General features: G+C 65.6%; 46 protein-coding genes (1 of these 46 running past the window's edge). 34 read left to right on the top strand and 12 right to left on the bottom strand.

From position 1 onward, the window contains the following. The first annotated feature begins 45 nt into the window (after window positions 1-45). Window positions 46-12,435 (top strand): beta strand repeat-containing protein, encoded by a 12,390-nt coding sequence (locus NDN16_RS15185; protein ID WP_251114318.1) that lies wholly within the window; start codon window positions 46-48, stop codon window positions 12,433-12,435. A gap of 70 nt (window positions 12,436-12,505) precedes the next feature. Here NDN16_RS15185 and rpoH read toward each other — a convergent pair whose 3' ends face one another. Continuing rightward, window positions 12,506-13,423 carry an RNA polymerase sigma factor RpoH gene (gene rpoH, locus NDN16_RS15190; protein WP_039191871.1) on the bottom strand — a complete coding sequence of 306 codons (918 nt, stop codon included), beginning with the start codon at window positions 13,421-13,423 and terminating at the stop codon, window positions 12,506-12,508. A 209-nt stretch (window positions 13,424-13,632) separates the two neighbouring features. Then, window positions 13,633-14,655, bottom strand: a complete 1,023-nt coding sequence (locus NDN16_RS15195; RefSeq protein WP_251114319.1) for an RluA family pseudouridine synthase — start codon at window positions 14,653-14,655, stop codon at window positions 13,633-13,635. Window positions 14,656-14,679: 24 nt separating this feature from the next. On the opposite strand from NDN16_RS15195, the gene NDN16_RS15200 reads away from it, so the two are divergent. Continuing rightward, window positions 14,680-15,018: a DUF6476 family protein gene (locus tag NDN16_RS15200; RefSeq protein ID WP_251114320.1), complete on the top strand. Its 339-nt coding sequence runs from the start codon at window positions 14,680-14,682 to the stop codon at window positions 15,016-15,018. Window positions 15,019-15,036: 18 nt separating this feature from the next. Here the strand turns inward: NDN16_RS15200 and NDN16_RS15205 are convergent, their stop codons facing one another. Beyond that, entirely contained in the window at window positions 15,037-15,507 is a 471-nt protein-coding gene (locus NDN16_RS15205; protein ID WP_251114321.1) for a thermonuclease family protein, read from the bottom strand. Window positions 15,508-15,820: 313 nt separating this feature from the next. On the opposite strand from NDN16_RS15205, the gene NDN16_RS15210 reads away from it, so the two are divergent. Beyond that, window positions 15,821-16,588 (top strand): outer membrane protein, encoded by a 768-nt coding sequence (locus NDN16_RS15210; RefSeq protein ID WP_251114322.1) that lies wholly within the window; start codon window positions 15,821-15,823, stop codon window positions 16,586-16,588. Between the two features lie 243 nt (window positions 16,589-16,831). Here the strand turns inward: NDN16_RS15210 and NDN16_RS15215 are convergent, their stop codons facing one another. Next, complete coding sequence (locus NDN16_RS15215; RefSeq protein ID WP_039191881.1) at window positions 16,832-17,125, bottom strand: DUF1153 domain-containing protein; 294 nt, start codon at window positions 17,123-17,125, stop codon at window positions 16,832-16,834. A 184-nt stretch (window positions 17,126-17,309) separates the two neighbouring features. Here NDN16_RS15215 and mnmA point away from each other — a divergent pair, with 184 nt between their 5' ends. Then, window positions 17,310-18,485 carry a tRNA 2-thiouridine(34) synthase MnmA gene (mnmA, locus tag NDN16_RS15220; protein WP_251114536.1) on the top strand — a complete coding sequence of 392 codons (1,176 nt, stop codon included), beginning with the start codon at window positions 17,310-17,312 and terminating at the stop codon, window positions 18,483-18,485. On the opposite strand, the gene NDN16_RS15225 is transcribed toward mnmA, so the two are convergent. Then, the gene (locus NDN16_RS15225; protein WP_251114323.1) at window positions 18,482-19,438 is read right to left on the bottom strand and encodes a Gfo/Idh/MocA family protein; all 957 of its coding nucleotides are present in this window, start codon (window positions 19,436-19,438) and stop codon (window positions 18,482-18,484) included. The two genes, mnmA and NDN16_RS15225, sit on opposite strands and share 4 nt — an antisense overlap. A gap of 206 nt (window positions 19,439-19,644) precedes the next feature. Here NDN16_RS15225 and NDN16_RS15230 point away from each other — a divergent pair, with 206 nt between their 5' ends. Continuing rightward, entirely contained in the window at window positions 19,645-19,863 is a 219-nt protein-coding gene (locus NDN16_RS15230) for a hypothetical protein (RefSeq protein ID WP_251114324.1), read from the top strand. 134 nt (window positions 19,864-19,997) lie between these two features. Next, on the top strand, window positions 19,998-20,357 hold the full coding sequence (locus NDN16_RS15235) for a PRC-barrel domain-containing protein (RefSeq protein ID WP_251114325.1): 360 nt from the start codon (window positions 19,998-20,000) through the stop codon (window positions 20,355-20,357). A gap of 72 nt (window positions 20,358-20,429) precedes the next feature. On the opposite strand, the gene NDN16_RS15240 is transcribed toward NDN16_RS15235, so the two are convergent. Both NDN16_RS15240 and NDN16_RS15245 read right to left on the bottom strand, forming a co-directional pair. Then, a complete protein-coding gene (locus NDN16_RS15240; protein ID WP_251114326.1) occupies window positions 20,430-21,647 on the bottom strand; it encodes a porin in 1,218 nt (405 codons plus the stop codon). Window positions 21,648-21,851: 204 nt separating this feature from the next. Beyond that, window positions 21,852-22,799, bottom strand: a complete 948-nt coding sequence (locus tag NDN16_RS15245) for a DMT family transporter (RefSeq protein WP_251114327.1) — start codon at window positions 22,797-22,799, stop codon at window positions 21,852-21,854. Window positions 22,800-22,865: 66 nt separating this feature from the next. Here NDN16_RS15245 and NDN16_RS15250 point away from each other — a divergent pair, with 66 nt between their 5' ends. The 3 genes from NDN16_RS15250 to NDN16_RS15260 all read left to right on the top strand — a co-directional run bounded on the left by NDN16_RS15250 (window position 22,866) and on the right by NDN16_RS15260 (window position 26,285). Then, entirely contained in the window at window positions 22,866-24,149 is a 1,284-nt protein-coding gene (locus tag NDN16_RS15250) for an Nramp family divalent metal transporter (protein ID WP_251114328.1), read from the top strand. A 184-nt stretch (window positions 24,150-24,333) separates the two neighbouring features. Then, window positions 24,334-25,497, top strand: a complete 1,164-nt coding sequence (locus NDN16_RS15255; protein ID WP_251114329.1) for an acyl-CoA dehydrogenase family protein — start codon at window positions 24,334-24,336, stop codon at window positions 25,495-25,497. Next, complete coding sequence (locus NDN16_RS15260; protein WP_435301114.1) at window positions 25,494-26,285, top strand: HpcH/HpaI aldolase/citrate lyase family protein; 792 nt, start codon at window positions 25,494-25,496, stop codon at window positions 26,283-26,285. The genes NDN16_RS15255 and NDN16_RS15260 overlap by 4 nt, the downstream gene beginning before the upstream one ends. On the opposite strand, the gene NDN16_RS15265 is transcribed toward NDN16_RS15260, so the two are convergent. After that, a complete protein-coding gene (locus NDN16_RS15265) occupies window positions 26,260-27,510 on the bottom strand; it encodes an MFS transporter (RefSeq protein WP_251114331.1) in 1,251 nt (416 codons plus the stop codon). The genes NDN16_RS15260 and NDN16_RS15265 overlap by 26 nt on opposite strands. Before the next feature lie 87 nt (window positions 27,511-27,597). Between NDN16_RS15265 and NDN16_RS15270 the strand changes: the two genes are divergently transcribed. Then, complete coding sequence (locus NDN16_RS15270) at window positions 27,598-28,476, top strand: LysR family transcriptional regulator (protein WP_251114332.1); 879 nt, start codon at window positions 27,598-27,600, stop codon at window positions 28,474-28,476. Between the two features lie 14 nt (window positions 28,477-28,490). On the opposite strand, the gene NDN16_RS15275 is transcribed toward NDN16_RS15270, so the two are convergent. Then, a complete protein-coding gene (locus tag NDN16_RS15275; protein ID WP_251114333.1) occupies window positions 28,491-29,432 on the bottom strand; it encodes a LysR substrate-binding domain-containing protein in 942 nt (313 codons plus the stop codon). Between the two features lie 182 nt (window positions 29,433-29,614). On the opposite strand from NDN16_RS15275, the gene NDN16_RS15280 reads away from it, so the two are divergent. From NDN16_RS15280 to NDN16_RS15300, 5 genes are all read left to right on the top strand, one after another. Next, window positions 29,615-30,985 (top strand): MmgE/PrpD family protein, encoded by a 1,371-nt coding sequence (locus NDN16_RS15280; protein WP_251114334.1) that lies wholly within the window; start codon window positions 29,615-29,617, stop codon window positions 30,983-30,985. After that, on the top strand, window positions 30,982-32,511 hold the full coding sequence (locus tag NDN16_RS15285) for a fumarate hydratase (RefSeq protein ID WP_251114335.1): 1,530 nt from the start codon (window positions 30,982-30,984) through the stop codon (window positions 32,509-32,511). Before NDN16_RS15280 ends, NDN16_RS15285 begins: the two co-directional genes overlap by 4 nt. Before the next feature lie 79 nt (window positions 32,512-32,590). Then, window positions 32,591-33,193 (top strand): LysE/ArgO family amino acid transporter, encoded by a 603-nt coding sequence (locus NDN16_RS15290; RefSeq protein WP_251114336.1) that lies wholly within the window; start codon window positions 32,591-32,593, stop codon window positions 33,191-33,193. 61 nt (window positions 33,194-33,254) lie between these two features. Continuing rightward, window positions 33,255-33,509: a type II toxin-antitoxin system Phd/YefM family antitoxin gene (locus NDN16_RS15295; RefSeq protein ID WP_251114337.1), complete on the top strand. Its 255-nt coding sequence runs from the start codon at window positions 33,255-33,257 to the stop codon at window positions 33,507-33,509. Further along, on the top strand, window positions 33,506-33,937 hold the full coding sequence (locus tag NDN16_RS15300; RefSeq protein WP_251114338.1) for a type II toxin-antitoxin system VapC family toxin: 432 nt from the start codon (window positions 33,506-33,508) through the stop codon (window positions 33,935-33,937). The genes NDN16_RS15295 and NDN16_RS15300 overlap by 4 nt, the downstream gene beginning before the upstream one ends. A 15-nt stretch (window positions 33,938-33,952) precedes the next feature. On the opposite strand, the gene NDN16_RS15305 is transcribed toward NDN16_RS15300, so the two are convergent. Continuing rightward, on the bottom strand, window positions 33,953-34,930 hold the full coding sequence (locus tag NDN16_RS15305) for a tripartite tricarboxylate transporter substrate-binding protein (protein WP_251114339.1): 978 nt from the start codon (window positions 34,928-34,930) through the stop codon (window positions 33,953-33,955). 286 nt (window positions 34,931-35,216) lie between these two features. Here NDN16_RS15305 and NDN16_RS15310 point away from each other — a divergent pair, with 286 nt between their 5' ends. Further along, on the top strand, window positions 35,217-36,347 hold the full coding sequence (locus tag NDN16_RS15310; protein ID WP_251114340.1) for a CaiB/BaiF CoA transferase family protein: 1,131 nt from the start codon (window positions 35,217-35,219) through the stop codon (window positions 36,345-36,347). Beyond that, window positions 36,344-37,201 carry an FAS1-like dehydratase domain-containing protein gene (locus tag NDN16_RS15315; protein ID WP_251114341.1) on the top strand — a complete coding sequence of 286 codons (858 nt, stop codon included), beginning with the start codon at window positions 36,344-36,346 and terminating at the stop codon, window positions 37,199-37,201. The genes NDN16_RS15310 and NDN16_RS15315 overlap by 4 nt, the downstream gene beginning before the upstream one ends. On the opposite strand, the gene NDN16_RS15320 is transcribed toward NDN16_RS15315, so the two are convergent. Continuing rightward, window positions 37,198-38,214, bottom strand: a complete 1,017-nt coding sequence (locus tag NDN16_RS15320) for a LacI family DNA-binding transcriptional regulator (protein WP_251114342.1) — start codon at window positions 38,212-38,214, stop codon at window positions 37,198-37,200. The two genes, NDN16_RS15315 and NDN16_RS15320, sit on opposite strands and share 4 nt — an antisense overlap. Before the next feature lie 128 nt (window positions 38,215-38,342). Here NDN16_RS15320 and NDN16_RS15325 point away from each other — a divergent pair, with 128 nt between their 5' ends. The 6 genes from NDN16_RS15325 to NDN16_RS15350 all read left to right on the top strand — a co-directional run bounded on the left by NDN16_RS15325 (window position 38,343) and on the right by NDN16_RS15350 (window position 44,375). After that, window positions 38,343-39,128 carry a ThuA domain-containing protein gene (locus NDN16_RS15325; protein WP_251114343.1) on the top strand — a complete coding sequence of 262 codons (786 nt, stop codon included), beginning with the start codon at window positions 38,343-38,345 and terminating at the stop codon, window positions 39,126-39,128. Continuing rightward, window positions 39,128-40,177, top strand: coding sequence for a Gfo/Idh/MocA family protein (locus NDN16_RS15330; RefSeq protein ID WP_251114537.1), 1,050 nt, complete (start codon window positions 39,128-39,130; stop codon window positions 40,175-40,177). The genes NDN16_RS15325 and NDN16_RS15330 overlap by 1 nt, the downstream gene beginning before the upstream one ends. Window positions 40,178-40,240: 63 nt before the next feature. Continuing rightward, window positions 40,241-41,503, top strand: coding sequence for an ABC transporter substrate-binding protein (locus tag NDN16_RS15335; protein ID WP_251114344.1), 1,263 nt, complete (start codon window positions 40,241-40,243; stop codon window positions 41,501-41,503). A gap of 37 nt (window positions 41,504-41,540) precedes the next feature. Beyond that, the gene (locus NDN16_RS15340) at window positions 41,541-42,500 is read left to right on the top strand and encodes a carbohydrate ABC transporter permease (RefSeq protein ID WP_251114345.1); all 960 of its coding nucleotides are present in this window, start codon (window positions 41,541-41,543) and stop codon (window positions 42,498-42,500) included. Further along, on the top strand, window positions 42,500-43,327 hold the full coding sequence (locus tag NDN16_RS15345; protein ID WP_251114346.1) for a carbohydrate ABC transporter permease: 828 nt from the start codon (window positions 42,500-42,502) through the stop codon (window positions 43,325-43,327). Before NDN16_RS15340 ends, NDN16_RS15345 begins: the two co-directional genes overlap by 1 nt. A 19-nt stretch (window positions 43,328-43,346) precedes the next feature. Further along, entirely contained in the window at window positions 43,347-44,375 is a 1,029-nt protein-coding gene (locus NDN16_RS15350) for an ABC transporter ATP-binding protein (protein WP_251114347.1), read from the top strand. Window positions 44,376-44,424: 49 nt separating this feature from the next. On the opposite strand, the gene NDN16_RS15355 is transcribed toward NDN16_RS15350, so the two are convergent. Beyond that, the gene (locus NDN16_RS15355; protein WP_353050221.1) at window positions 44,425-45,066 is read right to left on the bottom strand and encodes a DUF922 domain-containing Zn-dependent protease; all 642 of its coding nucleotides are present in this window, start codon (window positions 45,064-45,066) and stop codon (window positions 44,425-44,427) included. 74 nt (window positions 45,067-45,140) lie between these two features. Here NDN16_RS15355 and NDN16_RS15360 point away from each other — a divergent pair, with 74 nt between their 5' ends. The 11 genes from NDN16_RS15360 to NDN16_RS15410 all read left to right on the top strand — a co-directional run. After that, on the top strand, window positions 45,141-46,271 hold the full coding sequence (locus tag NDN16_RS15360) for an efflux RND transporter periplasmic adaptor subunit (protein WP_251114348.1): 1,131 nt from the start codon (window positions 45,141-45,143) through the stop codon (window positions 46,269-46,271). Beyond that, window positions 46,268-49,402: an efflux RND transporter permease subunit gene (locus NDN16_RS15365; protein WP_251114349.1), complete on the top strand. Its 3,135-nt coding sequence runs from the start codon at window positions 46,268-46,270 to the stop codon at window positions 49,400-49,402. Before NDN16_RS15360 ends, NDN16_RS15365 begins: the two co-directional genes overlap by 4 nt. 91 nt (window positions 49,403-49,493) lie before the next feature. Beyond that, entirely contained in the window at window positions 49,494-50,495 is a 1,002-nt protein-coding gene (locus NDN16_RS15370; protein ID WP_251114350.1) for an ABC transporter substrate-binding protein, read from the top strand. Then, window positions 50,492-51,358 carry an ABC transporter permease gene (locus tag NDN16_RS15375; RefSeq protein ID WP_251114351.1) on the top strand — a complete coding sequence of 289 codons (867 nt, stop codon included), beginning with the start codon at window positions 50,492-50,494 and terminating at the stop codon, window positions 51,356-51,358. The genes NDN16_RS15370 and NDN16_RS15375 overlap by 4 nt, the downstream gene beginning before the upstream one ends. Beyond that, window positions 51,355-52,089 (top strand): ABC transporter ATP-binding protein, encoded by a 735-nt coding sequence (locus NDN16_RS15380; RefSeq protein WP_251114352.1) that lies wholly within the window; start codon window positions 51,355-51,357, stop codon window positions 52,087-52,089. The genes NDN16_RS15375 and NDN16_RS15380 overlap by 4 nt, the downstream gene beginning before the upstream one ends. Window positions 52,090-52,114: 25 nt before the next feature. Next, on the top strand, window positions 52,115-53,464 hold the full coding sequence (locus tag NDN16_RS15385) for an LLM class flavin-dependent oxidoreductase (protein ID WP_251114353.1): 1,350 nt from the start codon (window positions 52,115-52,117) through the stop codon (window positions 53,462-53,464). Window positions 53,465-53,577: 113 nt separating this feature from the next. Further along, a complete protein-coding gene (locus NDN16_RS15390; RefSeq protein ID WP_251114354.1) occupies window positions 53,578-53,736 on the top strand; it encodes a hypothetical protein in 159 nt (52 codons plus the stop codon). Between the two features lie 25 nt (window positions 53,737-53,761). After that, window positions 53,762-55,105: an FAD/NAD(P)-binding protein gene (locus NDN16_RS15395; RefSeq protein ID WP_251114355.1), complete on the top strand. Its 1,344-nt coding sequence runs from the start codon at window positions 53,762-53,764 to the stop codon at window positions 55,103-55,105. Between the two features lie 94 nt (window positions 55,106-55,199). Next, window positions 55,200-55,967 (top strand): SDR family NAD(P)-dependent oxidoreductase, encoded by a 768-nt coding sequence (locus tag NDN16_RS15400; RefSeq protein WP_251114539.1) that lies wholly within the window; start codon window positions 55,200-55,202, stop codon window positions 55,965-55,967. Between the two features lie 122 nt (window positions 55,968-56,089). Next, window positions 56,090-57,226 carry an ABC transporter ATP-binding protein gene (locus NDN16_RS15405; RefSeq protein ID WP_251114356.1) on the top strand — a complete coding sequence of 379 codons (1,137 nt, stop codon included), beginning with the start codon at window positions 56,090-56,092 and terminating at the stop codon, window positions 57,224-57,226. 34 nt (window positions 57,227-57,260) lie between these two features. Beyond that, on the top strand, window positions 57,261-57,671 hold the beginning of the coding sequence (locus NDN16_RS15410) for an ABC transporter substrate-binding protein (protein ID WP_251114357.1). 702 nt of this gene lie beyond the right edge of the window; the window shows 411 of its 1,113 coding nt (coding positions 1-411); its start codon is at window positions 57,261-57,263; its stop codon lies beyond the right edge, outside the window.

Here is a 57,671-nt window from a genome sequence, read left to right on the forward strand (position 1 = left end):
AACGGGCTGCGCCAGCTTCTGATCGATGGCGATGCCGGGGACAAGGTGCAGCTTCTGGACGGACGCTGGGGTCTGGTGTCGACGGGCGTGACGATCGGCGGTCAGGCCTATGACGCCTACAGGCGTGCCTCGACGAACGGCATGATCTATGTGCGCCAGGGCGTGAGCGTCGAGCGGCTGGAGCCGTCACTGGAAGAGATCGCGAGCGGCCGTGGCGGCTTTGCGCTGGACGGCGAGAGCGCCGGCGACGGGCTTGGCGGGGCGGTGACGTATCTGGGCGACATCAACGGCGACGGTCTTGTGGACTATGCGGTGTCGGCGCCGAACGGCGACCCGGCGTCGCGGACGAATGCGGGCCGGACCTATGTGGTTTACGGCCGTACGGGCACGGGCCCGCTTGCCTTGTCGGCGGTTGCGGCGGGCAGCGGCGGCTTTGCGATCGACGGCGGCAGCGCCGGAGAGACGAGCGGCGGGTCGATCGCGGCGGCGGGCGACGTCAACGGCGACGGACTTGCGGACATCGTGATCGGGGCGCCGGGCTACGGCAGCAATGCGGGCCGTGCCTATGTCGTGTACGGCAAGACGACGGGCGGCGTCGTGACGCTGTCGAGCCTTGGCACGGGCGGCTTCCAGATCCTGGGCGAGGCGGGCACCAACCGGACGGGCGTGAGCGTATCTGGTGCGGGCGACGTGAACGGCGACGGCTATGGCGACGTGATCGTCGGCGCGTCGAGCGCGAGCAACGGGCGCGCCTATGTCGTGTTCGGCAAGTCGGGCTCTGCGGATGTGGCGCTGAGCGGGCTTGCGGGTGCTGGCTCGGGCTTCCTGCTGCAGGGCGAGAGCAGCACGACGGGCTATAGCGTATCGGGTGCGGGCGACGTGAACGGGGACGGCCTTGCAGACCTGATCGTCGGCGCGCCGGGCTACGGCAGCAATGCGGGCCGGGCCTATGTGGTGTTCGGGCGCACGGCAAGCACGGCGCTGAACCTGAGCGGGCTTTCTGCGGCGAATGCGGGCTTTGCGATCGTGGGCGGCACGGCGGACGACATGGTCGGCACGAGCGTGTCCTATGCGGGCGACGTGAACGGCGACGGGCTTGCGGACCTGATCGTGAGTGCGCCGAACAACGATGCGCTGGAGACGAATGCGGGTCGTGCGTATGTGGTGTTCGGGCGCAGCGGCGTTGCGAACGTGACGGTGACGAGCCTCGGCACGACCGGGTTCGCGATCACCGGCGACGGTCTGAACGACATGGCGGGCACGGTCGTGTCCTATGCGGGCGACATCAACGGCGACGGGCTTGCGGACATCATCGTGGCCGCACCGAACAACGACACGGGCGGGCAGGATGCCGGTCGGGTGTATGTGGTGTTCGGGCGCACGAGCGCGGCGGAGGTGAAGCTCTCCGACATCGTCAACCGCAGCGGCGGCTTCGTGCTGACGGGTGACAATGCCGGCGACCTGACGGGTGCGGCGGTGACGGCCGGCCAGGACCTGAACGGCGACGGCCTGGCCGACATCATCATCGGCGCCCCGGGATATGCCGGCGGAAAGGGACGCGCATACGTCATCCTCGGTCGTACGGACGGCGCCTATGGCACCCTCGCCATCGACGAGACCTACGGCAACGACAACGACGACCTGACCGATGCGGGAATGAGCCTGACGATCATGGCCGGCGGCGGCAACGACTCCATCGCGATGGAGTCCGCATCGAGCGTCGTCTATGGCGGCACCGGCAACGACGTGTTCCAACTGAGCGCGCCGATCATCCTTGGCCTGCAGAACGCCTATGGCGGCAGCGGCAAGTACGGCCGCATCGTCGGCGGCATGGGCATCGACACGATCGACGTGCAGGCCTCTTCCGTGACCCTGGATCTATCCAAGATGGCGGGCCTGGCCGCCGAGAACCCGCAGGGCGGAAGCCGCGTCGAGGGCATAGAAGCCATCAACCTCGGCAACCATGCGAATACGCTCAAACTCTCGACCCTCGAGGTGCTGGACCTCGGCGAGGCGGGAGCTTTCGAGGCTAACGGCCGCCATCAGCTGCTGGTGTCCGGCGGGCTCACCGACAAGGTCCAGTTGACCGATGGCCGGTGGACGCGCGCGGTCCAGACGTTCGCGCGGGCCGGCAAGACCTACGATGTCTACAACAACACGGCCTCCACAGCGACGCTCTATGTGGAACAGGGGGTCAGCGTCGAACGCGTCGACTACAGCGTGCTGGACGCACAGCGCGACATGGGGCTTACCGTTTCAGGTGAAGGCGCTTCGAACTATCTCGGGTTCTCCGTGTCATCGGCGGGCGACCTTAATGGCGACGGTCTCGCCGACCTGATATTCGGCGCGTCGGGCGCTGCCTCCGGCGCGGGCCGGGTCTATGTTGCCTTCGGGCGCACGAACGGCGCGCTGCTGGATGCCAGCACCCTGGCGGCAGGGTGCGGCGGCTTCGCGCTGACCGGCGAGGGCGTGGGTCAAGGCTTCGGCAACAGCGTCGCCGCTGCCGGCGACGTCAACGGCGACGGTCTGGCCGATATCATCGTCGGGGCGGGTTCGTACAACGGCAGCGCCGGCCGCGCCTATGTCATCTTCGGGCGTACGGATGGCGCGATGCCGGCACTGTCGAGCATTGCGGCCGGCGGCACCGGCGGTTTCATCGTCAACGGCGAGGCGACCGGTACGAGTTTCGCCTCCTCGGTCGCAGGTGCCGGCGACGTAAACGGCGATGGTCTCGCCGACATCGTGATCGGCGCCTACAATCATACGAGCGGTACCGGCCGCGCCTATGTCGTGTTCGGCAAGACAAGTTCTGCCGCGGTCAGCGCAAGTGCGATCGCCGGCGGATCGGGCGGATTTGCAATCCTTGCCGAATGCACGGGCCAACAGCTCGGGATCTCCGTCAGCGGTGCCGGCGACATGAACGGCGACGGTCTCGCCGACATCGTCGTGGCGGCGTCCAGCTACAATACGAGCGTCGGCCGCAGCTATGTGGTCTATGGAAAGACCGGAACGACATCCGTGGTCACGAGTGCGCTCGGAACCGGCGGTTTCACGGTAACGGGCGAAACGACGCTGAACGAACTCGGGACGGTTGCCTATGGCGGCGACGTCAACGGCGACGGTCGGTCGGACATCCTGGTGGCGGCGAACCGGTACGGAAACTACACAGGCCGCGCATATGTCATTTTCGGCCGCTCGGGGGGCAATCTCGACATCAACCTGTCCTCGTCCAGCCTGGGCACGATGGGCTTCGCCATCGCGGCGGAATGCGCCGCCGACGCCTTGGGCCGCAGCCTGTCCTATGTCGGCGACGTCAACGGCGACGGCCTGGCCGACATTCTCGTGGGTGCATCGGGCAACGATTATACCGGCAACAATGCCGGCAAGGCCTACCTCGTCTACGGCAAGACGGACAATGCCACAGTGCAGCTTTCGGCCGTCGCGCGCGGTGTCGGCGGCTTCGCCATACTGGGCGACGGGTCGGGCAGCCAGGCAGGTTATGCCGTTTCCGCCGCCGGAGACGTCAATGGGGATGGGCTGGCGGATCTGGTCGTCGGCAGCTACTCGGCGTCAAACGGTGCGGGCCGCGGCTACGTCATCTTCGGCAAGACGGGCGGCGTTGTCCGCAACACCGGCGTCGACTACATGGGCACGACGGGCGCAGAACGGATCGAGGACGGCGGCGCGCCGCTGAGCATCGTCGCCGATGCCGGCAACGACACGATCGTCCTGACCGGCAACAGCCTCGTCTATGCGGGCGCTGGTGACGACCGCATCGAGGTGTCCAGCGCCTACATTGCGGCTCTTCAATCGGGATATAATGCGACGTCCGGGCTTCTTCCGCGCGTCAGCGGCGGTTCCGGCGTCGATACGCTCGTCATCAATGGCGCCGGCTTCACGCTGGATCTGACGCAGATCGCCAATCAGGCCGGAGTGCATCCGCTGGACGGCAGCCGCCTGGATAGCATCGAGCGCATCGACATCACCGGGACCGGCAACAACACCGTCAGGCTCACGGCTGCCGACATCGCGGACATATCCGGCGCGAACGTCTTCCAGGCGACCGGGCGGCACCAACTCCTGATCGACGGCAACGCCGGCGACAGCGTCCAACTGCTGGATGCCCGCTGGGCGCAGGCAGCGCCGTACACGAGCGGCGGCAACAGCTACAACGTCTATTACAATGTCGTGGATGCCGTATCGCTCTACGTCAGGCAGGGTGTCCTCGTCACCTTCACCGCTATCGAAGCGGCGGAATCCGCCAACGGATATGGCGGCTTCGCGGTCAATGGTGAATGTGCCGGAGACCAGGCCGGTTATCGTGCGGCAAATATCGGCGACTTCAACGGTGACGGGATCGATGATCTCGTGGTCGGCGCACCTTACAACGATGCGGCCGGGAATGATTCTGGCCGGGCTTACGTTATCTTCGGCAGGACCAACCAGAGCGCGATCAACCTGTCGGCGATCGCGGCCGGCACTGGCGGCTTCGCGTTGTCGGAGGGCGCTTCCAACGCCTACTTCGGACGTGCAGTTGCGGCTGCAGGGGATGTCAACGGTGATGGTCTGACCGACTTCATCGTATCCTCCAGTTCAATCGGGGCAGGCAAAGCCTATGTCGTCTTCGGACGGAGCGATGGGGTTGCCCCGACGATAGCCAACATCCTCTCCGGCACTGGTGGCGGGTTCGTCGTCAACGGCGAATGCAACAACGACAGCTTCGGCTACACGGTCTCCGGCGCCGGCGATGTCAACGGCGATGGTCTTTCCGACGTGATCGTCAGTGCCCATGGCGTGGCCGCCGGGACCGGGCGCGCCTATGTGGTCTTCGGCAAGACAAGCAGCACTGCAGTTGCCGCAAGCGCCATTACTGCAGGCAGTGGCGGCTTTGCCATCACCGGGGCGACCGGGCAGGCGTTCAGCGTTCCTGTCAGCGGCGCAGGCGATCTGAATGGCGACGGCCTCGCGGATCTGCTCGTCGGTGGGGTCGCCTTCAACGGTCAGATGGGCCGCACTTATGTGGTCTACGGTAAGACCAACGGCAGCGGGGTCTCGATTGCGGCTTTGGGCACCGGCGGTTACACGATCAGCGGGGAAACCACGTCGAACCAGCTCGGCAACCCCACCTATGGCGGCGACGTCAACGGCGACGGCCTGGCCGACGTGCTGGTCAGCGCACCGAGAATCAGCAGCAACGCCGGGCGCGCCTATGTCATCTTCGGCCGCACGGGTGGCAATTTCGACATCAGCGTCTCTTCCGCGTCGCTCGGGACGCAGGGTTATGCCATCGTCTCCGAAACCACCAACGATTATTCGGGGTTCAGTCTTGCCTATGCCGGCGATATGAACGGCGATGGGCTTGCCGACATGATCGTCAGCGGCAACATCAACCCCTACGCCGGCTCGGCGGGCGGCAAGGCCTTTGTCGTCTACGGCAAGACCGGCAGCGCCTCCATCATGTTGTCCGCTGTCGCTCAAGGGTCGGGCGGGTTCCTTATCGTCGGCGAGTGTGCCGACGACTCGTTCGCCAGCGGCAGCGTGTCGTATGGCGGCGACATCAACGGTGACGGCCTGTCCGACCTCATCGTCACCGCGCCGCTCAACGACGCGTCGGCAACCGACGCCGGCCGCATCTACGTGATCTTCGGACGCACGAGCGGCGCCGTCACCAATACGACGGTAGACGTGATGGGCGACGCGTCCGCGAATGCGCTTGCGGATGCCGGCGTTGCCAGAACCATCGTCGGCGGCGCCGGGGATGATACGATCACGCTCACGGCCGGAAGCGTCGCCTATGGTGGCGCCGGCAACGACCGGATCGAGGTCAACTCCGCGATGCTCGCCAGTCTGCAGGCCGGGTTCAACGCCACGACGGGGCAGTTGTCGCGTGTCGCCGGCGGCAATGGTGTCGATACGCTTGCCCTGACCGGCGGCGGCATGACGCTCGATCTGCGCCAGATCGCTAACCAGGGTGCGGTCAATTCGGCGGGCGGAAGCCGTCTTGAGAGCATCGAACGGATCGACATCACCGGCTCGGGCGACAACATCCTGCGGATTACGGCAGCGGATATCGCCGACATGTCGACCGGTAACGCTTTCGAGGCGACCGGCTCGCACCAGCTGATGGTCGACGGCAATGCCGGCGACAAGGTGTTCCTGATGGATAGTCGCTGGGCGCAGCGGGGATCGACCTATACCAGCGGTGGCAACACCTACGTCGTCTATTACAACGTAGCCGACAAGGTATCGCTCTACGTCCGGCAGGGCGTAACCGTAACCTATCCCGCGCCCATCATCGAGGCGGGTGAGTCCGGCAATGGCGACAACGGCTTCGCATTGAACGGTGAATGCGCGGGTGACAACGCCGGATACCGGATCGCGAATGTCGGCGACTTCAACGGCGACGGGATCGACGATATCGTCGTGGGGGCGCCGTACAACGATGCTGCCGGAAGCGATGCCGGCCGCGCCTATCTGGTTTATGGCCGAACCGGCTCCTCAACACTGAACCTCTCCGCAATCGCGGCCGGCAATGGCGGCTTTGCGATCGCCGACGGAATTGCCGGTGACTTCTTCGGTCGAGGCGTCGCCGCCGCCGGCGACGTCAATGGCGACGGCCTCGCCGACTTCATCGTCGGCGGCTACAACATGGGGGCCGGCCGCGCCTATGTGGTGTTCGGCAGGTCGGACGGTGTCGCCCCGACCGCGGCGACGATCAACTCCGGCGCTGCCGGCTTCGTCATCAACGGCGAATCCACCATGGATAATTTGGGCATGACCGTTGCCGGCGCTGGAGACGTCAATGGAGATGGGCTTTCGGACGTCATCGTCAGTGCGCATGGCTGGTCCAGCGGGACGGGGCGTGCTTACGTCATCTTCGGCAAGACCAGCGGCGCGGCCGTGGCCGCAAGCGCAATCGCGGCGGGTAGCGGCGGCTTCGCCATCACCGGTTCGTCGGGCTGGAATTTCAGCGTTCCGGTGAGCGGTGCCGGCGATGTGAATGGCGACGGGCTGGCCGACCTTCTCGTAGGCGCGGCAGTTTACGGTAGCTCGACAGGTCGCACATTCGTTGTCTACGGCAAGACGAGCGGTAGCGGCATCGCGATAACCGCTCTTGGAACCGGCGGTTTCTCCATCACCGGCGAAACGACTTCCAATGAGCTCACCAATGCCACCTTCGGTGGTGACGTCAACGGCGACGGCCTCGCCGACATCCTGTTGACCGCACCGGTATACGGCAGCGGCATGGGACGCGCCTATGTGATCTTCGGACGCACAGGCGGCAATTTCGACATCAACGTGGGCTCCGGCTCGCTGGGGACGCAGGGCTACGCGATCGTCGCCGAGTGCGCCGCCGACTACACCGGCTTCGGCCTATCCTACGCCGGCGACGTCAACGGTGACGGCCTTGCCGACATGATCGTCAGCGGGCGTACGAACATCTATGGCGATGCGACGACCGGCCGCGCCTTCGTCGTCTACGGCAAGACGAGTACGTCCAGCATCGCGCTATCCGCTATCACGCTGGGCAGTGGCGGCTTCGTCATCTCGGGTGAGTGCGCCGGCGACATGTTCGCCAACCTTTCGGTCTCGTATGGCGGCGACATAAACGGCGACGGCCTGGCGGACCTGATCGTCAGCGCCTCACGCAACGATACCAGCGGAACCGACGCTGGCCGCGTCTACGTGATCTTCGGCCGCACCGATGGCGTAGTCACCAACACGACCGTCGATGTGATGGGCGACGCTTCGGCCAATGCGCTGTCGGACGGCGGCGTGGCCAGGACGATCATCGGCGGAGCCGGTGACGACACGATCACGCTGACCTCGGGCAGTGTGGCCTATGGCGGCGCGGGCAACGACCGGTTCGAGATCGGCGCGACGACTCTGGCAGCCCTCCAGGCCGGCTTCAATGCAACGACCGGCCAACTCGCCCGCATCTCAGGCGGTAACGGCGTCGATACGCTAGCCCTCACAGGCGGCGGATCGACGTTCGACCTCCGTCTGATCGGCAATCCGGGTGGTGCCAATCCGGCGGGCGGCAGCCGCATCGAGAGCATCGAACGGATCGATATCACCGGTTCCGGGGACAATGTCCTGAAGCTGACGGCGACCGACATCATCGACATGAGCGGCGCCAACGTCTTCGAGGCCACCGGCCGTCACCAGGTCATGGTGGATGGCAATGCCGGCGATCGCGTGCAACTGACGGACAGTCGCTGGGCGCGGCAGACCGCCACCTACAGCAGCGGCGGCAACATCTACGACGTTTATTACAATGCCGGTAAGGCGGCGGCTCTTTACGTCCGCCAGGGCGTCCTGGTGGAGTATACCGGGCTGGAGATATCGGAAGTGGCGGGCGGTATCGGTGGCTTTGCCCTGAACAGCGAGGGATATATCTATCCGGCAACCGGCTTCAGCGTTTCGGCCGCGGGCGACGTAAACGGGGACGGCTATGGCGACTTCCTGGTCGGCGCGCCGAATTACGGCCCGATCAACGCCGAAGGCCGAACATACCTCGTTTTCGGTAAGTCGGATTCGACAGCCATCGATCTTTCGTCCATCGCCAACGGAAACGGCGGATTTGCCATCGGAGGCCTGTCGAAAGACTCCAGTGGCTGGTCGGTCGCCGCACTCGGCGATTTCAACGGCGATGGCCTTGCCGATCTTGCGGTCGGGGCGCCGAGCCTCGGCACCACGACCGGCAAGACATACATCATCTTCGGCAAGACCGGCGCGCCGAGCATCTACGCTACCGGGCCGAACTCGTTCCAGATCCTGGGGCAGTGCACCAACGACCGGGCCGGCTTCAGCGTCTCGGCCGCCGGCGACGTCAACGGCGACGGTCTTGCAGACATGATCGTCGGCGCGCCGCTTTACGATGCGCCGAGCGGAACGGACAACAATAACGGCCGCTCCTACGTGGTCTTCGGAACGACCGCGACGACGGACATCAACCTGTCCGCGATAGCGGCCGGCTCGGGCGGCTTCGCCATAACCGGGGAAACCGGCGGATGGACCTCCGGCTATGCGGTGTCCGGCGCCGGCGATCTCAACGGCGACGGCCTCGCGGACCTGCTCGTCGGTGCGCCCGGCTCCAGCAGCCAAACCGGCAAGGCCTATGTCGTCTACGGCAAGACGTCCACTGCGGCCGTCAACCTGAGCGCGCTGGGCGCAGCCGGCTTCTCCATAACCGGCATCTGCGCCGGCGACGCGGCCGGCAACAGCCTTTCCTATGCCGGCGACGTGAACGGCGATGGCCTCGCGGACCTGATCGTCAACACGCCATTGGCCGACTTCGGCGGCCTCGCCGATATGGGACGCAGCTATGTCGTGTTCGGCCAGACGAGCGGAGCGAACGTCACGCTTTCGGCCTTCGCGTCGAGCAGCGGCTTCACGATCACCGGAGAAACCGCAGGCGACCAGTTCGGCTATTCCTCGGCCTATGCGGGCGACATGAACGGTGACGGCCTCGCCGATATCGTCGTCAGCGCGCTGAAGAGCACGGCCGGAGGCGGGTTGGGCAAAGTCTACGTGGTCTACGGCAAGACCGGCAGCAGCGTCGTGAACCTGAGCGCCATAGCCGCTGGAAGCGGCGGTTTCGCAATCAACACGATCCCGGGGCTGCTGGACTTCGGCTCCAGCGTTTCCTCTGCGGGCGACGTGAACGGAGACGGGTTGTCCGATCTCATCATCGGGGCGTCGAATGGCGTGGGCCGGGCCTTCGTCGTGTTCGGGCGCACCGACATGGCCATTGGCGGTACCGCCGTCGATATCGTCGGCGACGCCGGTGCGAACAGTTTGACCGACGGCGGTTCGGCCAAGACGATCGTCGCCGGTGCCGGCAACGACACGATCGCGCTGACCGCGGGCAGCATCGCCTATGGCGGCGCCGGCGACGACAGGATCGAGATCGACGGAACGGCGATATCGAGCCTGCAGTCCGGCTTCAACGCCACGACCGGGCAACTCGCACGCATCTCCGGCGGCGCCGGCGTGGATACGCTGGCGTTGACCGGGGCTGGCAGAACGCTGGACCTGACGCTGATCGCCAATCAGGCCGCGTCGAACCCGGCCGGCGGCAGCCGCCTGGAAAGCCTGGAGAAGATCGACATCACCGGCTCGGGCAACAACATCGTGCGGCTGACCGCGGCGGATATCATCGATCTCGCGGGCTCGAACCTGTTCGAGGCGACCGGGCGGCACCAGGTCATGATCGACGGTAATGCCGGCGACCGTGTGCAGTTGACCGATGGTCGCTGGATCCGGCAGGCGGCAATGGCCTCGATCGGAGGCAACGCCTATTCGGTCTACTTTAATGTCCTGAAGGCGGCGTCAGTCTACGTGAAGCAGGGCGTCACGGTGGAGTATGTCGGGATCGAGGCTGTCGAAGCGGCCAACGGAGCCGGCGGATACGCGATGAACGGCGAATGCTCCGGCGATCTGGCGGGCATGCGCCTGTCCTCGGCCGGCGACTTCAACGGCGACGGGCTCGACGACTTCATCGTCGCCGCGCCCAGCAATGACGGCTCGGCCGTCAATGCTGGCCGGGCCTACATCGTCTACGGGCAGACGGGCGGCGCGACCTTCAATCTCTCGTCCGTCGCGGCCGGCACCGGGGGCTTTGCCCTGTCGGGCGAGCTCGCCGGCAACAATCTGGGTTGGAGCGTCTCCGCAGCGGGTGACGTCAATGGCGACGGCCTGGCGGATATCGTCGTAACCGCGCAAGGGTACACCTCAAACACCGGGCGCGCCTATGTGGTGTTCGGACGTACGAATGGTTCGGCTCCCGTGCTGTCCGAGGTCGTCGGCGGCACCGGTGGGTTCATCGTCGCAGGCGAGGGCTCGAGTAACTACTTCGGCTACTCGGCAAGCGCGGCCGGCGACGTGAACGGCGACGGCCTCGCCGACATGGTCATCGGGGCCTATGGAGCAAACTCCGTTACCGGCCGGGCTTATGTCGTCTTCGGCAAGACGGGCGGCGGCGCGGTAATGGCGAGCGATCTGGCGGCCGGTTCTGGTGGCTTCGCCATCAATGGCGCGAGCGCAAGCGCAAACTTCGCCTCGGCTGTCGCCGGTATCGGCGACGTCAATGGCGACGGGCTCGGGGATATCGTGATCGGAGCGTCGAACGACAACGGCTACACGGGCCGCGCCTATGTGGTCTACGGAAAGACCGGAGGCGGGAGCGTATCCGTGACCGCCCTGGGCACGGGTGGATATGCCATCACGGGAGAGACGACCAACAATCTACTGGGCTCCGACGTATCGACCGCCGGCGACGTGAACGGCGATGGCATTTCCGACTTCCTCGTGAGCGCCTACGGCAACGGCTCCAACACCGGCAAGGCCTATGTCATCTACGGCCGAACCGACGCCCCCGCCGACCTGAACCTCGCATCCGGCATCGGCACACGAGGTTTTGCGATCGCGGCGGAGTGCGCCGCCGACCAGGCAGGATATACCCTGTCCTATGCCGGCGACATCAATGGCGACGGTCTCTCGGATCTCTTGGTCGGGGCGCGATACAACGACTTCAGCGCATCGACTGCGGGCCGTGCCTATGTGGTGTTCGGCAAAACCGGAAACACGACTGTCCAGCTAACGGATATCGCGCGCAACTCGGGCGGCTTCGCCATTAGCGGCGAGCGTGCGGGCGATCAGTTCTCCTTCGATGTATCCAATGCTGGAGACGTGAACGGCGACGGTCTCGGCGACCTTCTGGTGGGGGCATGGAACAATGCCACCACCGCAGCCAACGCGGGACGCGCCTATATCTTCTTCGGAAGGACGGATGGCGCTATGGGCGGGACATCGGTCGATCTTCTCGGGGACGCCACCGCCAACGCGCTTGGCGATGGCGGTACGGCGATGACGATCGTTGCCGGGGCCGGGGATGACGTCGTCACGCTCAGCGCGGCGGGCAGTATCGCCTATGGCGGTGCCGGCAACGACACCATCCATATCAACGGCGCGATGATCGCGGCGCTCTCGGCCAAATACGGCGCGGGCGGCAATCTCGGGCAACTCGCCACCATCGGCGGAGGCAGCGGGGTGGATACGCTGACACTGGACGGCGCGAGCCTGACCCTCGACCTGACCCAGGTCAGCAATGCTTCCGCATCGCTTCCGAATGGTTCCAGCCGTATAACGAGCGTCGAAAGGGTGGACCTGACGGGCTCCGGCAACAATACGGTCAAGCTGTCGATCAATGACGTGCTGGACATGAGCGAAGCGAACCTGTTTGCCGCCAATGGCCGGCACCAGCTCATGGTCTCGGGCGATGCCGGGGATGCTGTGCAACTGGCCGGACTATCGAGCTGGACGAAGTCCGGAACGGTCGACTATGCCGGGGGCACCTACGATGCGTGGAACCATAACAACGCCCTCGGCACGGTGTACGTGCTGCAGAGCCTGACGGTGCTGCCCGTCTGATAGCCAAACAAAAACCCCCGCGGCATCGGCCGCGGGGGTGCTTTATTCGGAAGACCTTTGTGCGCCGTAGTCAGGCGGAAATTCGCTCGCGCTCCGGGGCACGCAAAGCGCGCTCGGCTGCTTCGGCGTTTTCGCGCACCGCCTTCTGGACCTTTTCGAATGCACGGACCTCGATCTGGCGAACACGTTCACGGCTGATGTCGAACTCGTCCGACAAAGCCTCCAGCGTCAAAGGGTCTTCCGACAGGCGACGGGCCTGGAAGATGCGCTTCTCACGGTCGTTCAGCCCGTCCATCGCACTTTCCAGCATGGCGCGGCGCTGGTCCAGTTCGTCTTCGCGAACCAGGACCTCTTCCTGGCTTTCGCTCTGGTCGACCAGCCAGTCCTGCCATTCGCCGGACTCGCCCTCGGTGGCGCGGATCGGTGCATTGAGTGAGGCGTCGCCCGACAGGCGACGGTTCATCGATACCACTTCCTCTTCGCTGACGCCGAGCTGCGTTGCGATCTGGTTCACCTGGTCGGGGCGCAGGTCACCCTCGTCCAAGGCCTGGATGCGGCTCTTCATTTTGCGCAGGTTGAAGAACAGGCGCTTCTGGTTAGCGGTGGTGCCCATCTTGACGAGGCTCCACGACCGCAGAATATATTCCTGTATCGAGGCCTTGATCCACCACATGGCGTAAGTTGCCAGGCGAAAGCCCCGATCCGCGTCGAAACGCTTGACCGCCTGCATCAGGCCGACATTGCCTTCCGATACGACTTCGCCGATCGGCAGCCCGTAGCCGCGGTATCCCATGGCGATCTTGGCCACCAGGCGCAAATGGCTGGTCACCAGCTTGTGGGCCGCATTGCGGTCGTCATGCTCGGCATAGCGCTTGGCGAGCATGTACTCTTCCTGCGGCTCAAGCATGGGAAAGCGGCGGATTTCTTCCAGGTAGCGGGAAAGGCCGCCTTCGCCGGAAGCGATACTGGGTAGGTTGGCATTCGCCATGGATAGCCCTCCGATAAGACGGTCGCCATCAGGCCAACCGTACGGGCCGCCCGCCGGACAGCCGGGGCAGCTCCAGAGTGATATGGGTATTCTTCAAGGCGAATGCACGACCGCGACATGGCATGTCGCGTGAAACGCACCGTTCACCAAACGTTGCTTACCCCTGCGGGAAGCCTGTTTCGATGCAAATGTTTCGCATCGATGCCGGTTCAATGCCGCAAGGCGGCGACAAGTTCCTGCATATCGTCGGGCAGGGGGGATTCGAAGCGCATCGGCCGCCCCGTAAGGGGATGCTCGAACGCAAGGAACCCTGCATGCAGCGCCTGCCGCGGAAACGCCATGGCCATCGTGCGGACAGGCTCGTCAAGCCGCTCCGCCTTGCTGCGAAACCCGAGGCCATAGAGAGGGTCGCCGAGCAGGGGATGGCCGATATGCGCCATGTGGACGCGGATCTGGTGCGTGCGGCCCGTTTCGAGCCGGCATTCCACCAAGGCGGCATCGTCGCCGAAGACTTCCTCGACATGATAGTGCGTGACCGCGTGACGCGCATCAGAACGGCTTTCCTGCACCACGGCCCGCTTGATCCGGTCTGTCGCCGAGCGACCCAGCGGTGCATCGATTGTGCCGTCGCGGCGGTAGGGCACACCCCAGACGAGCGCCCGGTAGCGCCGCTCCATCCGGCCGTCGCGGCCATGGGCGGCAAACTGCGCGGCCAGGGATTTGTGCGCGGCATCGGACTTGGCGACCACCATGACGCCCGACGTATCCTTGTCGAGCCGATGGACGATGCCGGGCCGCCGTACACCGCCGACACCGGACAGGCTGTCGCGGCAGTGATGCAGCAGCGCGTTGACCAATGTTCCGGACCAGTTGCCGGCCGCCGGGTGAACGACCATGCCGGCCGGCTTGTCGATCACGATGACGGCTTCGTCTTCATACAGGACGGCGAGGGGGATCGCTTCCGGCCTGGGGTCGGCCTCGGCCGGCTCCGGCAGCACGACGAAGAAGCTTTCGCCCGCGACAACCTTGCGACGGGCCTGGCCGATGGTTTCGCCGCCGGCCAGCGTAACGCCGCCGCCGGCGATGATCCACTGGACCCGGTTGCGTGAGACGTCTCCGCCCATCGCTTCCGCAAGGAACTGGTCCAGACGTTTGCCGGCGGCTTGCGCCGGGACGTCGAAGCGGGTTGCCTCGACCTCTTCTTCTTCTGTACTCAGGTGCGAATTAGCCATGGACCGAAAGTGCGATTGAGGGATATGACGGACGCGAACACGGAAGCCGAAGGCGCGATCGACCCAGCCACGGAACGGCTGCGCCGCAAGATGGTGCGTCTTCTGGCCGTCTCCATCGGCATCATGTTCGTCGGGGTTATGGCCGTCCTGGCTGCAGTTGTCTACCGAACCGGCGATTCGGCCGGTCCGGAACAGGGCGCCGAAATCGCGCTGGCCCTCCCTGCCGGGTCCGAAGTGGCCGAAACCTCGCTCGACGGAAACACGATCCTGGTCCGCGTCTTCATGCCGGAAGGGGAGGAGATCATCCTTTTCGATCGGCGCGACGGCTCCATCATGAACCGCTATCCGCTCAACCGCCCTTAGAGCGCGCCGTGCGTCCCTTTATATGGAACCACCCTGCCGGAGGCGCTTGCCGCGACGCCAGTCCGCCGGCGGCGTGAAATGCCCGCTCCAAAGCCCGCGGCCCGCGCGACGCGCTTCGCGTTCGGCGCGTCCGTAGCGTCCATCGCTATAGTGCCGGTATTCCACCGCCCATCCGTCGGCCACCATTGCGGCGTTGATGTTGAGGCCATCCGGACGAAAGCATTCGGCAACGATCCGGCCGTATCTGTCCCTGTCCTTCTCGGCGCAGGAAAGGTGACCGTTGCGACCGACGAGGCGATGAAGATGCTCGGCTGACCGCGTGCCGCAGAGGTACGGGGCGCCGCCCGAATCCGTGCATTTCTGCCGGCCCTCGGGCGCGTCGATGCCGTAAAGCCGGATGCGCGCCGCCGTGCCGGAAACAATCAGCGTGTCGCCGTCGACGATCTCGGCCCGCCCAGTATGGACGTCGCCTTCTGCCGACTCGGCCACATTGCATGCCGTTCCGATGACGAGAGCGACGAAACACGAAAGAATGTGGCGGAGGTCTGGCACTTGCGGTTGCTCAAATCGGTGTCGACGATGCCACCGATTGTGCCTTGAAGCCTCTGATTCAGCGAGTGCTTTTTCGCCTCCTGGTGGCCCCTGTGGCTGATTTGCGACAGTTTGGGACTATCCTGAATTAGGCCATTGTTCGGCCCCAAGCAGCATCCATATCGGCGTCACGCAACTGACGCGTCAACCGAACCACAGCGGCTCCCAAGCTCACGGTTCGGCGGTAATGCAGAGTATTGAGGGGTTTCTTATGAACCGTTTTGCACTTCTTCTCGGCTCCGTAGCCTTCGTCACGCCCGCCATGGCCGCGGACGTCATCTACGAAGAGCCGGCGGCGCCTGCTCCGGTCGTGGCTTACGAGCCGGCCTTTACCTGGACCGGCTTCTATGTCGGTGGCCAGGCCGGTGTCGCCTTCAACCGCGACTCGGGCCTGTTCTCGTCGGATAATTCCGGCTTCACCGGTGGCAACGATGACGGCCAGTCGGGCTTCATCGGCGGTGGCCACATCGGTTACGACTACCAGGTCGGCAACTTCCTGGTCGGCGCCGTGGCTGACCTCAGCTACATCGACGCGACGTCCTCTTCGGACTACACCTTCGGCGGCACCACCATCTACGGCGCCGAGCAGAAGATCGACTATGTCGGCACCGTTCGCGCCAAGCTCGGCTATGCGGCCGACCGCTTCGCCGTGTACGCAACGGGCGGTCTCGCCTATGGCGACACGAAGAACAGCTACCTCGGCGATTCGATCACCTCGATCAACGGCACGACCTATAATGTGTCGGTCTCCGAAGACACGGACGATGTCGGCTATTCGGTCGGCGCCGGCGTGGATTACCTCGTCACGCAGAACTTCTCGCTGGGTGTCGAGTATCTCTACACCGACCTCGGCGACTCCAAGCTCGACGTCGCCTACACGCCGGTTGCCGGCGGTACGCCGGGCGTCCTGTCCACGTCGTCCAGCACGGACCTCGACTTCCACACGGTTTGGGCGAAGGCTTCCTTCCGCTTCAACTAAGATGGGTCGGGCCGGCAACGGCTCGTCATGCAGAAGGGCTCCCGGGAAACCGGGGGCCCTTTTTCGTTGGACGCCGGCGCACGAAAAAAGCGCCACCCGAAGGCGGCGCTTGATCGATTCGCGGCAGACGTCCGAGGATGCCTAGAGCATCGGACCGAAAAGTGGAATCCGGTTTTCGGATAATCCGATGCTTCATCAAAAGCTTGGAGCGACGTTTGTGCGTCCGACCGGACGCACGGCGCTCTAATGCCGCAGTTCGACTTTCTTGCGGTACTCCTGCAACTGCGTGGTACGCAGCCCAGCGAGTCCATGCCTGTCGATGGATGCCTGCCAGGAGAGGAACTCCTCGACCGTCAGGGTATATTTCGAACAAGCCTCATCCAGGCTCAGCAGTCCGCCGCGTACGGCGGCAACCACCTCCGCCTTCCGCCGGATGACCCAGCGGCGCGTGTTGGACGGGGGCAAGTCCGCCACGGTCAGCGGGCTGCCATCCGGCCCGATGACGTATTTCACTCTCGGTCTAACCTGATCGGTCATTGTACTCTCTACACATTGCAAGGACCCAATCGCCGGATGAAGCTAGACCGCTGCCTTTAAAAATTTCGCTAACCCACTCGTAACAAATCGCTAACCTGTCTTAACCGGATGCTGCATTCGCATTTGGCGGCGCAATGGCCTATATGTCGCCGACGGACAGGACCAGAATTCGAACCGCGCCATGCTGAACAGTCTCGATCTTCCAAAGCCGCCATCGGAAACCCGCGTCGTCGTCGCGATGTCGGGCGGGGTCGACTCGTCCGTCGTCGCCGCCATCATGAAGGCGGAGGGGTACGAGGTGATCGGCATCACGCTGCAGCTGTACGATGGCGGCGCCTCGGCGCGCCGCGCGGGCGCGTGCTGCGCGGGCCAGGACATCCACGACGCACGGCGCACCGCCGAAATTCTGGGCATCCCGCATTACGTGCTGGATTATGAGGACAAGTTCCGCGAACAGGTCATCAATCCCTTCGCCGAAAGCTATATGGCCGGCGAGACACCCATTCCCTGCGTGGCCTGCAATCAGACGGTCAAGTTCAAGGATCTGCTCGCCACGGCGCGGGATCTTGGGGCGGACGTCCTGGCAACGGGCCACTATATCGAAAGCCGGGCCAATGGCGCGCATCGCAGCCTGTACCGTCCGGTGGACCTGAACCGCGACCAGAGCTACTTCCTCTACGCAACGACGCAAGAGCAGGTGGATTTTCTGCGTTTTCCGCTGGGGCGGCTCACCAAGCCGGAGACCCGCGCCATCGCCGAGGCGCACGGGCTTGGAGTCGCCAGCAAGCCGGACAGCCAGGATATCTGTTTCGTCGCCAACGGCCGGTATACCGACGTCATCCAGAAGCTTCGACCCAATGCAGGCGAGCCGGGTGATATACGCCATCTGGACGGTCGCGTTCTGGGCCGACACGAGGGCGTGGTCGGCTTTACGGTGGGTCAGCGCAAGGGCATCGGCGTGGCGGCCGGAGAGCCGCTCTATGTCGTCTCCATCGATGCACGCAACAGGATCGTCACCGTGGGGCCGCGCAGCGCCCTTCAAACGCGTTATCTCCGTCTGCGAGACGTGAACTGGCTGGGGGATCTAGCCATGGAGGATGCTGCCGCAAGCGGTATGGACGGGTTGATGGTGAAGGTACGGTCGGCGCGGCCGCCGGCGCCGGCACGACTGGCGCTCGTGGGCGGCGAGATCCGCGTGGAACTGCTGGCGGGAGAGGAAGGCGTCTCGCCCGGGCAGGCCTGCGTCTTTTACGATGGAGACGGCGCAGGGGCCAAGGTTCTGGGTGGAGGAGTGATCGCGGCCACGGAGCGTGCCGAAACGGCCGGCGGCGCGCCGACCGAAATGGCGGTGGCGGTTTAGCGCGAACCCGAGCGCGGCGAGGCCTGATCGAGAAGGCGAACCACCAGGGCTGCTTCCTGAGGGCCGGTCCGCGGCGGCTGCCGTGTTTCGACGCAGTTCAGGAAATGGCGCAACTCGGCGTCCAGCGGCAGGCCTGGCGGCGTCGGCAGGAACTCCGGCTCGGCCTGGGCAAAGGAAAAGCCCTCTCCCTCCCGCCAGACACGATGGCGCCAGAACGCCAGCTTCTGCCCATCCGGCTGAAGATCGTCGAAAGTCAGCATCCCTTCCGTTCCGATGGCGCTGAGACGCCGGTCCCGGAACGGCGATATGCGGGAGACATGGATCTCCGCCGTTATGCCGTTGCCGAAGGTCAGACGAAGATCGGCCACGTCCGTCTCATCCGACAGCACGGTTTGGCGCAGCGCCTGCATGTCGACGTCGTGGGTGCCTGCCAGCGCGATGACCAGCGAAAGGTCGTGCGGGGCGAGGTCCCAGACGGCATCCATGCCGAGGAAGCGGCCAAGTCCGAGACGCGTGGCCACGACATGGCGCAGGGTTCCGATCCGTCCGGCTTCGACCTGGCGGACCAACTCCTCGAAGACGGGATGGAAGCGCAGGACGTGCCCGACCATCAGCACCCTTCCACCGTCTCGCGCCAGCGCCACGCTGGCCTCGGCATCCGCGGGGGCAAGCGCAATCGGCTTCTCGATCAGCACATCCTTGCCGGCCGACAGGACTCTTTGCCCCATCTCCGCGTGGAGACGCGGCGGCAGAGCCAGCACGACCGCCTGGATGTCGGGCCGTTGGAGAATGTCGCCCAGCGGCAGGGCAGGGATGCCGTGCGCAGCGGAAAGGGCCGCAGCACGATCGGGGTCGTTGTCGCTGATGGCGGCAAGAGCACCCATGCCCGCCAGTGTCCGCACGTGGTTGCGGCCCCATTGGCCGCAGCCGACCACCGCTGCCTTCACGGTCATGTCGTATCCTCTGCCGGTTCGCTCGGTGGGGAGGTAACGCCAGGACGGCGCGGGCGCAAGCTTCCAGCATATAGCCCTGCAGCTCGAAGGGTCGCCATCACCTTTTGCTCTAGATGAATCTTGTGTGACGGCACTGGTATTTGGCCGGGTTTGTGCCATCCTGTCGGTATGGGCCGATGGCCCGCGCAGACGGCATGGAGGCGACGATGAACGGGAAAGCATTCGAAGACGGCAAGAAGGATCATGGGCGCGGGCTGCCGCGTACGGCATGCGCCTACGAGCCGGGAACGCCCGAGTTCGCCGCCTGGAACGAAGGGTGGGGCGAGGCGATGAGCGTGGCTGCCTACGTCTCGGCACCGGCGGTCGGCGGATCGCACAAGAAGGCGGAACCGGAACCTGCAGCACGCCTGTTGGGCATCCTGTAGCCCCGGCCCGAACCAGCACGCAAGTTTAAGGGGCCGCGAGGCCCCTTTCCCGTTTTGGTGATGTCGAAGGAGCGGAACCGCCGACCGTATCGCCCGTTTGTTGGCTCGAAAGTCTCAAACAGGAGAATACCGAAATGACATTCCGTACGCTTGGTCTGGCCGCGACGCTTGCCGCCTTCACCTTTGGTGCGAGTGCGCAGGCTCAGGTGGTCAGGATCATCGAGCTCGACGACAACGTCGTCGTGCCGGCGTTCAACATCACGGTCGGCGAACTGGAAAAGCAGGCTCTGACCGACGCCGCCGGTAACCGGATCGGCGATATCGAGGAGGTCATCGGGACCGCTGAAGGCGGCCCGACGGCGTTGGTCATCGACCTTGAGAACTCCGATCTCAACGTGATCGTGCCGCTGGAGCGCTTCCAGAACACGAACGGCGTCCTGACCGTGGACATGACGGCCGAAGAACTGGCTGCACTGCCGGCTTATGACGATTGACCGGCAGACGGCCTGGCCCGTCTGGCTTGCATGAACGGGAGGGCCGCCGAAGCGGCCCTCCCTTCTGTTTTTTTAGAAGTTGCGCTGGAAGCGCAGGAAACCGGACGTCTGGTCGCTGGAGGCGACGCCGCCGAAATCGATGTTCTGGTACTTCACCTCGGCCAGGACGTTCATGTTCTTGGTCAGGTCGTAGCCGATATCGCCGACGACAGCCCAGTACTCCGCCGACGACGAGGTGAAGCCCGTCGGCGAGGTGGAGTCGACGAAGAGATAGTCGAACGTCTCGCCGTAGCGGCCCGACAGACCCGCCGTCAGCTTGTTGAACTTCTGCGAGTAACCGGCGCCGACCGACCATTCCAGAACCAGCGGGAACGAGCCCGGGGTCGGGTTCTCCAGCGTAGGATTGCTGGGGATCAGGCCGCCGGCCGTCGAGAAGCCGCTTATGATGGCGTAGCTCGTCGGGTCCGACGCCCAGTGACCGTCGACCTTCAGCGTCGAGGACTGGGTCAGGACATCCTTCAGGGTCAGGCCGGCCTTCAATGCGAAGGCGTCGTTGCTGCCGTCGACGTCGCGCGTCGGGACGAGGGGGAAGAACGACGTCAGGCGGCCCAGATCCTCGCGGTTGAAGGTTTCGTCATAGACGGCGGAAAGGAACACGCCGCCCCAGCCATCCGTGTAGGTGAGCTTGCCATGGACGTCGGGCGCGATGTCGCCGGTGCCGTCGTCCTCGAGGCCGAGCGTGGCGGCGAAGCCGCCGGCGGTGAAGGTGTAGGACACCTGGTTGGTGTTGATGTCGCCGACCGGAAGGTCGTCGTCGGTGGGCAGGCCGTCTTCGATGCCCGCGACGTCGGATGACCACAGCGTGTCACGGTAGCCGGCCAGGAAACCGCCGAGCTGCAGGAAACCGCGAACCATCGAGAACTCGTCCTCGACCGATGCGCCGTTGTTCTGCGCCTGAATGCGGAAATAAGCACGCAGCGTGCCGAGGTCCGTTTCCTCGCGAACGTCGAGGTTGATACGCGCGCGGACGGCCGAAAGGGCCTGGTAGTCGTCGCCTTCAGAATTCGTGACCGGGCTGCCGGCGACATTGTACTGGAAGCGAAGATAACCGCTGGTCTTCAGGCATGTCTCGGTGCCCGGGATATAGTAGAAGCCCGTACCGTACACGTCGCAGACACGGACATATTCCACGGGCTCGGGCTCGACAACCACGATGGCGTCGGCCGCACGGGCACCGGATACTGCGACGAAAGCCGCAGCGGAGCCAAGAAGAAGGCCCTTGATATTCATAGTGGAACTCCAGCACGTTGTTTGTAAGGCTGCCTTATCTTATGAATCGGCAGTCGAAAACCTTTGGTTATTGTCTTCGGTTTTCACAACGCACGGTTATATTTCGGCACGTCACAAGCAAGTTGGAATCTGCCGCCGGCTGGCCATGTTTGTATCGGAGTGTAACGAACGTGATAAATATGCAACTAATGTTGCAATGCAGTGTCATTTCCGTCGGGTGGCGGAGTATTCTGCAAGGGCGATGCCCGTTACGATGAACAAGGCTGCGGCCAGCTGATACGGCGCAAGCCGTTCACCGAGGATGGCCACGGAGAAGAGCGCGCCGAAGACCGGTACGAGGTTGATGAACAGGCTTGCCCTGTTGGCCCCGACGGCCTCCACACCGGTGACATAGAAGAGCTGCGCGAGGATGGACGGAAAAAGCGTCGTATAGGCGACGATGGCCCAACCGCATGTGTCCAGCCGCGCGACCTCGGATACGAGCCGGCCTGTCCCGCCACCGAACAGGAGCTGCAGGATCAGGGACGAGCATGCGGCGAAGAGGCTGGTGACCAATAGAAAGCTTTGCCACGCGATGCGCGGTCGATAGCGCAGGCACAGCGAATGCGCCGCATAGCAGAGACATCCCAGCACCATCATGACATCGCCGATATTGAGCCGAAGCTGCATCAGGCGTTGAGGGATGCCGCCGGACGCCACATGCAGGACGCCATAGATCGCCAGGGCGACACCCAGCAGATGAAGGGCCGAACTGCCGATGCGGAAAAGGACGAAGCTGCCGATCATCACGAAAACGGGGATGATCGCCTGGATCATCGCGACGTTGATGCCGGACGTATACAACGTCGCGCTGTAGAGCAGCGCGTTGAAGGCAGTGAAGCCGACGATGCCGTACAAGGCCAGCCAGCCGATGCCGCCGCGAATGCGCTGCCAGTCGGCTTGCAGTGCCGGAAGCGCGAAGGGAAGGATGAGGAGCGTCGCGAAGGACCACCGCAGGGTGGAAAGCGACAGCGGCTCCAGCTTGCCGACCGCCAGCTTCCCGGCTATGACGTTGCCGCCCCAGAAGCAGGCAGCGAGAGTCAGGAGAACCAGCGGCACGAAACTGAGGCGCCGTTCAGCGGCGCGTGGCCGCGCGACATCATCTTTTGACATTCCATACCTCCCGCGCCGCTCTAGGTGGAGGTCACCAGCTTGTCAAACAGGAGTGAACGAGAGCCCATGTCGGATAGCAAAGCCGTGGTCGACGAAACCGGATTTCCCGATGCAGGCGACCCGCCTGCGCGCGGACGCTGGAAACTGATCGGCCCGGGCATCGTTGCCGCGGCAACCGGAGTAGGCGCCGGCGACCTGGTCGCCACGCTGATCGCAGGGTCGCGTTTCGGATATGCGCTGATGTGGGCGGCCGTCCTGGGCTGCATCGTCAAGATCGCTCTCGCGGAGGGATCGGCGCGCTACCACCTGGCGACCGGGTCGACCATCCTCGATGGATGGCGGTCTCTCGGACGATGGACGAGCTGGTATTTCGGCATCTACATCATGATCTGGGGCTTCGTCTACGGCGCCACCGCCATGAGCGCCACAGCGCTTCCGCTGGCCGCGCTGTTTCCGTTCCTGCCGCTGTGGGCCTGGGCGATGATCACCGGCATATCCTGTGCGATCTTCGTGGCCCTGAACCGCTACCAGGTGTTCGAAGACATCATGAAGGTCTTCATCGGGGTGATGTTCGTCATCGTGGTCGGCATCGCTATCCTGGTGGCTCCGAATGTCGGCGAAGCCTTCATGGGCCTCATACCCAGCGTACCCCAGGGCTCTGCCATCTATACGCTCGGCCTGATCGGCGGCGTCGGCGGCACGATCACCATGGCCTCCTACGGATACTGGGTGAATGCCAAGGGCTGGCGGTCGCCCAAATGGATGGGCATCATGCGGCTGGACAATCGCGTCGCCTACGGGATCACCGGCCTGTTCGTCATCGCCATGCTGATCATCGGCGCGGAACTGCTGTATACGGCGCAGATCGCACTGGCATCGGGGGACCGCGGGTTGCTGGACCTCGACGCCGTTCTCGAGGAGCGCTTCGGCGGCTTCGTGTCGAAGCTCTTCCTGGTCGGATTCTTCGCGACGGCGATCTCGTCCGTGCTGGGGGTGTGGCAGGGCGTATCGCTGCTGTTCGCCGATTTCTGGCGCAACCTGCGCGGGGGCTCCGGTGCACGCAGCGACCTGCAGACCAGCCCGGCCTTCCGCTTCTACCTGTTCTGGCTGACGATCCCCCCGATGGTGCTTCTGGCCTTCGGCAGGCCATTCCTGCTGGTCATCATCTATGGGGCCCTGGGGGCGTTCTTCATGCCGTTCCTGGCGTTGACGCTGATCGTTCTTTTGAACTCCAGCCGCGTCCCGGCTGAATGGCGCAGCGGATGGGTGTCGAACGGCTTGCTCGGCCTTTCCGCGGCGCTTTTCATCGTACTCTGCCTCAACGAAATCTGGCAGCTCGTCGCCGGGTAACGGTCCATGTCAGGCCGCGGCTCCGGCCGTGGCCTGCCTTATGCAACTGCAACCGTTGCCGGCCGCTTCCACCCGTTTCATAGCGGAAAGTTATATGGCGGCGCGCAATTGTCTATTCGTACCGCCCTTCGCGCTTTGCTACCTCTCGCCCCAGCAAACGAACAAGCATGGGCGAGGAAACGGCATGAAGACGGTGGGAGCTGAGCAGTTTACGGAAATCCGCGAGGCCGTGCGCGCCCTGTGCGCCGATTTCCCGGCGGAGTACCATCGCAAGATCGACGAGCAGCGCGGCTATCCCGAGGCCTTCGTCGACGCGCTGACCCAGGCCGGCTGGATGGCGGCGCTGATCCCCGAGGAATACGGCGGCTCGGGCCTCGGCCTGACGGAAGCCTCCGTCATCATGGAGGAGATCAACCGCGCGGGTGGCAACTCGGGCGCGTGCCACGGCCAGATGTACAACATGAACACGCTGGTCCGGCACGGCTCGGAGGAGCAGAAGCAGAAATACCTGCCGCGCATCGCCGCAGGTGAGCTGCGCCTTCAGTCCATGGGCGTGACGGAGCCGACCACCGGCACCGACACGACGAAGATCAAGACGACGGCCGTCCGCAAGGGAGACCGCTACGTCATCAACGGGCAGAAGGTCTGGATCTCCCGTATCCAGCATTCCGACCTGATGATCCTTCTGGCGCGGACGACCCCGCTCGACCAAGTCAAGAAGAAGTCCGAAGGCATGTCGATCTTCATCGTCGACCTGAAGGACGCGATCGGGAAGGGTATGAGCGTCCAGCCTATCCTGAACATGGTGAACCACGAGACGAACGAGCTGTTCTTCGACAATCTGGAGATCCCGGCGGAAAACCTGATAGGCGAGGAAGGACAGGGCTTCAAATACATCCTCACCGGCCTCAACGCCGAGCGCACGCTGATCGCCGCCGAATGCATCGGCGACGGCTACTGGTTCATCGACAAGGTGACGGCCTACACCAAGGAACGGGTCGTCTTCGGCCGGCCTATCGGGCAGAACCAGGGCGTGCAGTTTCCCATCGCCGAAAGCTTCATCGAGATCGAGGCCGCCAACCTCATGCGCTTCGAGGCCTGCCGCCTCTATGACGAGAACCGTCCCTGCGGCACCGAGGCCAATATGGCCAAGTATCTCGCGGCCAAGGCATCGTGGGAGGCCGCGAACGCCTGCCTGCAATTCCATGGCGGCTTCGGTTTCGCGGCCGAGTACGATATCGAGCGCAAGTTCCGCGAAACGCGCCTCTATCAGGTCGCGCCCATTTCGACCAATCTGATCCTCTCCTACGTGGCGGAACACGTCCTGGGCCTGCCGAGGTCGTTCTGATGGAGTCCTTGCGGATCGCCGCGCCGCTCTTCGTGCCGGGGAACCGTCCGGAGCGGTTCGAGAAGGCGGCGGCTTCCGGCGCCGACGCAATCATCATCGATCTCGAGGATGCCGTCGCGGCACAGGACAAGGATGCCGCCCGCGCCGCGCTGCGCACCGGCTTCGGCAGCGTACCCATCATCGTGCGCGTCAACGCGCCCGGCACGCAATGGCATGCCGCCGACATGGCGGCGGTCGCCGCGCTCGATGTCGCGGCCGTGATGGTGCCGAAGGCCGAGATGGGAGAGGGGTTTGCCGCTGCGCTGGGCGGCAAGCCGGTGATCGCGCTGGTGGAAAACGCTCGCGGGCTCGCCGATGCGCGGGCCCTGGCGGCCCTGGATGGGGTCGCCCTCCTTGCTTTCGGCTCCATCGATTTCTCCGCCGATATCGGTTGCGCCCATACGCGTGAGGCTCTTTGCGCTGCGCGATCCGAGATCGTGCTGGCCTCCCGCCTGGCTGCAATCGCCGCGCCTCTCGACGGGGTGACGACCGCAATCGACGATGCGGCCGCGGTCGAGGACGATGCGCGCCATGCACGCGAACTCGGTTTCGGTGGCAAGCTGCTGATCCATCCGCGTCAGATAACGCCGGCACTTGCTGGCCTGATGCCGGATGCGGCGGAGATCGCATGGGCACGGCGGGTCGTTGCCGCGGCCGACGGTGCGTCCCGCGTCGATGGAGCCATGGTCGATGCGCCCGTGCGCCTGCGCGCCGAGGCGATCCTCAGCCGCGCCGGAGCCTCGGCGTAGAGGCCGAAAGCAGGAGGCCGGCCAAGGCCAGTGCGGCTGTCAGGCCGACGACGGCAGGCCAGCCGCCCGCCTGCCAGAACCAGCCGCCGAGCCAGCCCATGAGGCTGGCGCCGAGATAGTAGAACAGAAGATAGAGCGATGCCGCATGGCCCCTGTTGCTTCCGGCCAGCGGCCCGACGCTGCCGCTCGTGACCGAGTGGTTGATGAAGAAGCCGACGGTCACGAGCACGATACCGAGGATGATGACGGGCAGGGCGGTGGATAGCGTCAGCCCCACCCCCGCCAGCATGACCGCGAAGCCGGCCACCAGCATGGTGCGGCGTCCGAACCGGTCCACCAGCCGGCCCGCCGCGGTCGAGGACACGCAGCCGATGGCGAAGGCAAGGAAGATGAAGCTGATCTGCGTCTGGTCGAAACCGAACGGCGCGCCAGCCAGGCGAAACGTCGCATAGTTGAACAGCGTGACGAAGACGCCGGTCAGGATCGCTCCGGTGGCATAGGGGCGCCACAGATTGCGATTGCGCAGGTGGCCGGCCCAGGCACTGAGGTGGAACCGCAGCGAAAGGCCTGGCTGCGCCACGAAGTTTCGCGAACGCGGCAGCAGCACCAGGAATCCGATGGCCGAAAGGATGCAGAGAAAGCCAAGCGTTCCCAGGGCCACGCGCCACGAGGCGATCTCCGTCATCAGCCCCATGCCGACACGGCCGATCATCGCGCCGAAAGCGGTGCCCGCGACGTAGAGCCCCATCGTCCGGCCCAGATGGGCCGGGTGGATCTCTTCCGCCAGCCAGGCCATGGCGACTGCCGGTACGCCGCCGAGCACGATCCCTTCCAGCGCCCGTGCCGCCAGGAAGCCGTTCCAGCCGGGTGCGAATGCCGCCGCCAGATTGAGCCCGGCGGCAAGCAACATGGAGGCGAACATCAACTCACGCCGCCCGACGGCCTGCGACAGGGCGCCGGCGACCATGATCGAGAAGGCCAGGAGCCCGGTTGTCAGGGAGAGAGCCAGCGAACTCCGGGCGGCCCCGATGCCGAAATCTTCGGCGAAGGAGGGAAGCAGCGGCTGGACGCAGTAGATCAGCGAGAAGCTCGCGAACCCCGCAAGAAAAAGGGCCGTGCCCGCGCGGCGATGCTCGGCCGTACCGGACCTGATCCAGCCTTCGCCGGGGCGCCCCTGGGGCACGGTTTGAATGGGAAGGGCGTAGGACGCTGTGATCTGTGACATCGAAAAACCTCTGTCACCGATATATCCCCATGCAGCCCATGCGGCTAATATATGGAGACGCATTATCCGATATATGGAATATATGGAATGGAGCTGCGTCACATTCGTTATTTCCTGGCCGTGGCCCAGGAAGGTAACTTTACGAGGGCCGCAGAGCGGCTCGGCATCGGCCAGCCGCCCTTGAGCATGCAGATCAAGGATCTGGAGCGGGAGGTGGGCGCGGCCCTGTTCTATCGTCGCCCGTACGGCGCGGAACTGACGGAAGCGGGGCAGGCGTTCCTGGAGCGGGTGGGCGGTATGCCGGCCCGCGCCGACGAGGCGGCGGACGCCGCCCGCAGGGCGGCGCGCGGGGAAGGAGGAAGGCTTGCCGTCGGCATGACTTCGACCGCGGCCCTGAACCCGATCGTGCCGGACTGCATCCGCCGTTTCGGCCAGCTATACCCGGACGTCGCACTCCGGATCGAGGAAGCGAATTCACTGGAACTCGTCCGTCATATCGACGAAGGGCAACTGGATATCGCGCTGGTGCGGCCGGCCGGACTGGAACGCCCATCGCTGACGCTGCGCACCGTGATCGACGAGCGGCTGATGGCCGCGCTTCCGGAAGGGCACGCCTTGGCTGCGGCCTCGACGCTCCGGCTCATCGACCTGCGGAACGATGCCTTGATCCTGACCCCGCGCGAGGTGGGGCGAGGGCTGAGAGACGTGACGCTGGATCTGTGCCGCGAAGCCGGCTTCGAGCCGCGCATCGGACGCGAAGCGCCGCATATCGCCTCCATCCTGTCGCTGGTGTCCGCGGCGCTGGGCATATCCCTGATGCCGGAGTCCATGAGCTGCATCCGCCTTTCCGGCGTGGTCTACCGGCCGCTTGCCGATGCCCACGCCCGCATACCGCTGGCGGCGGCCTATACAGCGCAGCGCACGCCGCCGACGGCGCTGAATTTCTGGAAGCTGCTGCGTCGCTAGGGCAATGACCGGGATCAGCCGGCGATCAGGCGCGCGCGCCAGCGGCCCGATGCGACGAGTTCGGCAAGGGTTTCCCGGCACAGGGCCTCGACCGCGGTGGCCGCCTTGGCGATCGGCCGGTCGAACGGCTGCACCAGATGCACGTTGCGCGACAGGGCTGGCTTGCCGGCCTGCCAGGACAGGAAGCGCCCGGCCTCGACCTCGCGCGCGATGGCGTTGAACGGCAGGATGGAATATCCGACACGCTGCGCCACCAGTTCCTTGATCGCTCCATAGGAGTCGACGTCGATGACGGTGGCGATCTCCAGACCGGCGCGCTCCATCTCCGCATCCACCAGCGTGCGCAGCCCGTGGCCGACCCCCGGCAGCACGAGCGGCATACGGCAGATCTCGTCGAGGGTCGCCGTGTCGTCCTGCGGCGGCGGGCAGCCCGGGACGCCCTCCGACGGCCCGAAGAGACAAAGCTCCTCGGAAATCAGGGCGAGGGAACGCAGGCCGTGCCTGTCGACGGGGATATAGAGAAGCCCGAGATCGACCCGGCCTTCGTCCAGCCACTCCAGCACGAAGCCGCTCATCGCCTCCGCCACCGTCAGATGGATGCGCGGATAGGCCTGCCGCGTCTTCAGGATCAGCGGTACGGACAGCAATTCGCCGATCGTCCCCGGCAGGCCGAGGCGTACCTCGCCGGCCGGTTCGTTGTCGGATTCGGAGACCTGGCGTTTCATGTCCTCGAAATCGGCCACGAGACGCCTGGCGCGATCCAGAAGCAGTTCGCCCGCGGCCGTCGGCACCACGCCCTGCGGCGTGCGCAGGAGAAGCTCTGTGCCGAGATCGGCCTCCATGTTGCGGACATGCAGGGAAAGCGCGGGCTGGGCGACGCGCAGCGAAATGGCGGCGCGCGAGAAGGACTTGGCTTCGACGATGCCGATGAAATAACGGAGCTGCCTTAGATCCAAATGATACGATCCCGGTTGCGGTAGTGCTCTATTGCCTGCTTTCCTATGTCCTAACAGCCCCGCCAAGTCGAGGGGGCAGCGTGAAACGTGCTGGCGGCCATCGTGAAGCTGTATTGGAGCGCGTGGGTGGCGGCGGCGATTGTCCCGCGCGAGCGCCTGAAATGTTTCATGGGAGGAACAGGATGCACGATCTTACGATGACTTTGGCCCGCTTCGTGGCCGATCTCCGCTTCGACGACCTGCCGTCCGACGTCGTGACCCGGGTCAAGGAGCTTTCGCTGGATCTTGCCGGTTCCATCGTGCGCGCTGGCAGCGAGGCGGATTCGACCCCTGCCATCCTTGCCGCTGTCCACCGCATGGGGCTGGATGGGGCAGGCGCTGCAGGCGTGGTCGGCACCGGCCGCCTCTACGCTCCGCCTGTCGCGGCCCTGTTGAACGGCGCGCTTGGGCATTCCCTCGATTTCGACGACACGCACGCGGACTCCTCGCTGCACCCATCCGCTCCCGTCGTCCCGGCAGCGCTGGCCGTGGGCGAGGCGGTTGGCGCCAGCGGCGCGGAAGTGGTGGCCGCCATCGTGGCGGGGTATGAGGTCTGCTGCCGGCTCGGGCTGGCGCTGGATCCGACGGCGCACTACGCGCGCGGCTTCCACCCGACGGCGACGGCCGGCACCTTCGGGGCGGCGGCCGCTGCCGCAAAACTGTACGGGCTGGATGCCGAGGGCATCGCCCGGGCCTTCGGCGTCTCGGGCAGCCAGGCGGCCGGTTCGCTGCAATTCCTGCAGAATGGCGGCTGGAACAAGCGATGGCAGGTAGGGCAGGCGGCGATGAACGGCGTGATGGCCGGGGCGCTGGCCGCGGACGGCTTCTTCGCGGCGTCCGAGCCGATCGAAGGAAGGCATGGTCTGCTGGTCGGTTATACCGACGGGGCAAGGCCCGAGCGGGCCATCGCCGATCTCGGCGTCGTCTGGGAAACCATGCGCATCGGCGTGAAGCCCTATCCGAGTTGCCGCTACACCCATGCTGCGCTGGACGGATTGAAGAGTCTGCGCGCGCAAGCCGGCCTGACGGGGGACACGGCCGCGCGCGTGACCATCGGCCTGCACCGCAACGGCATCGTATTGACGGGCGCGCCGCTGGACGAGAAGCGTCGCCCCGCCTCCGTAGTGGATGGCCAGTTCTCCATGCCCTTCACCGCCGCCGTGATGCTGGACCAGGGCTCGTTCGGCTGGGACGACTACAAGCGCCTCGGCGACGCGTCGTTGAATGAACTTGCCGATCGCGTCGACGTCGTTCGGGACGAAACGCTGGAAGGGCTGCGGCATCCTTTCGGCGCGACGCTGACCGTCGAGATGCGGGGCGGCGAAACGATCGAGCGGCGGATCGCCGATCCTTCGGGCGAGCCGGAGACCTTTCCGGATGCGGCAGCCTTGCGCGGCAAGTTCGACACTTTGGCCATGCCGGTGCTGGGGCGTGCCGGCACGTCCGCCCTTGCCGAGGCCTTCCTGGACATGGACAGGTGCAACCGGGTGGTCATCTCCGCCGAGGCCGCATGAGCCGGGGCATCATCCGGCGGGACGATCTGGTGACGTCCATCGCGGACGCGCTGCAATATATCGCCGTCTACCATCCGCCGGATTTCCTGGCGCATCTGGCGCAAGCGCTGGAGCATGAGAGAAGCCCGGCTGCCCGTGACGCGATCAAGCAGATCCTGGTGAATTCGCGCATGGCGGCCATCGGGCGCCGCCCGATCTGCCAGGATACGGGCACGGTCAACGTGTTCCTGAAGGTCGGCATGCAGGCGCGTTTCGACTTCGACGAGGCAATCGCCGACGTGGTCAACGAGGCGGTCGCCATCGCCTACACCGACGCCGAAAACCCGTTGCGCGCCTCCATCGTGGCCGACCCGCTGTTCGACAGGCGGAATACGCGCACGAACGCCCCGGCTGTCACCCATGTCGAGCTGGTGGCGGGAAGCGGCGTGGACGTCCATGTGGCCGCTAAGGGGGGCGGATCGGAGAACAAGGCGAGCTTCGCTGCGCTCAACCCCGGTGACGACGTCGCCGAGTGGGTTGTGCGCACCGTCGAGACGCTGGGGGCGGGCTGGTGCCCGCCCGGTATCCTCGGCGTCGGCGTCGGCGGCACGGCCGAGAAGGCGATGCTGCTGGCCAAGGGCGCGCTGCTGCAGCCGATCGACATGGGCGCGTTGCTGGCGCGGGTGCCACGGACCGCGCAGGAGGAAATGCGCGTGGACCTGTACCGGCGCATCAATGCGCTCGGCATCGGCGCGCAGGGATTGGGCGGGTTGACGACCGTCCTGGACGTGAAGATCGAGACCTATCCGGTGCATGCCGCCTCCATGCCGGTGGCGCTGATACCGCAATGCGTGGCCGACCGGCATATCGGTTTCCGGCTGGACGGGAGCGGACCAGCCGAGTTTCCGGCACCGCGCATGCAGGACTGGCCGCAGGTGGCGCTGGATGCCGGCGCCGATGCGCTGAAGGTCGACCTCGATCGACTGACCCCGGCCGAGGTAGCGGGCTGGCGCGCCGGCCAGACGCTTCTTCTGTCGGGTCGGCTGCTGACCGGCCGGGATGCGGCGCACAAGCGGCTGGCCGCGCTATTGCAGCGGGGAGAGGAGCTGCCCGTCGATCTGAGAGGGCGGGCGATCTACTATGTCGGGCCGGTCGACGCGGTTGCGGGGGAGGCGGTGGGCCCCGCCGGGCCGACGACCGCCACGCGCATGGACCCCTATACCGACATCCTCCTGGAGCGCACCGGCCTTCTGGTGATGATCGGCAAGGCCGAGCGCGGCGAGGAGACCGTCGCCAGCATCGGCCGGCATGGCGCGGCCTATCTGATCGCAGTGGGCGGAGCGGCCTATCTCGTCTCGAAGGCTGTCCGTTCGGCGAAGGTGATCGCCTTCGACGATCTGGGGATGGAGGCCATCCACGAATTCGTGGTGGAGGATATGCCGGTTACGGTGGCAGTGGATGCGGAAGGCCAATCGATCCACAAGACCGGGCCCATGCAATGGCGCGCCCCGCCAATCACATATCAGGGCCGCGAACTGGCGGAGTAGGCGCCGGAGGACAGGAATGCCTTGTCCCGAATCGTTTCGACCGGATATTCGGTTGCCGATCGGGGGGAACAGGCAGGCCATGACGGCATATCTCAATGGACTTCTGATGGGCTTCAGCCTGATCGTGGCGATCGGCGCGCAAAATGCGTTCGTGCTGCGCCAGGGCCTGCGTAACGAGCACGTGCTGGCCGTCGTGCTGGCTTGCGCCCTGTCCGATGCGGCGCTGATCTGGCTGGGCGTTCTGGCGTTCGCGCGCGTCGCCGAACTGATGCCGGCGATCGAGCCCGCGATGCGCTACGCGGGGGCCGCATTCCTGATCTGGTATGGATGCCGCAGCATGATATCCGCCTTCCGCTCCGACCAGGCGCTGGTGGTCTCCGCCGCGCCTGCGACACCGCTATGGCCGGTTCTGGCGACCTGCCTTGCGCTGACCTTCGCAAACCCGCACGTCTATCTGGATACGGTCGTGCTGCTCGGCAGCCTGTCCACGGGCTTCCCCGGGCGGGAGGCGATCTTCGCCGCCGGAGCGACGACGGCGTCTTTCCTGTTCTTCTTCGCGCTCGGGTTCGGGGCGCGCTACCTGCGACCCGTCTTCGCCAACCCGTCGGCATGGCGTATCCTGGAAGGCGCGATCGCCATCGTCATGTGGGCCATCGCCGTCAATCTTCTGCGCGGGCTCTAGCGGATACGGCACCCATGGCGTATATGTGGTTACGTAACCACAATGAGCGGCGGATCTTCCTATGCCCATATCGACTTTGTCCGGACGCGAACTCAATCAGGATCTCGGCGCAGCTAAACGCGCGGCCTTGAACGGGCCGGTCATCATCACCGACAGGGGACGCCCTGCGCATGTGCTGATGTCATTTGAAGAGTATACGCGGCTATCAGGGGGCCCGCGCAAGCTTGGCGATCTTTTGGCCATGCCGGGCGGCTGTGACTATGATCTTCCTCTTCCCGACCGACTGGAAAAGGCGGAGCCGGTCGATCTGTCGTGACGTATCTGCTAGACACCTGCGTGATCTCAGAATTGCGTAAGATCCGATCTGGGCGGGCAGATATCAACGTTGCCGGGTGGGCAGAGGGCATCGACCCGAGTGTAACGTATATCTCCAGCATCGTTCTCCACGAGCTGGAGGTTGGCGTTCTGCGAGCCGAGCGCAGTGATGCCGTGGCCGGGTATGCGTTGAGGAACTGGTTGGAGGCCGGTGTTCGGGCAATGTTCCTCGAGCGTTTGCTGGCTGTTGATGAAGCGGTTGCTCTGCAGGCGGCCCGGCTCCACGTTCCAAACCCACGCCCAATCAACGATGCATTCATTGCGGCGACTGCAATCGTGCACGGCTTGACGCTCGTGACCCGCAATATACGAGATTTCGCAGGCGTCCCTGTTTCGCTTCTCAACCCATGGGCAGGGCGCCTTCCATGAGGCGCCCCGACGGGTTCAGTTGGCGTATTCGCCTGCTTCCTCGATGAGGGGACGCCAGAACTCGATCTGCTCCTTGTAATGCTTCTCGAGCGATTCCGGCGTGGCGTCTTCCTGCGGCACCGGCTCGGTGCCGAGTTCGGCGAAGCGGCGGATCACCGTCTCGTCCTGCAGCGCCTTCTGCAGTGCGCCCGTCAGGCGCTCCTTCACAGGCTCGGGCGTACCGGCCGGAACGTACATGCCGTGCCACACGCCGATCTCGAAGCCCTCGAGGCCTTGCTCCAGCGCGGTCGGCACGTCCGGCAGGACGGCGATCCGCTCCTTCGTGGCGGTGGCATACGCCTTCACAGCTTTGGACTGGACAGGATTGGTCGCGCCGGTGGTCTGGTCGCAGAGCAGGTCGACCTGGCCGCCCATCGTATCCGTCATCGCCGGGCCGGTGCCGGGATAGGGGACGGTCGTCAGCTGCACGCCGACCGCCTGCATGAACAACATGCCGCAGAGATGCGAAACGGCGCCGGGGCCGGCATTGGCGAGAAGCGTCTCTTCCGGATTTTCGCGGATCATCTCCAGAAGCTGCCTGAAGTCCTCGGCCGGGTAGTCCGGCCGCGAGACGAGCAGCATGGGAACGGTCGTAACCTGCCCGATATAGTCGAAGGCAGTGAGCGGATCGTAGGGCAGGTTGCGATACAGCGTCGCGCTTGTGGCGATGCCCATGTGATGCAGGAGAACGGTATAGCCATCGGGCGTCGACTGGGCCAGCCGGCCGGACGCCAGCGTGCCCCCGGCGCCGGTGACGTTTTCGACCAGAACCTGCTGTCCGAGATCCTCGCTCATGACTTGTGCGAGAAGGCGGGCGATAACGTCCGTCGGGCCGCCTGCCGAGAAGGGGATCATCAGCGTCACGGGCTGGGTGGGGTAATCCTGTGCCTTGGCGGCGCCGACGGCGGACAGGGAAACGGCAGCGGCGAGCGCGGCGAACAACAGCTTCTTCAAAGGGTCTCCTCCCTATTGGTGCGGGCCAGCCATGCCGTTCTTGCGACGGTTCATGGAGGCGCCATTGACCGGACCGGCCCCGAGGCGGGGCAGACGTAAGAATGAAATTGTTCCAGATACGGGCCCTCAGGCAAAGACAGCTTCGCTCTGGCGGGCATAACGCGCGGTTCTGGCCTCTCCATAGAACTTCGCTATGGGCGCCAGCCCAAAAGCATCTTTGCGGCCCCGCCGCAGCGCTGGAACAATGCGCGCAAAATCGTATCGCATTTCGGGAGGATTCGTCCGCATGAAGAGTGCCTTGCCACTGGAAGGTCTTTTGGTCGTGGCGGTGGAGCAGGCCGTCGCCGCCCCCTTCTGCACGGCCCGGCTGGCCGATGCCGGCGCACGCGTCCTCAAGGTCGAGCGGCCGAGCGGCGATTTCGCCCGCGGCTACGACGACGTCGCGAAAGGACAGAGCAGCTATTTCGTCTGGTTGAACCGGGGCAAGGAATCGCTGGCGCTGGACCTGACCAGGCCGGATGACCTCGCCGTCCTCCGCGATCTGGCATCTCGCGCCGATGTACTGGTACAGAACCTCAAGCCCGGCGCGCTGGAACGGCTGGGCCTGGGGGCGGAGGCATTGCGCGCCGCCAATCCGCGCCTGATCAACTGCACGATCAGCGGCTACGGGGCCAGTGGCCCGCTGGCGGACCGCAAGGCCTACGACCTGCTGATCCAGGCCGAATCCGGCCTGTCCTCCATCACCGGCGGACCGGCGGAACCGGCCCGCGTCGGCATATCCCTTGTCGATATCGCAACCGGCGCGACGGCCCATGCCGCGGTGCTGGAGGCGCTGATCGCACGCGGCATCAGCGGCCAGGGCTGCGAGATCCATGTATCCATGTTCGACGTGATGGCCGACTGGCTGGCCGTTCCGCTGCTGCAGGAAGAGGGGGGGCAAAGCCCACGCCGGCTCGGCCTCGCCCATCCTTCCATCGCGCCTTATGGCGTCTTCACCGCCGGGGACGGAACGGTGTTCCTGATCTCGATCCAGAGCGAGCGGGAATGGGTCAAGTTCTGCGACGTCTTCCTGGGCCAGCCGGATCTGCCCAAGGATGCGCGCTTCGCCTCCAACGTGGCGCGCGTGCGCCATCGGGCCGAAACGGATGCACTCGTATCGGCGGCCTTCGCCACGATGGGCGAGGCCGCGGCCACCGATGCCCTGACGCGGGCCGAGGTTGCCTTCGCCTCCGTCAACGACATGGCGGCACTGTCGAAGCACCCGCATCTGCGACGCATCATGGTGGAAACGCCGAACGGGCCGGTGTCCCTGCCGGCCCCGGCTCCCATCGTTGCCGGGCAGGAGCGGGCCTATGGCCGCGTGCCGGCGGTCGGCGAGCATTCCGATCTCGACGCCGCGCATGAGGCCGCCGAATGAGCGCCGCGCCCGAAACCGTCGATATCGACCATCTGCGCGGCTGGATCGGCCGGCAGGACGTCGCCTCCGAAGTGTTGTCGCCGGAACTGGTGAAGCGGTTTCGCGCCACGCTGGAGCTGCCGGGCAGCACCGAGGCGGGCGAGCCTGCACCCGAGCTGATCCATCTGTGCGTCGCACCGCCTGCCGTGCCGATGGGCGAGCTGGGCTCGGACGGGCACCCGGCGCGCGGCGGTTTCCTGCCGCCGGTGCCCCTGCCACGGCGCATGTGGGCCGGCGGCCAGTTCGAGATGCTTGGCGCACTGACCATCGGCGAAGTCGTGACCAGACGCTCCACGATCGAGGATGTGGTGCTGAAGGAGGGGCGCACCGGCCGCCTGTGCTTCGTGACGGTGCGGCATGAGATTTCCAGTGGCAGCGATGTCGCCGTCGTGGAACGGCAGGACATCGTCTACCGCGAGGCGGAGTCGGCGACGGCCGTCAAGGCGCAGCCGGAGGCCGCCCAGGCCGGCGAGCATGTGACCACGGTCATGCCGACCGCGCCGCTTCTGTTCCGCTATTCGGCCCTGACCTTCAATGGCCATCGCATCCATTACGACAAGCCTTATGCGACCGGAGTGGAAATGTATCCCGGCCTTGTCGTGCACGGGCCGATGCAGGCGACGATGCTCTATCATTTCGCGGCGAAACTGCGTGGCCGCGCGCCCGATACCTTCGCGTTCCGCAGCCTTTCGACATTGTTCGACGATTCGCAGTTCACCCTGAACGCGACGGAAGCAGACGGCGCTCTCAACCTCTGGACGGCCCGCCCCGGCGGGCCGGTGGCGATGAGCGCGACGGCTTCGTTCGAGAGTTAGGCCGCGAAGGCCGTCGACCCGCGAACGGTCAACGGCACAGGCCATACCTCGGACGGCACGGGCTTGCCGCCCGTAGCGATGCGCTCCAGCGCCATCTCGGCAATGCGCGCCCCGGCCGCCCGGATGGACGAGTTGAGCGTCGTCAGTTGCGGCGTGGCCATCGAGGGCGGGAATGCCGCCACCTCGTCGTCATGGGCGACGATGGAGACGTCTTCGGGCACGCGTAAGCCACGCTCGGCCAACGCCTTCATCGCGCCCAGCGCGACAAGGATGGACGAGGCCAGAAAGGCGGTCGGCGGCTGCGGCTCGTCCAGGATCGACAGCGTCGATCGATAGCCCTGCGTGAATGTCAGTGGCCCGTAACGGATGAGATTGTCCGCCCGGGCGATGCCCGCTTCGTCCAATGCGGCGCCGAGACCCTCGGTCCTGTCCTGGGCATAGGCCTGCCGCGCCTCGCCGTTGACGAGTGCGATACGCCTGTGGCCAAGCTCGACGAGATGTCGGGCGCCATGCTGGAACCCCCCGAAATTGTCTATGGAGAGGTAAGGTACGCTCTGGCCGTGCAGCGGCCTGCCATGCGCGACGATGGGAAAGGCGAGGTCGGCGATGCCGCTGGTGCGCACCTCGTCCAGAATCGGCGACGTCAGCACCAGGGCATCGACAAGCCCGCTGGTGGCAAGGCGCATGCAGGCCTCCGCTTCCTCTCCGGCGCGGGTCGGCGTCAATACGATGTCCAGTCCTTCCCGTGCAGCGGTTTCCGACACGCCGGTCAGGAAATCCATGACGATCGGGCGTTCCAGAATGTTCCGCTCCGTCGAGAAGACGAGTCCCAATGCATTCGCCCGCCCCGTGGCAAGCCGCCGTGCCGCCGTGCTGGCGCGGTAGTTGGCGCGCTCCGCCGCCTCCATCACGCGCCGCCGGGTCTTTTCCCCTACCTCGGGATAGCCGTTCAGGGCCCGACTTACCGTGGTCTGCGACAGCCCAAGCGATGCCGCGAGTTCCTTGAGGCTCATGGCCACGGCGTGTTTCCTCCCCATATCCGATCGGGACGATCGAATGAAATCAGTGGTTGACAGTACACCCAAAGCGCTTCAACTTTCAATCAAAGCGCTTTGGGAGAGCGCGAAGGGAGATCGCCGATATGGGCATACGTGCCGTCGTGTGGAATGAATTCGTCCACGAGCAGGAAAACGAGATCGTCCGCGAAGTCTATCCGGATGGAATCCACCGCACCATCGCCAGGGCGATTTCGGCCGACGGCGACATCGAGGCGGCCACTGCGACCCTTCAGGAGCCCGAGCATGGCCTGACGCAGGCGCGGCTGGACGCGACGGACGTGCTCCTGTGGTGGGGTCACAAGGCCCATGGGCAAGTGGACGACGCCATCGTCGATCGGGTGCAGCAGCGCGTGGCCGAGGGCATGGGCCTGATCGTGCTGCATTCGGGACACTTCTCCAAGATCTTCAAGCGGCTGATGGGCACGCCCTGCTCGTTGCGGTGGCGCGAGGCCGGCGAGCGCGAACGCCTCTGGGTGATCAATCGCAACCACCCGATCGCGAAGGGCGTCGACACGGCGATCGAGCTGCCGAACTCGGAGATGTACGGAGAGCCATTCCTGGTGCCGGAACCGCTGGAGACGGTCTTCATCTCGTGGTTCGAAGGCGGTGAAGTGTTCAGGTCGGGGCTGACGTACCAGCGCGGGGCAGGGCGGATCTTCTATTTCGAGCCGGGCCACGAGACCTACCCCATCTACCACGATGCGGCCATTCAGACGGTGCTGCGCAACGCGGTCCGCTGGGCCTACAATCCGGCCGAGCCGTGGCGCGATGTGTCCGAGGCGCCGAACCGGCCGTACGACCAGGCGCGCGAAAAGCTGACGCCCAAGGGCGCGGCTTTGCACAAGAAGGGCGAGGCGGGCTATCGATGATGAAGCGGCTCGCCATCCTCGGCACGGGGGCCATCGCGCACCGACACGCGGAAATCTTCGGGGCGATCCCCGGCATCGAACTGGCCGCGGCCATCGATACGAATCTAGAGCGGGCGCGCAGCTTTGCCGAGCTGCATGGAATGGCGCAGTCCTTCGGCTCCCTGTCGCACGCGCTGGCGCAGGGCGAATTCGACGCGGCGGTTAATTCCACGCCCGATGCCGCGCATTATGCGACGACATTGGAATTGATCGCCGCAGGCAAGCCCGTCTTCTGCGAGAAGCCGCTGGCGCTCAACCATGGCGACGCCATGGCGATGACGGAGGCGGCGGAGCGCGCGGGGCTGATCAACATGGTCAACCTGACCTACCGCAACGCCCATGCCGTGCAGATGGCGCGGCGCATGGTGGCCGCCGGCGAGATCGGCGAGATCCGCCATGTCGAGGCGAGTTATCTGCAGAGCTGGCTGACGGGCAAGCATTGGGGCGACTGGCGGACGGATGAGCGCTGGTTGTGGCGGCTGTCGTCGGCGCATGGCTCCAAGGGGGTGCTTGGCGATATCGGCATCCATATCCTGGATTTCGTCACCTTCGGCACCGGGCTGGACGTGGCGGCGATGCAGGCGCGCATGCGGACCTTCGACAAGGCCGAGGGCGACGCTATCGGGCCGTATACGCTGGACGTCAATGACAGCGTGGCGATGACGGTGGAGTTCTCCAACGGCGCGCTCGGCGTGGTTCACATGTCGCGCTTCGCCACGGGCAACCTGAACGACCTGAGCCTTTCGATCTATGGCACGCGCGGCGCGTTGAGGATTTGGGCGAACCAGCATGCCTCGACCCTTTCGGCCTGCCTCGGCGCGGATATCGAGACGGCGACGTGGAAGCCCGTGGATTGTCCGGAAACGCCCCGCAACGAACAGCGCTTCGCGCTGGCGCTGATGTCGGGCGAGAACGGCGAGCCCGCGTTTCGCCGCGCCGCCGACGTGCAGCGGCTGCTGGACCTGGCCTTCGTTTCGGATGCGGAAGGACGGATGCTGAAAGCCGCCTGAGGAGAGCGCATGCACCACGCCCGCAGGGAGAAGCGGGTTACGATAACGGGAGGAACCATCGACATGAAGCTTCGCACAGCACTGGCCGCATTGGCGGCAACGGCTGCCCTGACGGTGCAGCCCGCTTTGGCGGCGGACCTGTCCATCGTGCTCGGGTCGGTCGGCAAGGACGTGCAGGAGATGCGCGCCGCGCTGGACGCCTTCGAGAAGGAGAGTGGCCATCGTGTCCGCATCGTGGAGATGCCGGCCTCCACGACCGACCAGTTCGGCCAGTACCGCCTTTGGCTTGCGGCCGGAAACGCCGATGTGGACGTGTACCGCACCGACGTGATCTGGGCGCCGCAACTGGCCGACAACTTCGTGGACCTGTCCGAGGTGATGGCCGACCGGGTCGGCGAACATTTCCCGGCGGTGATCGACGCCCAGACCGTCGACGGCAAGCTCGTCGCCATGCCGCTCTATACCGATGCTCCGGCGCTCTATTACCGCAAGGATCTCCTGGAGAAATACGGCAAGCAGCCGCCGAAGACATGGGCGGAACTGGAGGAAATCGCGACCGAGATCGTGACGGCGGAGCGCCAGGCCGGCAATGGCGGCCTGAACGGCTTCGTCTTCCAGGGCGGAGCCTATGAGGGCCTCACCTGCAACGCGCTGGAATGGATCGCCAGCTCGGGTGGCGGCACCATCGTGGACGAATCGGGCGAGATCACCGTCGACAATCCGGAGGCCGCGGCGGCCATCGACCGCGCGGCCGGCTGGATCAACAAGATCGCGCCCGGTGGCGTGCTCGGCTACATGGAGGAAGAGGCGCGCGGCGTGTGGCAGACGGGCAATGCCGTCTTCATGCGCAACTGGCCTTACGCCTACGCCCTGTCGCGCGGCGACGACAGCGCCGTGAAGGACAAGTTCGACGTGGTGCAACTGCCCGCGGGCGAGGGTGGCCAGTCGGCAGGCTGCCTCGGCGGATGGAACGTCGCGGTTTCGAAGCATTCGCGAAATACGGAAGCCGCCATCGAGATGGTCCGCTTCCTGACCTCCGCCGAATGGCAGAAGACGCGCGCGATCAACCAGTCCCGCATGCCGACCATTCCCGCCATCTACGACGATCCCGAGGTGGCCGAGGCCCAGCCCATCGTCGCCAACTGGAAGCCGGTCATCGAAACGGCCACCGCGCGTCCGTCGGCAGCCACCAAGGGCAAGTACAACGAGATGTCCAAGGAGTTCTGGACGGCCGTCCACCAGACGCTGTCCGGGCGCGGCGACGCCGCCTCCAACCTCGATCGCCTCGACAAGGCTCTACGCAGGCTCAAGCGCGCCGAGTGGTAAGCGCCGCGACGCGGCACGATCGGGGAGGAGGTTTCAGATGGTGACGGCCGAGGCAGGAACCACGAAGGGCGGCAACCGGACGGCACGCAGCCGCCGCCGGGCCGCATGGCTTTTTCTGACGCCGATGCTGCTGGTGCTGGCGCTGGTGGCGGCATGGCCGCTGGCACAGACGATCCGCTTTTCGCTGACCGACGCCAGCCTGTCTTCGCTGGGGACGGCCGAGTTCATCGGCTTCCGGAATTATCTGGAATATATCGACTATGGCGACGGGGAGGGCGAGTGGTTCGGCCTGCTCGTCGACGACGAATGGTGGCGCGCCGTACGCAACACGCTGTGGTTCACGGTCGTCTCCGTGTCCATCGAAACCGTGCTCGGCACCATCTTCGCCCTTGTGCTGAACGCCAGCTTTCCCGCGCGAGGCATCGTGCGCGCCGCGGTTTTGATTCCCTGGGCAATTCCAACCATCGTCTCAGCCAAGCTGTGGGCCTGGATGATGAACGACCAGTTCGGCATCCTCAACGACATGCTGATGTCCGTCGGCCTGATCTCGGCGCCCGTGGCGTGGACGGCCTCGCCCGATACGGCGCTGTGGGCCGTCATCATCGTCGACGTGTGGAAGACGACGCCGTTCATGGCGCTGCTGATCTTGGCCGGCCTGCAGATGGTGCCCGGCGACGTCTACGAGGCAGCCCGGATCGACGGGGTCGGCCCGGTGAAGGTGTTTTTCAAGGTGACGCTGCCCCTGATCCGGCCGGCGATCCTCGTGGCCGTCATCTTCCGGGCGCTCGACGCGCTGCGCGTCTTCGACCTGATCTACGTGCTGACGCCCAACAATGCGGAAACGAAGTCGATGAGCGTCTTCGCACAGGAAAACCTCTTCCAGTTCGACAACTTCGCCTACGGATCGGCGGCATCGACGCTGCTGTTCCTCGTCATCGCGCTCAGCACCATAGCCTATATCCGCCTGTCGCGGCTGAACCTTTCGGGAGACCGCTGATGGAAGCCCTCGTCCGCAAGGCGGGCTTTGCCGCGCTCGTCCTCTTCATCGTGCTGTTTTCGGTGTTCCCGTTCTACTACGCCATCGTCACCAGCTTCAAATCCGGCACGGACCTCTTCCGGGTGGACTACCTGCCGAGAAGCTTTTCGATGGCCAATTACGAGGGCGTCTTCAACAACGGCGTCTTCCTGCAGAACGTCCTCAACTCGGTGATCGTCGCCACCAGCGTCGTCGCCATTTCGCTTTTCCTGGCCGTCACTGCCGCCTACGCCCTGTCGCGTATCCGCTTTCGCGGACGGGGGCTGTTGCTGCTCACCATCCTGGCCGTCTCGATGTTCCCCCAGATTGCGGTGCTGGCGGGCCTGTTCGAGATGGTTCGATGGATGGGCATCTACAACAGCCTGTTCTCCCTGATCTTCGCCTACATGATCTTCACGCTGCCCTTCACGGTCTGGGTCCTCACTACCTTCATGCGGGACTTGCCCCAGGAGATCGAGGAAGCGGCCATCGTGGACGGCGCCGGGCCGTTTACCATCGTCATGCGGGTGTTTCTGCCGCTGATGTGGCCGGCGCTGGTGACGACCGGGCTGCTCGCCTTCATCGCGGCATGGAACGAGTTCCTGTTCGCGCTCACCTTCGTCGCCAGCAACGAAACGCGCACCGTACCGGTGGCCATCGCGCTCCTGTCCGGTGCGTCCGAGCAGGAAATACCGTGGGGCACGATCATGGCGGCGTCGGTCGTCGTCACGCTGCCGCTGATCGTTCTCGTCCTCATCTTCCAGCGCAAGATCATCGCCGGGCTGACCGCCGGCGGCGTCAAGGGCTGACTATCCGGAGTTCCGACGCATGGCCGAATTGAAACTGACCGGCGTAACCAAATCCTTTGGCGCGGTAACCGTGCTGCACGGCATCGACCTCGATATCGCCAGCGGCGAGTTCGTCGTCTTCGTGGGGCCGTCCGGTTGCGGCAAGTCCACCTTGCTGCGCATCGTAGCCGGGCTGGAGGAGATCAGTTCCGGCACGCTGGCCATCGACGGCCAGACCGTCAACGACCGAACCCCGAAGGAAAGGGGCATCGCGATGGTGTTCCAGTCCTATGCGCTGTATCCGCATATGAGCGTCTACGACAACATGGCTTTCGGCCTGTCGCTCGAGAAGGGAACGCCGAAATCGGAGATCGACCGGCGCGTTCGCGAGGCGGCCTCCATCCTGCAGATCGACCCCTATCTCGACCGGCTGCCCAAGGCCCTGTCGGGTGGCCAGCGCCAGCGTGTCGCCATCGGACGGGCCATCACCCGCGACCCCAAGGTGTTCCTGTTCGACGAACCCCTGTCGAACCTGGATGCGGCGCTGCGCGTGCAGACACGCATCGAGATTGCAAAGCTGCACGACAGGATGCAGGGCACCACCATGATCTACGTGACGCACGACCAGGTCGAGGCGATGACCCTGGCCGACCGTATCGTGGTGCTGAACAAGGGGCGGATCGAGCAGGTGGGCACGCCGATGGAGCTCTACCAGCGGCCCGACAACCTCTTCGTCGCCCGCTTCATCGGCTCGCCCGCCATGAACATCGTGCCGGTATCCGCCGTATCCGCGCCGCAGGGCCTGCCCGAGAAGACCGTGCATGTCGGCATGCGGCCGGAAGACCTTTCGCTGGCCACGGAAGGGGCGGGCGTCCTGTCCGGCACGGTCAAGCTGGTGGAGCCGCTCGGCGAGGTGACGCTGGCCTATGTCGACATCGGCCAGGGCGACGAGCCCGTCGTCGTCAAGCTGCCGGGCAACCAGATGCTGGAACGTGGCGCAGCCGTTACGCTGGCGGCGGAGCCCGGCAAGCTCCACGCTTTCGATGCGCAGGGAAGCGCGATCCGATAACCGCCGATGTTAAAAGTGATTGTCGCAATCTTGTGGGTGACGCGGCGCTTCACGGCCCGTTGACGAGGGCGAGGATGAGCCGGTGGACATTGCCACCGTCGCTCATCTCCATTTGGTCGAAGGCCCGGCTGCGGGCGCGTTGCGCCTGCGACAGCGCGCCGAGCCTTTCGGTGAGAACCTCGCGGATGCGTTTGCAGGACGGATCGCCCGGCACGCTCAGCCCCACGGATGCCTCCTCGATCTGGCGCACCATATCGACGATATGCTCGCCATGGACGCGCTCGTGCGCGCGCATGCCGTCGATGAAGCGTCGCCAGCTTTCGGCTACGTCCGGCGACAGGCGCTGCGAGGGCTTGGGCAGGCGATAGGTGATGACCAGCCTGGGCCGGGCCGAAGCGAGCACGCAGCCGCCGTCGCGCGGCTGGTAATCCCGCTGCCAGGTCAGCTTGAACGTCGTGACCGCGATGGCGCGCGATGCGCCGGCGGACGGCCCGCGCTCCCCGATGGAGTTGTAAAGCTCGATGCCGGTACGCCCCGCGACGGCATAGGGCTCCTCTACCTCCTGTGCCGTCCACGCGACAGCCGAAGAGGGGGCGAAGGACAGGGCGGCCATGAGGGCTGCAAGGGCTGTGATGCGCATGATGTTGCATAGGCCAGCTTCGACGACTTGCCAATCGCGTTTGAGTGACATCCGGCAGACTCCCGCTTGCGACGTCGCGCCATATATGGTCGCCGGTGTGGCACCATCCGGAGACAGACAGCCTCATGCAGCACGCGGCCGCGAAAGCCCTGAGCGCCATTGTTTTCATGTTCGGCCTGCAGCCCGCCTCGGCACAGGACGGTCGGCCCGCCGCCCCTGTGGAGGTGGCCGTGGTCGAGGAACGCTCGGTGGACAACGCGGAAGCGTTCATCGGCCGCGTCGAGGCGATCGAATCCGTCGACATACAGGCGCGGGTGCAAGGTTTCATCGAGGACGTGACCTTCGACGGCGGCGAAGCCGTGGCGGCGGGCGATCTTCTGTTTCGCATAGAGCCCGCGCAATACGAAGCCGCGCTCGCGGCCGCGCGGGCCCAGCGCTCGCGCGCGCAGGCCGAACGCCAGAATGCCGAGCAGACATTCGCCCGCACGCGGGAGCTGGTCCAGCGCAACACGCTGGCACAGGCCAATCTGGACGAAGCCGAAGCAGCGCTGGCCGCTGCATCGGCGAATGTCGAGGCGGCGTCGGCACAGGTGCAGCAGGCCGAGCTGGACCTGTCCTATACCTCCATCTCGTCGCCGATCGACGGCCGGATCGGCATTCCCCTCATCACGCGGGGCAATCTCGTCGGTTCGGGGTCGGGGACGCTGGCGCGCGTGGTCCAGACGGACCCGGTCTATGTCGCCTTCTCCCTGCCCGAAGGCGTGATGGTGTCGCTGCGGCAGCAGTACGGCCAGGCGCTCGACACAATCGATCCGGCCGACATCGCCCTCGGCCTCCGGTTGCCCAACGGCACGGACTACGGCGGTAACGGGCGCATCAGCTTCGTCTCCAACGAGGTCGATCCGCAGACCGGCACGCTGACCTTGCGCGCGACTTTCGAGAATGCCGACCGCATCCTCCTGCCGGGGCAGTTCGTGACGCTTCATATCGGCGCGGCCGACCCGGAGGTGCGAGTGTTCGTGCCGCAGACCGCCGTGCTGCGCGATCGGGAGGGCGCCTATGTCTATGTCGTCGACGAAGGCGACACGGCGCGGCAGCGCCGCATCGAGACGCGCGAACGCAGCGACGGCGGCTGGTTTCTCGACGGCGGCCTGGCGCCCGGAGAACGCGTGGTCGTGCAGGGCGTCCAGCGCCTGTCCGACGGTGCGGCGGTAACGGTTGCCGGCGCAGCGCCGGAAGGCGCGGCCGCGCAATGATCTCGGACTTCTTCATCCGCCGGCCACGCGTTGCGATGGTTGTCTCCATCGTCCTGACGCTGGCCGGAATTCTGGCCTTCCTGGCCATTCCCGTCACGCAGTATCCTAACATCACGCCGCCGACGGTCAACGTGTCGGCCACCTATCCGGGCGCCAGCGCCGAAGTGATCGCCGATGTCGTCGGAGGCCCCATCGAGGAGGCCGTCAACGGCGTCGACGACATGCTGTACATGAGCAGCACCTCGTCCGACGCGGGGCTCTACTCCCTTGCCGTCACCTTTGCCGTCGGAACGGATTCCGATATCGCGCAGGTCAACGTCCAGAACCGGATCCAGATCGCCCTGTCGCAACTGCCGACGCAGGTGTCGCAGCAAGGCGTGACGGTGCGGGCAAGTTCGCCCGACTTCGTCATGGCGCTCGGCTTCGTCTCGACGAACGGGTCGATGGACGCCCTGGATATCTCCAACTACGTGTCCACCAACGTGGTGGACGTCATCTCGCGCGTGCAAGGCGTCGGCGACGCCTCCGTTACCGGCACGTCGGAATATTCCATGCGCGTGTGGCTGGATCCGCGCCGCCTGACCGCGCTGTCGCTGACGCCGGGCGACGTCGCCACGGCCATCCAGGCGCAGAATATCCAGGCTTCGCTGGGGCAGGTGGGCGGCGCGCCTGCGCCGGACAGCGTTGATCAACAATACTCCCTCGTCGCGGAAGGGCGGCTGGCCGACCCGGAAGCCTTCGGCGACATCGTGTTGCGGACCGGCGACAATGGCGGCATCGTCCGGCTGCGCGACGTGGCCCGCATCGAACTGGGCGCGCAGAGCTATGCGGCCAGCGCCCTGTTGAACGGGCAGCCTACCGCGATGCTGGGCGTCAACCAGGCGCCGGGTTCCAACGCCATCGACACGGCCGAGGGCGTGCGCGCGGAAATGGAGCGCCTTTCCCAGAACTTCCCCGCGGGCCTGGACTATGTCGTCGTCTATGATGCAACCGATTTCGTCAGCGCATCGCTGAACGAAATCTACGTGACTTTCGGCGTCACCTTCCTGATCGTCGTCGCCGTCACCTTCCTGTTCCTGCAGGAATGGCGCGCCACCCTGATCCCCTCGCTCGCCATCCCCGTTTCGCTGATCGCCACATTCGCGGTGCTCTATGTGTTCGGCTTTTCCGCCAACACGATCACGCTGCTTGCGCTCGTGCTGGCCATCGGCCTCGTGGTGGACGACGCGATCCTGGTTGTCGAAAACGTGCAGCGGATCATGGAAGAGGAGGGCATCGATGCGGCTGCGGCGGCGGCCAAGGCGATGCGCCAGATCACCAGCCCCATCATCTCGACGACGCTGGTCCTTTTGGCCGTCTTCGTCCCGACGGCCTTCCTGCCCGGTATCGACGGCCAGCTCTATCGCCAGTTCGCCATTACACTGTCGGCCAGCATGGTGCTGTCGTCCGTCGTCGCGCTGACGCTCAGCCCGGCGCTGTGCGCGCTGCTGCTGCAAAAGCCCGAAAGGAGACGGTCGGGGCCGCTCGGCCTCTTCTCGCGCGGGCTGGACAGGACGCGCGACGCCTACGGCTCCATCGTCGCACGGTTCATCGCCGTCAAGCTTCTGACCATCGTCGGCATTGGCGTGGCCTTCGTCGGCGCATGGTTCGCCTTCACGGCATTGCCGTCCACCTTCCTGCCGGACGAAGATCAGGGCGCCATCTTCATCGACCTGCAATTGCCCGACGCCGCCTCGCTGCAGCGTACCGAACGCATCATGGAAAACGTGGAGCAGCGCCTGCTGGCGCAGCCGGGCGTCGCGAACGTGATTTCGGTATCGGGGTTCAGCATCCTTCAAAGAACGGTCGCGCCGAATGGCGGCTTCGCGCTGGTGTCGCTGGCGCCCTGGGACGAGCGGGACGAGGAAGCGCTGGCCTTGCCCGCCATACTTGCCGCGATCCAGCAGGAGTTCGCTACCATACCCGGCGCCATCGTTTCGGCCTTCGCGCCGCCACCCATTCCCGGGCTCGGCGCCGTGGGCGGGTTCGACCTGCGCCTCCAGGCTTTGCAGGGCCAGACGGCGGAAGAGCTGGGCGAGGTGATGCGCGGTTTCCTTGCCGAGTTGAACAGCCTTCCGGAAGTGGCGGGAGCGACGACATCGTTCAACGCCGACGTTCCGCAGCTGTTCCTGAACGTCGATCGAGACCGCGCCGAAGTACTGGGCGTTTCGGTGTCCGAGATCTTTTCCACGGTCGGCGCCATTTTCGGAACGCGCTACGTCAACGACTTCACATTCGAGGGGCGGGTCTTCCAGGTGAACCTGCAGGGGGAGGCCGATTATCGCGCCATTGTGGACAACGTCCTGGATACGCATGTGCGCAGCAATAACGGGCAGATGATCCCGCTGCGGGCCGTGGCCAGCGTGTCCACCGTTCTCGGGCCCTATACGCTCAGCCGCTACAACCGCTATATCTCCGCCCAGGTCAACGGCCAGCCGGCCGAGGGCGTCAGTTCGGGCGTGACGTTGGATGCGGTGGCCGCCAAGGCGCAGGAAACCCTGCCGGACGGCTATGGCTTCGAATGGTCGGGCCTTTCCTTCCAGGAAACGCAGGTCGCCGGGACGGCTTACGCCATCTTCGCGCTGGCCTTCGTCTTCGCCTACCTGTTCCTCGTCGCCCAGTATGAGAGCTGGACGCTGCCGATCACCATCCTCCTGTCCCTGGGCGTCGCGGCGGCCGGCGCGACGCTGATGCTGCTGGCTACGGGGCTTGCCAACAGCCTCTACGCCCAGATCGGCATCGTGCTCCTGATCGGGCTTGCCTCCAAGAACGCGATCCTGATCGTCGAGTTTGCCCGCGTGCAGCGGGAGGAAGAAGGGCTGAGCATCGCCGAGGCCGCCGAAACCGGCGCGCGCCAGCGATTCCGCGCGGTGATGATGACGGCGGTCTCCTTCATCCTCGGCATGCTCCCGTTGATGCTGGCGACGGGCGCCGGAGCCGGCGCCAGGCGCGCCATCGGCACAACGGTCTTCGGCGGAATGCTGGCGGCGACGGTGGTGGGTATCGTGCTGGTGCCGGGCCTGTACAGCGTCGTCCAATCGATCAAGGAACGCGTCCGCGGCACCGGACGAAAATTTCATAAATCTACTTAAAAGATAGATTATTATGCCTGTGACGGCACCGCCGTCCCGCTAAGCTCGTCCAGTAGGCCAAGATCGGCCGGACAGGACAAGCGAGGCGGGCATGACGATCCATTGGGGCATCAAGGGTCTTCTGGCTTTGGGAATGGCGGTTGCGGCTTCGTCATCGGGGGCCGGGCAGCCGTTGAGCGCAGACGTGCCGGCCGGCACGACGCTGACGGTCGCGGACCAGAACGAGGTCCTGCAGACGCTCATGCAGGCGTCGGGCGAGGCCGACAAGCTGGAAGCCGACGTCACCTACGCCAATTTCCTGGGCGGTCCGGCCATACTGGAAGCGTTCCGCGCCGGCGCGCTGGACCTTGCGCTCGTGGGCAATACACCGCCCATACAGGCCCACGCATCCGGCCTGGTGCTGCCGATCGTGGGCGCCGTCACCACGACAGAGGTGGATTACCATCTGGCCGTCAGGCCGGGATTGCAGATCGACAGGCTGGAAGATCTGGCAGGAAGGAAGCTCAGCTATGCCGAGGGGACGGGGCGCCAGCCCTTTATCCTGAATGCGCTGAAGGTTGCCGGGCTGACGCCGGACGACGTGCAGTTCGTCAGCCTCAAGGCCGCCGACATGCCGGATGCCGTGCGCGCGGGCCAGGTCGACGTGGCAGTGCTGAACGAGCCGCATTATTCTCGCTACGTCAGGACCTTCCCGGGGGCAAGCGCACTTCCCGACGCCGAGCACGACCGGCTCCCACGCACGCTTTCCTATCTTTACGCAAGCCCCGAGGCGCTGGCCGACCCGGGCAAGAGCGCGGCCATCGCACAGTTCGTAAGCGGATGGATCGACGCCAATCGATGGCGTTCCGAACATGCCGAGGGTTGGGCCGATACCTATTATATCGGCCTGCAGCGCCTTTCGCCCGAAGAGGGCCGCGCCGCCGCCGAGGCCGAGGGCAAGCCTTCCTTCCCGACCTTGAGCGAACTGGTGGAAACCCAGCAGGGCCTGATCGACGTCATCCATGCCGCCGGCGGGTTGCCACGGCGCCTCGATGCCTCCGAAGAGTTCGACTTTCGTTTCGATGCGGTGATCGCGGCCGCAACCGACCGATGAGCCTGATCGACATCGCCTCGGGACCGGCCGGCGCGGTGCGCGCCGCCCGCGAGGCATCCCGGCCGGCTTCCGCCAAACCACGGCCGCCCGTGCGCCTGACGCCGGAAAAGCTGGGTCCCATCGGTCGCCTGGCTGGCCCTGCCGCGGTGCTGCTCGCATGGGAACTGTCCTCGCAGGCCGGGCTGTTGCCCGAGCGCATGTTGGCGGCGCCCTCCACGGCGCTGGCGACCGGCTGGACCATGGTGGCGGACGGAACCTTGTGGCCGCATCTCGCGGCATCGGCCATGCGGGCCTATTCCGGCCTGCTGATCGGCGTCGTCCTCGGCCTCGTGCTGGCGCTCGCCGCCGGTCTGACGCGCGCGGGCGAGGCGTCCATCGACGCCCTCGTGCAGGTCAAGCGCGCTGTGCCGACGCTGGCGCTGATACCGCTGGCCATATTATGGCTCGGCATCGGCGAGACGATGAAGGTCTTCCTGATCGTGACCAGCGTGCTGGTGCCGGTCTATATCAATACCCATGCCGCGTTGCGCGGCATCGACATCGGCCATGTGGAACTGGCGCGGACGGTGGGCCTCGGCCGTGCCGAATTCGTCCGCCGTGTCGCGCTGCCCGGCGCCTTGCCCGGCTTCTTCACGGGGCTGCGGCTGGCCACCACCATGTGCTGGACGTCGCTCGTGGTGCTGGAACTCATCAACACCAATAACGGCATCGGCTATCTCATGAGCCGCGCCCGCGACTGGGGGCAAACCGACATCATCGTCGTGGGCCTTTTCATCTACGCTTTCCTGGGCCTCGTTTCGGATGCCCTGGTCCGCTGGTGGGAAAGCCGGGCCCTGTCCTATCGCAAGGCGATCGGATCATGAGCGGCGCGTTGCAAAAGGGGGCGGAGGCGGCAGTGCGTCTGCGCGGCCTGTCGCGCGGCTTCGGCGGAAAGCCGGTGCTGAGCGGAATTTCGCTGGATGTCGCCGAAGGCGAGTTCGTCGCGCTGATCGGCCGGTCCGGTTCGGGCAAGAGCACGCTCCTGCGGGCGCTGGCCGGGCTGGACGACGATGCCGACCGCGAAGGCTTTCTTGCCGTACCCGAACGCGCCTCGGTGTTGTTCCAGGATTCACGGCTGCTGCCGTGGGAGCGCGTCCTGGACAATGTCACGATCGGCTTCCATGCCCCCGATGCCGCGGCCAGGGGCTCGGCGATGCTGATGCGCGTCGGCCTGGGCGACAAGGGCGGCGTCTGGCCCGCGACTTTGTCCGGCGGAGAAAAGCAGCGCGTGGCGCTGGCGCGCTCGCTGGTGCGCGGGCCGCAATTGCTGCTGGCGGACGAGCCCTTCGGCGCTCTGGACGCGCTGACCCGCGTCAAGATGCACGGGCTCCTGTTCGAGCTCGTGGCGCAGGAGCGGCCGACCGTCATCCTCGTCACCCACGACGTGGACGAGGCCCTCCTGCTGGCCGACCGGGTGCTGGTGATGGAAGAGGGGCGGATCGCGCTCGACAGGGCGGTCGGCCTTCCGCATCCGCGCCGGGCCTCGCATGCCGGTTTCGAAACCTTGAGAACAGAGCTTCTGGCCGCGCTGGGCGTCGACGTCGCAGCGGCCTGACAATCCAGGACAATGGGAGGCCGTCATGAGCCGCGAACTGCACCTGAATCTCTTCGTCCACACCCGGGGGCACCATGAAAGCGCCTGGCGGCATCCCGATGCCTCGCCGCTGGCGTTGACGGATTTCAGCTATTACCGCGGCCTTGCCGATCTGGCGGAGAAGGCCGCCTTCGACGCTGTCTTTCTTGCGGACGTGCTGGCGCTCGGCCAGCGCCACGGGCACTCGGCGCAGGGCGGCCTCGAGCCGCTGACGCTCCTGGCGGCCCTGTCCGCCGTGACCAGCCGCATCGGGCTGATCGCCACGGCATCCACCACCTATACGGAGCCATACAACCTCGCCCGCCAGTTCGCCTCGCTGGACCATCTCTCGGGGGGGCGCGTCGGCTGGAACATCGTAACCAGCTGGGCGCCTGCCGCAGCGGACAATTTCGGTCATATCGGCCAGGTCGGGCACGGGGAACGGTACGAGCGCGCCGAGGACTTCCTGCAGGCCGTGACCGCGCTGTGGGACAGCTGGGAAGACGACGCCGTGCTGGACGATCGTGCGGGCGGGGTCTACTTCGACCCGGCCAAGGTTCGCCCCGTCCACCACGATGGCCCGTGGAGCAAGGTGGAGGGCCCCCTCAACATTCCGCGCGGGCCGCAGGGGCGGCCCGTCTATGTACAGGCGGGCTCGTCCGAACCCGGCCGCCGCTTCGGGGCGACATGGGCGGAAGCGATCTTCACCGCCCACACCGGCAAGGAATCGGCGATCGAGTTCTACAGCGCGATCAAGCGACAGGCGCAGGCACTGGGCCGCCGGCCCGAGCATATCGTGATCCTGCCCGGCATCAGCGCCACGATCGGTTCCACCGAGGCGGAGGCGCAACGGGTGGAGCGTGAGCTCGCGGATCTGAACCGTCCGGAAACCGGCCTGCAACATCTGTCCAACCGGTTCGGCGGCCACGACTTTGCGGCGCTGCCGCTGGACCGGCCGCTCGCCGCGGGGGATTTTCCGGATATCTCCACGGTCGAGGCATCGTTGAGCCGGGCCCAAGGCATCGCGCGCCTTGCACTGGACGAAGGGCTGACCCTGCGTCAGCTTCTGGCGCGGCTGGCGGGTGCGCGCGGACACTTCGCAACCGTCGGCACGCCGGAGCAGATCGCCGACATCATCGAAGACTGGTTCCTGTCGGGCGCCGCCGACGGCTTCAACGTGATGCCGCCGATCCTGCCGGCGCAGTTCGAGCTGTTCACGTCCGAGGTCGTTCCGCTTCTGCGCCGGCGGGGCCTGTTCCGAAGCGGCTATCGCGGCGAAACGCTGCGGCACCATCTCGGCCTGCCACGACCGGAAGCCGGGTCGCTGACCGTCGATCGGGGACGGCGCAGCGCATGACGGGCAGGGAAAGCAAGATCGTTCTCAATCTAGTGAAATAATGGATAATCGATCCCTATCCGCGACGGCGTCGAGCATCTACCATCGGCCCGTCGACCAACGAAGGGCAGCGTATGCAGGATCGTTCGCAACGTCAGTCACGAACCGGCGCGACGGCCGCCTCGGCCGTAGCGGCCATCCTGTCCGTAGGGCTGGTTGCGGCATGCACCTTCGGCATCGGCCCGTTCGGCGGCCAGGCGACGGCGGAACGCATCGCCGTCTACGCACCCTGACGGCGCGGCGGTCGGGGCAAAGGCCGTGAAAGCCGACCGCATCCTCATCATCGGCGGGGGCGCGAGCGGCGTTATCCTGGCGGCGCATCTTTTGAAATTCGGCCCCGAAACGCTGGGCGTAGCGCTGGTTGAAAGGCGCCCCCATTTCGGCGCCGGCATCGCCTATTCCACCGACGAGCCGGACCATCTCCTGAATACGCGCGCCAGCGGCATGAGCGCCTACCCGGACGATGCCGACCATTTCTGGCGCTGGCTGACGGCCGGCGACCGCGCCACCGGCATCGACTGCAGCGATCCGTTCTGCTTCGTGCCCCGCCGCCTCTACCGCGCCTATCTCGGAGATATTCTCGGCACGGCCGGCGGCAGGCTGCAATTGATCGAGGGCGAGTGCACATCCCTGACGGAATTGCGTGGCGGCGTGGCCGCGACGTTGAAGGACGGGCGCACCGAACTCGCCGACCGTGTCGTGCTGGCGACCGGCCATGCCGAGCCGCGGCCGGAGCCGGACTCCGGCGTCGTCGGGCCATGGCTCGGCCTTACCGAACTGGGGCTTGCCGAGGACGACGATGTCGCCATCATCGGCACGGGGCTGTCCATGGTCGACAATGTCGCCCAACTTCGCCGCAGCGGCCATCGCGGGCGTATCACCGCCGTCTCGCGGCGCGGCCTGCTGCCGCATGTGCATACGCGGCATGCCACGCCGTTTCTGCTGGATGCCGCCGACATCCCCTTCGGGACCAGCCCCACCTACCTGCTGCGCTGGTTGCGCCAGGCGGCCGCCTGGCATGCAGGGCGCGGCGGCGACTGGCGCGATCTGATCGACGCCGTGCGTCCGCATACCCAGGCGCTGTGGCAATCGATGAGCGTGGACGCGCGGGCCCGTTTCCTGCGGCATGCACGAACCTTCTGGGAGGTGCATCGCCATCGCATGGCCCCGCAGGCCGCCCAGGCCCTGCAAGAAGCCATCGATGACGGTCAGCTGCACGTGGTTGCCGGGCGGGTGGTCGACTGGCGGTCCGAGGCAGGCCACACCGAGTTGACCGTCCGAAAGCGCGATGGCGCGCCGGCGACCTTGCGCGTGCGACGTGTGATCGACTGTACCGGAATCCTGCGGAACCCGATGTCGGGCAGCAACACGCTGGCTGCCGAACTGGTCAGGACGGGACGGGCCAGGCTGGATCCTCTCCGTATCGGCATCGAGACCGACGAAACCGGGGCGGTGCTCGACGCGGAGGGCCGTGCCTCCCGACGCCTGTTCGGGGTGGGGCCGGTCACGCGGGCATTGTTCTGGGAGGTTACAGCCATACCCGACATCAGGGTTCAATGCGCCGCGCTCGCGACAAGGCTGGCCGGGACCAGGATCGCATGACGTGCACCGCCGGTGATATGCCTTGCATCGGCTTCGTGGGCGGTGTGTAAACCTCTGGTGGATCATGATGGGATTCGCGAGGGGGCAGGGCACCATGTTCGATCCGGCGATGTTCAGCCTTGTCGGCCGGCGCGCGGTGATCACCGGCGGCGGGCGAGGGCTCGGTCGTGCCGTGGCGGAGGCGCTCGGCCGGATGGGTGCCGAGATCTGCCTGGCCGGCCGCAACCGCGCGGGGCTCGACGAGGCGGTCCTGGCCCTGCGCGAGGCCGGTCTAACGGCAAGGGCACTTGTACTGGACGTTCGCGACACGGCTGAGGCACCGTCCGCACTGGCCGCCCTCGACGCGCAATGGCCTGTCGACATACTCGTCAACAATGCCGGCATCGAAAACGTGCGCGCGTCGCTCGATGTGGACGCCGCCTTATGGGACAGTATCCTGGATACCAACCTGAAGGGCAGTTTCTTCTGTTCGCAGGCAGTGGCGCGCAGCATGTCCGTGCGCGGTGGCGGCGCGATCGTCAATCTCTGCTCTCTCACCTCCTTCGTCGGCGTCCCGACGGCGGTTGCCTACGGCAGTTCCAAGGCGGGGCTGTTGGGGATGACCCGCGCCCTGGCGAGCGAATGGGCGCCCATGGGCATCCGCGTCAACGCCATCGCGCCCGGCTATTTTCGAACGGAGATGACCGAGGTCTTCTACGGCGACGAGGCATGGGCGGCGCGGATGCTGGACCGTATTCCCCAACGGCGTTTCGGACGCATGGAGGATGTCGGCGGGGCCGTCGCCTTCCTGTGCAGCGACGCCGCCTCCTACGTGACAGGGCAATGCATCGCCGTAGACGGCGGATACCTCGCATCGATCTGACGTGCCCATTTTTACGGCAATAGAGGTAGATGCCTAAAATATGGATTGACCGTCATTCGGTCATTTGTATAGACATATTCCGTGGGGTTGTGGCGCCCACGGTGCAGGATACGGAGACGTTCATGTCGTCGGCACCCCAGACACGCGCAAACCGGCATCCCGGTACGCAGGCGGCTGTTTCCGTGCGTGGCGTCGGCATGGTGTATGATGGCGTCCACGCCGTGCGTGACGCCGCCTTCGACCTGGCGGACGGTCGGTTCCTGACCATTCTGGGCCCTTCCGGGTCGGGCAAGACGACGTTGCTGCGGATGATCGCAGGTTTCCAGCGGCCGACCACGGGGGAGATCTACATCAACGGCGCGCCCGTCAGCGCCGTGCCCCCGCATCGCCGCTCGATCGGCATGGTTTTCCAGAAACTGGCGCTCTTTCCGCATATGACGGCGGCGGAGAACGTGGCTTTCCCGCTGAAGATGCGGCGGTTCGACGCCAGGACGATACCGGACCGGGTCCGGCGTTATCTCGATCTGGTGCAGCTCGGCCCCTATGCCGACCGTCGCATCCATCAACTGTCGGGCGGCCAGCAGCAGCGCGTCGCCATCGCGCGGGCGCTGGTTTTCGAGCCGGATCTCCTGCTTCTGGACGAGCCGCTGGCAGCCCTGGACCGCAAGCTGCGGGAAGAGATGCAGCTTGAATTCCGCCGCATCCAGAAAGAGCTGGGCGTGACGACCATCAACGTGACGCACGATCAGCGCGAGGCGCTCGTCGTCTCGGACGAGATCATCGTCATGGACAAGGGCGCCATCCAGCAGAACGCCGTGCCGGTAGACACGTACCGCAAGCCGGCCAACGCTTTCGTCGCCGGGTTCATCGGCGTCACCAACTTCCTGTCCGGGCCGGTCGCCGCGGTCGAGGGCGGCGAAATTTCCTTTTCCGTCGGCGGTCTGCCGGCCCTGGGGCGCTGGGCCGGACAAGGCAGCGCGCCCCGGCCCGGCGACACGGTCACCGGCGCCCTGCGCGCCGAGCAGATCCGGATCGGCGCGACGCCGGACGCGCTGGCCGAGTGCCGCAACCGCTGGCCGGGCACCGTGTCCGACGTGATCTTCGAAGGAGAACGGATCGTCTACGAGGTCGCGGCGGGCAAGGGTGGCCCGGCTTTGCGGGTCTTCGACCACGACCCCGCGACGCACCGCCAGTTCGCCCCCGGGGAGCCCATAGCCTTGGGGTGGAATGCGCCTGACATACTGATCTTCGCCCACTGACCTCAGGATTGCCGACCAGATGGAGACTTCGAGCATGAGCCAGAAGACGATTTCCCCCCTTGCGATGTCGAGGCGCCGCTTCCTGGCCGGAACGGCGGCGGTTGGCGGCCTTGCGGCCGTCGGCGCGCCCTTTGCCGCGCTGGCGCAGGCAGAGCCCGAAAAGCCCGCCGAGATCATCGTGCGCGCCTGGGGCGGTTCATGGGTGGCGAGCCTGGATGCAGGCGTGTCCAAGCCCTTCACCGAGATGACCGGTATCGCCGTCCGCCACGACCTGACGGAAGACAACGAGATCCAGCCCAAGGTGTGGGCGGCGGTGGCGCAAGGCCGCGTGCCGCCCATCCACGTCAACTGGGACACCACCACCAACGCCACAAAGTCGGCGCTGCGGGGTGTGACCGAAGATCTTGCGGACCTGCCCAACCTTGCCGAGACGACCGAGCTGGCC

The sequence above is a fragment of the Aureimonas altamirensis genome (assembly GCF_023702225.1).
Lineage (GTDB): Bacteria > Pseudomonadota > Alphaproteobacteria > Rhizobiales > Rhizobiaceae > Aureimonas > Aureimonas altamirensis_B.

What these genes read in the sequence shown, in the direction of transcription:
- NDN16_RS15340 (WP_251114345.1), top strand. Translation starts at nt 41,541, where the DNA reads ATGGTGACGGCCGAGGCAGGAACCACGAAGGGCGGCAACCGGACGGCA.
- NDN16_RS15290 (WP_251114336.1), top strand. Translation starts at nt 32,591, where the DNA reads ATGACGGCATATCTCAATGGACTTCTGATGGGCTTCAGCCTGATCGTG.
- NDN16_RS15215 (WP_039191881.1), bottom strand. Translation starts at nt 17,125, where the DNA reads ATGACCGATCAGGTTAGACCGAGAGTGAAATACGTCATCGGGCCGGAT.
- NDN16_RS15315 (WP_251114341.1), top strand. Translation starts at nt 36,344, where the DNA reads ATGAGCGCCGCGCCCGAAACCGTCGATATCGACCATCTGCGCGGCTGG.
- rpoH (WP_039191871.1), bottom strand. Translation starts at nt 13,423, where the DNA reads ATGGCGAATGCCAACCTACCCAGTATCGCTTCCGGCGAAGGCGGCCTT.
- NDN16_RS15350 (WP_251114347.1), top strand. Translation starts at nt 43,347, where the DNA reads ATGGCCGAATTGAAACTGACCGGCGTAACCAAATCCTTTGGCGCGGTA.
- NDN16_RS15335 (WP_251114344.1), top strand. Translation starts at nt 40,241, where the DNA reads ATGAAGCTTCGCACAGCACTGGCCGCATTGGCGGCAACGGCTGCCCTG.
- NDN16_RS15370 (WP_251114350.1), top strand. Translation starts at nt 49,494, where the DNA reads ATGACGATCCATTGGGGCATCAAGGGTCTTCTGGCTTTGGGAATGGCG.
- NDN16_RS15235 (WP_251114325.1), top strand. Translation starts at nt 19,998, where the DNA reads ATGACATTCCGTACGCTTGGTCTGGCCGCGACGCTTGCCGCCTTCACC.
- NDN16_RS15355 (WP_353050221.1), bottom strand. Translation starts at nt 45,066, where the DNA reads ATGTCACTCAAACGCGATTGGCAAGTCGTCGAAGCTGGCCTATGCAAC.
- NDN16_RS15225 (WP_251114323.1), bottom strand. Translation starts at nt 19,438, where the DNA reads ATGACCGTGAAGGCAGCGGTGGTCGGCTGCGGCCAATGGGGCCGCAAC.
- NDN16_RS15365 (WP_251114349.1), top strand. Translation starts at nt 46,268, where the DNA reads ATGATCTCGGACTTCTTCATCCGCCGGCCACGCGTTGCGATGGTTGTC.
- NDN16_RS15375 (WP_251114351.1), top strand. Translation starts at nt 50,492, where the DNA reads ATGAGCCTGATCGACATCGCCTCGGGACCGGCCGGCGCGGTGCGCGCC.
- NDN16_RS15210 (WP_251114322.1), top strand. Translation starts at nt 15,821, where the DNA reads ATGAACCGTTTTGCACTTCTTCTCGGCTCCGTAGCCTTCGTCACGCCC.
- NDN16_RS15380 (WP_251114352.1), top strand. Translation starts at nt 51,355, where the DNA reads ATGAGCGGCGCGTTGCAAAAGGGGGCGGAGGCGGCAGTGCGTCTGCGC.
- NDN16_RS15200 (WP_251114320.1), top strand. Translation starts at nt 14,680, where the DNA reads ATGACGGACGCGAACACGGAAGCCGAAGGCGCGATCGACCCAGCCACG.
- NDN16_RS15390 (WP_251114354.1), top strand. Translation starts at nt 53,578, where the DNA reads ATGCAGGATCGTTCGCAACGTCAGTCACGAACCGGCGCGACGGCCGCC.
- NDN16_RS15310 (WP_251114340.1), top strand. Translation starts at nt 35,217, where the DNA reads ATGAAGAGTGCCTTGCCACTGGAAGGTCTTTTGGTCGTGGCGGTGGAG.
- NDN16_RS15285 (WP_251114335.1), top strand. Translation starts at nt 30,982, where the DNA reads ATGAGCCGGGGCATCATCCGGCGGGACGATCTGGTGACGTCCATCGCG.
- NDN16_RS15325 (WP_251114343.1), top strand. Translation starts at nt 38,343, where the DNA reads ATGGGCATACGTGCCGTCGTGTGGAATGAATTCGTCCACGAGCAGGAA.
- NDN16_RS15400 (WP_251114539.1), top strand. Translation starts at nt 55,200, where the DNA reads ATGTTCGATCCGGCGATGTTCAGCCTTGTCGGCCGGCGCGCGGTGATC.
- NDN16_RS15255 (WP_251114329.1), top strand. Translation starts at nt 24,334, where the DNA reads ATGAAGACGGTGGGAGCTGAGCAGTTTACGGAAATCCGCGAGGCCGTG.
- NDN16_RS15330 (WP_251114537.1), top strand. Translation starts at nt 39,128, where the DNA reads ATGAAGCGGCTCGCCATCCTCGGCACGGGGGCCATCGCGCACCGACAC.
- NDN16_RS15195 (WP_251114319.1), bottom strand. Translation starts at nt 14,655, where the DNA reads ATGGCTAATTCGCACCTGAGTACAGAAGAAGAAGAGGTCGAGGCAACC.
- NDN16_RS15320 (WP_251114342.1), bottom strand. Translation starts at nt 38,214, where the DNA reads ATGAGCCTCAAGGAACTCGCGGCATCGCTTGGGCTGTCGCAGACCACG.
- NDN16_RS15265 (WP_251114331.1), bottom strand. Translation starts at nt 27,510, where the DNA reads ATGTCACAGATCACAGCGTCCTACGCCCTTCCCATTCAAACCGTGCCC.
- NDN16_RS15280 (WP_251114334.1), top strand. Translation starts at nt 29,615, where the DNA reads ATGCACGATCTTACGATGACTTTGGCCCGCTTCGTGGCCGATCTCCGC.
- NDN16_RS15230 (WP_251114324.1), top strand. Translation starts at nt 19,645, where the DNA reads ATGAACGGGAAAGCATTCGAAGACGGCAAGAAGGATCATGGGCGCGGG.
- NDN16_RS15250 (WP_251114328.1), top strand. Translation starts at nt 22,866, where the DNA reads ATGTCGGATAGCAAAGCCGTGGTCGACGAAACCGGATTTCCCGATGCA.
- NDN16_RS15345 (WP_251114346.1), top strand. Translation starts at nt 42,500, where the DNA reads ATGGAAGCCCTCGTCCGCAAGGCGGGCTTTGCCGCGCTCGTCCTCTTC.
- NDN16_RS15385 (WP_251114353.1), top strand. Translation starts at nt 52,115, where the DNA reads ATGAGCCGCGAACTGCACCTGAATCTCTTCGTCCACACCCGGGGGCAC.
- NDN16_RS15245 (WP_251114327.1), bottom strand. Translation starts at nt 22,799, where the DNA reads ATGTCAAAAGATGATGTCGCGCGGCCACGCGCCGCTGAACGGCGCCTC.
- NDN16_RS15405 (WP_251114356.1), top strand. Translation starts at nt 56,090, where the DNA reads ATGTCGTCGGCACCCCAGACACGCGCAAACCGGCATCCCGGTACGCAG.
- NDN16_RS15360 (WP_251114348.1), top strand. Translation starts at nt 45,141, where the DNA reads ATGCAGCACGCGGCCGCGAAAGCCCTGAGCGCCATTGTTTTCATGTTC.
- NDN16_RS15240 (WP_251114326.1), bottom strand. Translation starts at nt 21,647, where the DNA reads ATGAATATCAAGGGCCTTCTTCTTGGCTCCGCTGCGGCTTTCGTCGCA.
- NDN16_RS15270 (WP_251114332.1), top strand. Translation starts at nt 27,598, where the DNA reads ATGGAGCTGCGTCACATTCGTTATTTCCTGGCCGTGGCCCAGGAAGGT.
- NDN16_RS15295 (WP_251114337.1), top strand. Translation starts at nt 33,255, where the DNA reads ATGCCCATATCGACTTTGTCCGGACGCGAACTCAATCAGGATCTCGGC.